This window comes from Cytobacillus mangrovibacter, assembly GCF_042865275.1.
Taxonomy (GTDB): domain Bacteria; phylum Bacillota; class Bacilli; order Bacillales; family Cytobacillaceae; genus Cytobacillus; species Cytobacillus mangrovibacter.
The window spans coordinates 115,344-173,014 of sequence record NZ_JBIACJ010000008.1 but is presented as its reverse complement, the minus strand read 5'-3'; the positions used below and the strand labels follow the sequence as shown (position 1 = coordinate 173,014).

Here is a 57,671-nt window from a genome sequence, read left to right as displayed (position 1 = left end):
TCCTATGACCTGTCTGATGCTGGTAAAAAGATGTCTGCTGATTGGGCAGTTATGACCACTTATAACACAGAAGAAGCTACAACAAATCTAGAAATCAATGCATCACAAGCAGACCGTGACTATATTGTTCTATTCAACTGGAAAGAGCTTGAGCAAAAGATTCAAGATGGAGAATACGATGAAGTAACTGGACAAAAAATGATCTTCCCTGAAAAACATAAAGGCGGGATCTATCTTGTACCTGTAGCAAAATCTCCACACGGAGTTGATGTAACACCAGACGGCGAGCACTTTATCGCATCTGGAAAGCTAGCTCCTGCAATGACCGTTTTCTCATTCCAAAAAGCATTTGATGCAATCGAAAATCAAGACTTTGCTGGTGAACGTAATGGGATTCCAATTTTAAATTATGACTCTGTTATGGAAAGAGAAGTTGATCCTGAAAATGCACTTGGACCACTTCACACGCAATTCGATGATAAAGGCATGGCTTACACAACGATGTTCATCTCTTCTGAAATCGTGAAATGGGATCCAAAAACTGGCGAAACACTAGATCGTGTTCCAGTTCAATACTCTCCTGGACATTCTGTTGCTGCTGAAGGGGATACTGTAGCACCAGACGGAAAATATATTATTGCACTGAATAAAATTGCCAAGGATTCTTATTTATCCGTTGGACCTTCCCATCCAGAATCTATGCAATTAATTGATCTATCAGGGAAAAAGATGGAAGTCATCCAATCGGCTCCAGTTAACCCTGAGCCACATTATGCACAAATGATTAAAGCTGACAAAATTAAAACAATATCTGTTTATGATAAAGACGAAAGCAATCCTTATGCTGTCTACAACCAGGAAGATACTAGGATTGAACGTAAAGGCAATGAAGTTCATGTATACGGGATTGCGATGCGTTCAAAATTCATTTTTGATGCGAAGGCAAAACGTCCTGATGCACTTGAGGTAAATGAAGGCGATAAAGTATTCATTCACTTAACAAATATTGACTTTGACCAAGATATTACCCATGGTTTTGCGATTAATAGCTATGACTTAAACATGGAAGTACAGCCAGGTCAAACAAATACAATCGAATTTACTGCTAATAAAGCAGGAACGTACCCAATGTACTGTACTAACTTCTGTTCAGCATTACACCAAGAAATGACTGGATATTTATTAGTAAAACCAAAATAAGTAAAAAGGGACTAGGGTATCAATCATGATTGATGCCCTCCCTCCTTTTCTAATAGAAAGGCGTGTTTACATTGAATGGAAAGCGACTTTCCGCTGTTTCATCTTTTCTTTTAGTGGCTGCTGCATTATTAATTGTTGCATCTCTTTTCTTCCCATGGTGGAAGATGGAGTTCTTCGCTCCACAATATCCTGAGGGTTTAAATATTATTGTGTACCCGGATAAGCTTGAAGGGGAAATTGATATTGTCAACGGATTAAATCATTACATCGGAATGGCTAACTTTAGTGAAGAAAACTTTCCAGAGTTGAAATATCTCTCCTATTTAATTGGTGGTCTAGCACTCCTTGTTTTAGTTGCCGCAGTCATTAGGAAAAAGTCCTTCCTATACTTTGTTATTGGTTTATTTGCTGTTGGAGGCTTACTCGGTGTGTGGGACTTAAACCGATGGCTCAAAAACTTTGGTACAGAATTAGATCCGATGGCCCCTATTAAAGTAGATCCATTCGTACCTCCAATTATAGGGGAAAATACACTCGCAAACTTTATTACTTATAGCAAGCTAGGATTAGGAACTTACCTAGTCATTGCTGCATTTATCTTCATTCTAATTCCTTTATGGAAGGATCGGAAAAGATGAGGAAAACCATACGCTTACTCTTCCTGTTGTCGTTAATCGTTATCGCCATGCCAAGCAAAGGTCTTGCATCAGAGAATCTACAAGCCATTATAGATTCTGCTGGTGACGGGGCGGTTATCCACCTTGAAAATAAGACGTATGAAGGCAATATTGTGATTGATAAACCGATTGAAATAATTGGAGATAAGAAAACCATGATCAAAGGGGACGGTACAGGCAATGTCATCTCCATCCGTTCCCCTCATGTAAAATTAAGAAACCTTATCGTAACAAACAGTAGTTTAGATCGTAATAGTTCGGAAGAATACGCAGCCATTAAGGTATACACAGACCATAACTTAATTGACAGTATAACTATTAAACACTTTTTTCACGGTATATACCTTAGCCAAGCCCATCATAATACCGTTCAAAATACTGAGATTACTGGACTAGGCAAAGGACAGATTGCTAATCAAGGCAACGGCCTGCATGTTTACTATTCCAATGATAATACGTTAAAGAATAATGTGATTGAGGGAACAAGAGACGGAATGTTCTTTGACTATGCGAATCGCAATCAAATAAGCAATAATCGCATTAGCGAAACTCGGTATGGATTACATTATATGTATTCAGATCATAACGCTTTTGAGGGGAATACATTTACCTTTAATACTGGCGGAGCAGCGATTATGCATTCCAGAGGGATTACGCTTGAAAACAATCAATTTATTTTCAACTATGGCCATAAATCATTCGGATTACTGCTTCTTTCAGCCATTGATACAGTTATTGAGGATAATACGTTTTTTCTTAACCAACGTGGATTATATATTGACCAATCGACGAACAGTCTAATAAAGAATAATCAAATTGTTAAAAATCAAATTGGTATAGAACTTTGGGCCAGTTCCAATGAGCAGAGCTTTACTTTAAATAAGATCGAAGAAAACACCCTTCCTGCAGTTACACTTGGCGGTAAAGGAAGAAATGAGTGGACGGTAGATAAAAAAGGAAACGACTGGGGGAAATCCTTCCCTGTACTGGATCTCAATCAAGATGGAATTGGTGACCAGCCTATTTCCTATCAATCTTCACTATATGAACTTATTGAAGATCAGGAATTAACTTACCTATTTTTGAAAAGTCCGGCAGTAGCCATTTATGAAAAAATGAATCAATTTTTTCATAAAGAGGAAACCATGTTTGAAGATCCATTTCCATTGGTAAAGAGCGATCACCCCTCGATTCATTGGATCTGGTATGTACTCGCAAGTCTTATGGTATTAACCGTAATTATATTAAAAGGGAGACATCAGCTATGCATTATATTTGGAAAGAATGGAAGGAAAACATAAAAGGAAAGGGATTATGGTTATCCTTTGGGATCATCGTTCTTGTTTCAGTCGGTTTATTGTTTAAATCTTTCGCTCTTTCCTTTGACCAAGGCTTCTATGTTCTCTTAATAAATCTATTTGATGCTTTCGTTTATTTCCTCCCTTTATTATGTTTATTCTTGGGGGCCTTTAGTATCTTTCAAGAAAAAGAGCAAAAAACGCTTATTATGCTTTTAACAAGACGTGACTCTTTTACTAGCTTTCTTTTTAAAAAGAGTCTTGCGGTTCAATCCGTACTTCTTGTGCCAATAATCATATGGTTCTTTGTCTATTTCGTACCTGTAAAGTTCTTCTTTCAAACAGACTTAAAGAGCTATTTTGCCTTTCTCGTTTCTCTCATCTGTTTATTATTAATCTATACACAGCTTGGTATATTTATCGGCAGTATCAGCCGTTCGAGAATGCAGATCGTCGGTTTTTCAATTGCCATTTGGTTTTACTTTTTCTTTATACATGATTTTATTCTGATGTCTTTCCTTTCAGATATCACCTATGAAAATGTAAAATTATTCTCAGCTGTCTATTTTTTAAATCCCATACAGGCCGCTCGGATGTTTCTAGAATCTTCATTAGGCGTATATTCATTTGATCATATGTCCAGGCTTCTAAAATCATTCATGTGGTTGAAACCAGGATTATTTCTTCTAGCCAATGTAAGTATTCTACTCGTTGTATCCTTTATCATTGCGGCAATCTTTCATCGTAAGGAGGGGTCAGAATGATTGAAATTCAAAATCTCCATCAATCTTATGGAAAAAAGACCGTTCTGAACGATGTGAATCTAATAATAGAAAAAGATGAAGTTTGTGCATTAGTGGGAAGAAATGGTGCAGGGAAGTCAACATTAATTAACAGCTTACTAGGCATTCTTCCTGTGAAAAAAGGAACGATATCAATTAATGGAGTGGCAATTTCTAAAAAAAGTCGACCTCAAAATGAAATTGGTTACTTACCTGAAAAGTTTATGCTCTATCCTTTATTATCAGGGTTGGATAACATGATATTCTTTGCCAAGGCCGTTTCTAGTCAGGTTGATGAAAAGCGTATCGAAAGTGTTCTTCAATCAGTTAACCTATGGGATGATCGGAATACAGTCATCAACGGGTACTCTAAAGGAATGCTCCAAAGATTAGGTCTTGCTGTTACTTTATATCAAGATTCAAATATTCTTGTACTTGATGAGCCGACAAGCGGCCTTGATCCAATCGGGCGTAAAGAAATTCTTGAAGCATTAAAGGCTTTGAAAAATAAAACGATCCTGCTTTCCTCCCATCATATGGATGAAATTAAACAGCTCTGCACTCATGTTGCTTTTTTAGATGAGCAGAAAATGACCAAATATACGGTTGAGGAGTTCCTTCAAACTCAAAAATTAGGAGAGAATGACAAATGAAAAAAGGACTATACAGTATTAGCTTTGTTCTTCTGTTTATGCTAGCCGCCTGCAGTTCAGGCAGCAGCTTAGAAATTACGGTTGAAAAGGAGCTTTACTTTCAAAAGGAGAAAACCTCTGAATTTGCTATTAAGGTAACCGACCAGGATGAACCTGTTGAGGACCTAGAAATCACTGCTGAATTTGCTATGGTTGATATGGATCATGGCAAATACGAGGTCAATTTCACTGAAGAAGAAAAAGGGATTTATTCCAGTGAAGTTGAACTGCCAATGGCTGGAGAATGGGAAATTGTTTTCACAATCTCTGAGGATGGAAAAGAAGTTGAAAAGGTTATAGAGTATGATGTGAAAGAGCCCGAGGGAGTGGCGACAATCAATGGGGATTGGGTCACAACTGAAGATATCGAATTTTACCGATTTATTAATGAGCTTCACATTGCCATTAATCGGGAGCAAGCAGAAGAAAAGTATGAAGGAAAAGAATTAGAAGGGGCTTTAGCTAATTTGGATGATCAGGAACAAGCTGTTCAAGATCAAAACACATTGTTAACACAGATTATCCGCCTTCGCTCTGTGGCATTACTTGGTTTAGAAAAAGGCCATGAGGCTTCTAGAGAAGAAGTTAAGAAAGCAATCGAGAGCGTCCGGGAGCAATATGGGCAGTCCCAAGCTGCTCAAAATCTAATTAAGGAATTTGGTGAAGATAAATTCTGGGATAAACAAGAAAAACAGTACGAATTGATCGTCCTCTCCCAGAAGGTCCAAACTGATCTCATTAATAAAGTAAAAGAAGCAAACCCTGATGTCAATGAACAAGAGATCCTCTATCAAACCCAAAAACAATACGAAGAACTTCTTGTATCACAAGTCAATTCCTTAAATATCGTTATCCTATAACCACGTCAGGCACCTTCAATGGACAAATAGGGATATATATATAGAGGCCTGAGAAATCAGGCCCTTTTTCTATAACTCTGATAAAGGAATTTGGTAAAGTTTATCATCCTTCTCAAGTGGATTGCCGCGGCCATCCGTATTATTGCTGACAAAATAAAGGAACCCATCCTCAATATACACATCTCGAATCCGGCCAATACCAGTCAATACTTCTTTCATCTTCTTCAATTTTACATCAAACTCTAATACGGCATTGCCTCTTAGAGCAGCAACGTACAGCTTCCCATTATTAAAGGCCATACCAGAGGGTGCCCAAGTAGTGTTATCCCCTGAAGTAAACAAAGGAGTTTCCATTCCTTCTCTCTGCTCTTTTCCCTTGATAAGCGGCCAACCATAATTATGGCCGGGTTGTATCAGATTGATTTCATCATTTGCTGACGGACCATGTTCACTTTCATATAGTGTCCCATCTGGTGCCCATGCAAGGCCTTGCGGATTTCGATGGCCATAGCTATATACATAGGAATCTTCCATAGGATTATCCACTGGAATGGATCCATCAAGGTTCATTCTCAATATCTTCCCACCTAGTGAATGAATATCCTGTGCAATCTTTGGCTCTTCAGATGCATCACCTGTTGTAGCATAAAGCTTTCCATCCGGTCCTATCTCAAGTCTCCCCCCATGATGGAACTGGCCACTTGGTATTCGGTCCAAAAGAAGCCTTTTTTCCTTCCAAATGTCATCTTCCAGCTTCAACACAACGATTCGGTTAAACTGACCTGATTCATCTGTATACGTATAATAAGCAAATGCTTCATTTGTTTTTGAAAAATCAGGTGACAATACAAAGCCTAACAGCCCAGCTTCTGCGGCAGTTGCCAGTGGCTTTTCAAGAACAACCTGCTGACGCTCTGTACTGCCATCAGCTATTTTTACAATATGGCCCGGTCTTTCAGACAGATAAAAGATGCCCTCACTTTGATCAATCGACCAAGGGATTTGCAGTTCATCAGCAATTACTTGGGTTTCCTTATAAGGAAGGCTGGCTGTTTGCCCCTCTTCTTGCTCGCTCTCCTCTGAATGGGAACAACCTGCACCAACTAAAGCAAAGAAAAGGATCAGCACTGATAGTACATGCTTCATTTCATTCCTCCTGCCAGTACATCCTCTATTGCCTTAGCGACTCCGCTTTCCTCATTGGTAAGTGTCACTTTGTCACACTGTGCTTTAATGGTTTCATCTGCATTGCCCATTGCAACCGATAAGCCTGCCCGTTTGAACATGGAAAGATCATTATAATTGTCTCCAATCGCCATTGTGTCCTTTAATTCCATTCCATTTGCCTGGACAAACTTTTCTAGTGCTATTCCTTTTTGGGCATTGACGCTAGTTATCTCTAAATTTTCCTCTCCAGATGAAGAAATTGCCAAACCCTCTAGCTTGACTAGCCCCTTCTTTGCTTCAGTTAAAATACCGTGTTCAAAGGAGAATGCTAGTAATTTATAAATTTGATGTTCATCATCATGAAAAAGCAGATCATAGCTCTCCACTTTATGTACAAGTCCTTCTGTTACTCTCTTCTCTGCTGCTTTCACTACTTTATTCACATCTGCTTCAGGGTTTGCACTCAAGAAAATATCAACCATAATAGAAACAGCCTTATCCTCATCCAATGTATATGTTCCTTTATTTGTGTAGACTTCAAAATAAAGGCTTTGCTTTTCGAAAATGAACGCAACTTGTTTTGCTATTGGTTTTTCCAATGAATGGGCTGCAACAATTTCTTTACTGATCGATCGTATTTCTGCTCCATTTGCACAAATCATAGGGCAGGTTAAGCCTGCTGCATCTAAGACAAAGCTCGCCTCTGTATATGATCTTCCGGTCGCAATGATCACCTCTATTCCTTGGGATTGTGCCCTTCGAATCGCTGCTCTATTTTCAGCTGTAATCTGCTGAGTAGCAGTTAAAAGTGTTCCGTCCATGTCAATCGCTATGCATTTAATCATTTTTTCACCTTTTTCCTTTTTAATATAGATACTTACTTCCTTCCCTGACACTTAAGTTTGGTAAGGTTGTTGATTCTATGAAGGTTTTTACTGATGCGGGATTTGTTTTTGAGTATTCTCGTAATGCCCAGCCAATGGCTTTTTGGATAAAGAACTCCTTACTCTCTCTGTTTTGCACGATATAGCGGTATAGAAGCTTTTCATTTGTATGAGCTTTATATTTAAGCTGAAAGAGGATGGCTGAGCGACGCAGCCATAAGTGATCACCGTAGGCCCAGTTCTCTATCCATTCTGTAATCACCTCTGGAAATTCGGCGGCAATTGATCCAACTGGTTTGGGTGCGAGCATATCCACCGTATCCCACCATGATTTAGAGGTAATCAGCTGCTCTAGAAAAGGGAGGTGCTGTTTATCCAGCCTTTTCATTGATTTCTCAATGTAATCAAGGGCAGCATACTGGTATTCCCTTTCGGCCTTCCCCCATAAAGCCATGACAAAGTCTGCCTGAAAGTCCTCCTTTAAGATTCCACTCTCTTCGAAAAATTGTTTGACTAATTTCCTTCTATCTGGTGATTTTATACCGAGAAATGGGAAATGATTCTTCATGTAATTCTGCATGGGAATCGCTTTTTCTTCATCTCTGTTTTGTTCAAATAAGTCAACTAATATGTGCAGCATTGCTACATACCCCTTTTTTCATCATATAAATTCATTGTAACTATAAATTATATCAATCATTCAATTTAATAAGAAAAAGCATCACCGCCTTTATGCAGTCATGCCCTATAAATTAAAACTGGTCATTATTAAGGTCATCTTTTATATTATCCATATGGGATTCAATATAGGCCCTCTCAGATGCTGAAACATGCTTCGCATTTTCTTCAGGATCAACATTTTTAATTCCGTGCTTTTTATACCACCAGTCAACCACAAACCCGAAAGCAAGCATGGAAACACAAAGAATGATTAGAAACCACATCATAACTATCACTCCCTTCTTCATAATTATAACACTTTTCTGGAAATAATAATGAAGAATTGTAAATTTATTCTTGTTTATCTACACTTTTAACGGTTGATATCCCTCTTGATAGATACGGCTAATGATTGACTCGATGGCTGGTTCCTCCACAGTTAAATCTTTAATACTGTGGGTCTTTGTAATCTGGGCAATTAGATCGGATGCAGATGCTTCATCCCGATTAAATTTAATCCAATAGCGATTCCCTTCTTCTTTACATATATCTCCACCTGATAGCTGTAAACTACTTGGTGACTCCTCTAAATCAACAATTAGTGTACGGGTTTTCCCGAATCTCTCCTTAATCATTGCTATTTCCCCATCATACACCTTTATCCCATGGTCAATCAGGATCATCCGCTCACAAAGCTTTTCAATATCCTCCATATCATGTGTCGTCAGGATGACTGTAATATTTCGCTCTTGATTAATTTCCTTAATAAAGGTCCTCATTCTTTCCTTCGCGACGACATCGAGACCGATTGTCGGTTCATCTAGAAATAGAATAGGTGGGTCATGCAGTAATGAGGCCGCTATATCAGCCCGCATTCTTTGTCCAAGTGATAATTGCCGTACAGGCGTGTTCAAAAACTCATCCAAACCAAGTATTTCTGTAAATATGTCCATATTCTTCTTATAGCGCTGATCAGATACTTGATAAATTGCTTTTAAGAGATCAAAGGATTCAATCGTCGGCAAATCCCACCATAGCTGGGACCGCTGCCCGAACACTACCCCAATGCTTTTCGCATTCTCCTGCCTATTTTCATATGGCACGAGCCCGTTAACTAGAACCTCCCCAGAACTTGGGACAAGAATTCCCGTGAGCATTTTAATGGTCGTTGATTTTCCTGCCCCATTTGGACCGATATATCCGACAATTTCCCCCTCATTAATTGAAAAGCTAATATCCTTAACAGCCTCTTTCCTCATATATTCCCGCTTAACTAAGCTTTTTAAAGCCCCCATCATTCCTGTTTCCCTTTTCGCAATCATGAAATCCTTTCTTACATTCTCTACCTCTATAATTGGCATCTTACTTCCTCCTTATCTACGAGCCTGTACTCTTATACCGACTTAATCCGAGCATCCAAATACAATAGGCAATAATAAAGAATACAAGACCTACCAGTGGTGAAAAATAGCCGATACTTACAGGAAAAAATGGCGTTTCCTTTTCTAAAATAACTGCTGCAGGAAAATAGTTTACAAAGCCAAATGGGACGACAAACGCTGCAATCCATTGAACAATTTTCGGGTAAATGACTAGTGGATAGTTTGTTAAATTTCTTGCTGGATACATTACGACCCAGTAGAACTGCTGGGATTTTGTTGTCCAGAAGGCAATGGCTGCAATCATTACTAGCATCCCGCCTTGGATGAGGATGCCCCCAACAATGGAAGCGATTAAAAACAGCACCTTCCCACTGGACCACTCAATATGTAGTTCAAAGCTCACCCAAATAAAAATAATTAAACTAAAAATAAACTGCCCGAATGAGGCAATATCAAATTTCATCGACATGAAATGAAAGAAAGGATTAATTGGCCGAACTAAAAAACGGTCGAACGTTCCATTCAGAATATAGGTATCCATACTGCGAAAATGCAAAAATAAGACGACACAAAACCCCCAAGAAAGGATGGCAATGGCAAAGAGGAATAGCATTTCATAAAAGTTCCATGAACCAAGTACCTGAAACTGATAAAGCATTACCCACATTGTGACCGCCGTACCTGTATAAGCTGTAATCAAACCAATAATCCTCATAATAAACGCAAATCGATACTGCATCTGTGCCCGAATTCCTGCTGAAACTAACTTAAAGTAGAGATTCACATATTTAACTACAGCCATTCATTATCCTCCTTGTACAACGACTTTATGTGAGGCTTTATTCCAAACAAGTCTTAATAGCAAATAGCATATGAAAACCCAGAAAATTTGCAAGCCAATAGAAAGCAAGATTTCCCATCCAGCAATTTCTCCGATAAAAATGGCATTCGGTATGTAATAGATTCCTTGGAAAGGCAAATAGACAGCCACTTTTGCCAGCCAATCAGGGAAAAACCAAAGCGGAATCACAGAGCCTGAGAGCAGAGACATCGCAAAGTAAAAGATATCTTCGATCCCGCCTGTTTCTACTAAAAAGAAAGTGAGTAGACCGAAAGCCATTTCGATGCAATACCGAATTAAAAAACCGATAAATGCTGCAACAATAAAACTTACCCAAGTGAATATATTTTCAGGCAGTGTAAAATCCATAAAAATAAATAAAATCGCATATATAGGCAATAGGGCCGTAATTATGTAAAAAGTGACACTTCCGAAATCAGCAAATAAATATCGTAATGGAATATTGAATGGCCTCATTAACTCAAGAGCAATATCTCCCGTTCTAACCTTCTCTTGAATTTCCCATAATGGTGTTCCTGCTCCATTCACCCCAGTCAAAAATTGACTAACAACAATATAAGTCAACATTGCTTGAAAGCTTATGCCTCCTGCTTCTTCCCTTCCTGCATATAAAGCGGTCCAAATCGAACCCCACATGAGGAGGAAAATGAGATTAGACCCTAACCTAGACCAAACATCGAACCTATAAACAGCTGAACGAAGAAAAGCCTTTTTCGTAAAGATCCAATAAACATGTAATCTAGGCACACTTCAACCTCCCTTTATCTGACTTTTAGATATTTTAGCATAATTCAGTCTAATTAGACATGAATGGCATTTCCAATAAACAAAAGAATATGAATAATGAAATCTGCTTAAATTAGGTTGGCATTTCTACTTATATGCATTAAAATGTATTTTGTCTTATAAATATAACTAGCAAAGGTGATCGCTTTGATTAACACAACTAGAAAGAAAGTCGCTCCAGTAGATGTATTAAAATTTCTTATACCTTCCCTTATCGGGATTAGCCTATTTATCGTTCCGTTAAAATATGATGGTGAGATGACCATTCCTATTGCAATTCTTTCAGGGTGGATTCAAGATCTACTCGCTGCTTATCTGCCAGCAATTATGACTGTCATCATTATTTTGACGCTGTTAGGTACAGTTATAGCAAAACTATTCAAACCGGCATTTATTGTTAATCGTCCTTTTTTCAATAGTTTATTCAATGTGCCAACTGTCTGGTTTGGAGCAAGAATATTTGGGACACTATTTGTAATTGCCGCATTTTATAAAATCGGCCCTGAGTTTATTTGGTCCGACAATACAGGCGGCTTGCTGCTGAATGATTTGCTTCCTGTCCTTTTCTCTGTATTTTTATTTGCTGGCTTGTTTCTTCCTTTATTGTTAGACTTTGGCCTGTTAGAATTTTTCGGTTCCATGCTAACAAAGGTGATGCGGCCAATTTTTAAGCTTCCAGGGAGATCCTCTGTTGATTGCATTGCTTCATGGCTTGGAGATGGAACAATTGGGGTCTTGCTCACAAGCAAGCAGTACGAAGAAGGTTATTATACGAAGAAAGAGGCGGCGATTATTGGGACAACGTTCTCCGTTGTTTCTATTACCTTTAGCCTTGTTGTCCTTTCTCAGGTTGGCTTAGAACGATTATTTGGACCCTTTTATTTGACTGTTACGTTAGCAGGGTTAGTGGCGGCGATTATTTGTCCTCGAATTCCACCACTTTCAAGAAAACCTAATACGTACATCAACGGCAAAAAAACGGAATTGGATGAATCCGTTCCAAAGGGATATACATCTTTTAGCTGGGGTATAGTTCAAGCAGTCGATAAAGCAAAAGAGAATCAGAGCATTAAAAAATTCTTCGAGCAAGGATGTAAAAATATTCTTGATATGTGGATGGGTGTTGCCCCTATTGTTATGGCACTCGGTACAATTGCTCTTGTTCTTGCAGAGTACACGCCGATATTTAAATTTCTTGGGATCCCCTTTATTCCGCTTCTTGAAATTATGCAGATTCCAGAGGCAAAGGCTGCATCTGAGACATTAATTGTCGGGTTTGCCGATATGTTTCTTCCATCAGTCATTGGTTCCTCCATTGAGAGTGAAATGACCCGTTTTATTGTTGCTGCTACATCTGTCACTCAGTTGATTTATATGTCAGAGGTTGGCGGGCTTTTGCTAGGTTCCAAGATTCCCGTATCATTGAAGGATTTGTTTATTATCTTTTTGGAAAGAACAATTATTACATTGCCCGTCATTGTAGTAGCTGCCCATATTATCTTTTAATATGGCTGTTTTCACAAATAGTGTCTCTAATGAAAAAGTAGTTGGTAGAGGTTGATTTCCGCTCCAGGCATTCGCTTTCCGCGGGGTGGGCGCTGAGCCTCCTCGGCGCTAAAGCGCCTGTGGGGTCTCAGCTGTCCCACTACTCCCGCAGGAGTCTCATGCCTTCCGCTCCAATCAACTAACCTTTTTATCAGTAGAGAACTTATTCAAAGCAACAACCTTTAAAAACAGTCTAATAATAACAAAAAGACGGACTTGTTGAAGTCCGTCTTTTTGTTTAGAAGCATTGGAAGGAGCGAATTCTGTTAAGGTCTGTTCCGTAGTATACCCAGCGAAATCCTCTCCAGCGCCAGCCGGCTACAGAGGTTCTTCCTACGAATGTTGGATAGAACCAGAAGCTGCGCCCATTTTCAAGCCAGATAAAAGTAAAACGTCGTAAACAGCCTCTTATTGATCCTGGATCTACCGCAAATGTAGAGAAGGAAGATTGCTGCTGCATCTGAGGTGTGAAGGTTGGCGGTGGTGATGATGGCGGACCATCTTGCTGGCCTCCACCTTGATGGCTGCCTCCTCCTCCTGATTGTTGTCCCTGCCCAGGCGGAAATACTGGTGGGAACCCTGGAGGAAATCCAGGCATTCCCCCACCTCCACCACCAGGGAAAATTCTTTCATCCATTATTGGACCTACATTATAAGGAAATGAATACGGATAGTTTCTATAATCCATTGATTTTAATTCTCCTCTCATCATGCATTCCATTTAATGTATGCCGGTTGCCTATTTTTGTGTTTGGCTGCTTCTATATTAATTTCTAGTTTTTTAGCCTAATCCACCTACAGGACCGGACGCCCGTGTAATGATCTCTGTTCGAATTTCATCTTTTAATCGATCAACAATTTTAAAGTCCATTGCCTGTATATAAATTGCTTCTAATTCATCACGCTGTGCTTTTGCCTGCGCAAGATAAGAGATAGCTTCTTTCATTTTTGCCTTATACTGCTTGCTGATTTCACTTATTTGCTCGGCGAAAATTTCATCCGTCCCCGGGATAACCATGTACTCATAGGTATCGATAATTTCATCTCCTGCCCGGCTTGGAAAATATTCATGTGGACTCGTGCTATCAAAGATAGCTAAGCCTAGCTCGCGGACAATGATCATATCTAGGCTATGAGGATCAAAGCCACAATGATATATTTCAATATCAAATCCCCTTTTCTCTGCCTCAGCAGCCAACTTTTTTAAGAGGGTTGACTTACCGGTGCCTGCTCGCCCTTTAACAAAATATCTCTTAGAAAGGCCTTCAGTTAAATTCGGTACGAAATCTACGGCCCCCTTTGGTGTTGCTGCTCCCAGGAATCGATGTCTTACATCTGACTTCTTATTTAAATGTATCTCTCCATAAAATTGCTGAAGCAGCTTGTTTTTTAGCTGATCTGCTTTGCCAAAGTCCATATTTTCTATATAAATCTTTTCCCATTCATCATGTATTTTTAACGCTTCCGCAAATTTGCAGTATGCTGTTTCAAATAACTGACTAACCCTTTGATTTATTTGAAGGATCTTCTCCTTTTGTAAAGCAAGCGCATTTGAATCCCATGCCTCTCCGAGATTAACATACTCCTCAATCGCACCTGGTGCCTTTGGTTCAATGACATGAGGAGCTGTTCCATCAACAATTCCCACTTTCAGTGCAGGAATAATCACCCCATCAATTGAATCATTATCAGATGAACAATGGAGATACTCGATGTCATATCCTTTTTCTGCCCATTCTGTGCCAATGGCTTTCATTAGTGAGGATTTTCCCGTTCCAGGTCCGCCTTTTAATATAAATAATCGATCCAGCCCTTGAAGATTGGATTCATATAAGCTGTAAAAGCCACGGGCTGTATTTCCGCCTGCAAAGTAATTCAGTATCTTTCCAGCCACTTTTACACGTCCTTTCCCGTTCATTACCTAATTTGTTTTCATCTTTACCATATGCAAATAGGCATTCATGGGTGAATGCCTACTTACCTTCTTTATTAGTGAATTTAAGTGGTTTATTTATTAGCTATGTTGCGTTAACCTTTAACTACATCAACCAGCTTGGCCTGGATTACTTCCTTTAGATCAGCAACTTTTAATTCAATCTGTATACCAATTTTCCCGCCGCTGACAACAATCTTTTCTAATGCTGACGCATCTGACGCGATATACGAAGGATAATGCTTTTTCATCCCGATTGGTGAACAGCCGCCTCGAATATAGCCTGTAAGCTGCTGAATATCCTTAACGGCAATCATTTCAATCTTCTTTTCATTAGCAGCCTTTGCTGCCTTCTTTAAATCAAGCTCACTCCCTACTGGAATAATAAATACATAGGATTGTTTGCTATTGCCCTTCGCAACAAGTGTTTTATAAACCATATTTTGATCTCTGTTGATTTTTTGCGCAACCGAAATTCCATCAATTTTCCCATCAAGATTATCGTAGGTTATTAATTCATAATTGACCTTTTTTGAATCAAGAATCCGCATTGCATTTGTTTTTCCTTGAGCCATAGTTTTACTCCTTATGAAAATATTTCCCTTATTTTAACACTTTTATTTTAGTTAGCAAAAGCATGAAAGCAAGTATCTTTGATTGTATTTTCTGGACCCTAAGAAGACATTGATATTGACATTAAATATTTTTATAGAATAATAATACTGACACAATTTTTTCATAAAGTTGAAATATAATTTGAATATTATGACATTATTAACTGGAAAGTGTTATCATAGAAAGTGGTGTTCATTCACTTTTGGTAATATATAGCTTACTCTTACCACCAAATTTGTTAAATAATTGACTTATAAACTTTGATTGCTATAAAACAACACATGAGGGGTATATATGTATGTTGGAAAAGATAACTTTTGATCATCCACAATTATTTATCCAAGCCTTTGAGAACTCCGCCATTGGTATGGCATTAATCGCAGTAAACAGCGGGAAGTTTATAAAGGTAAATCCAGCACTTTGCAACATCCTTGGGTATGAAGAGCATGAACTGTTAGATTTATTGATTACCGATATTACTCACCCCGACGAAAATGAACAAGATTTACAAATTGTTCATTTACTATTAGAAGGGATAGAGCATTCCTGCCATTCAGAACGACGTTACATACATAAAGATACACATGAAATCTGGGGTTTGATGAGTGTCTCCTTAGTAAGAGATAAAGATGGAAATCCACTATATTATATCAGTCAAATCCAGGATATTACAAAGAGGAAATTGACTGAAGAAAGATTTCGAGAAGGGGAGGACAGATATCACCGAATTGTTGAGGAATCCCCTGATGGAGTCATCATTTTAAAAGATGAACGCTGCCTTTTTATTAATCAAACAGGCGTTGAAATGCTCGGCTTAAAGAAAAAACGCGAGATTGTTGGCAGACCCATCTACGATTTTATCCATCCAGGTGATCATAACCGATTTAAGCAGCGCGAGATGAATAAGGAATCCGTTGGGCCGATTGAAAAAAGATTTATTCGTATGGACGGAGAAGTTATTGATGTAGAGCTGAAAACAATCCCTACTATTTATCAGGATCGTCCCGCCATTCATATGATTATCAGAGATATAAGCGAACAAAAGCAGACAAAAAACCTCATTATTAATTCGGAAAAGCTGACAATTGCTGGGCAATTGGCTGCAGGCATTGCACATGAAGTAAGAAACCCGCTTACTGCAATCAAGGGGTTCTTTCAGATGATGGAGAATGATTTAAAAGAGAATAAGATGTATTTTGATGTTATCTCTTCAGAAATCAATCGGATTGAAACCATTCTGAATGAATTATTGGTGCTCGCTAGACCTCAAGAAGTTAAATTTGAGAAAAAGAATATTGAGGTAATTATCAATCATGTGATCACTCTACTCAAAACACAGTCTAATTTAAATAGCATCGAAATAATAATGAGCATTGAACCTAATTTACCGCTTATCAATTGTAATGAAAACCAATTAAAACAAGTGTTTATCAACTTCTTGAAAAATGCAATTGAAGCGATGACTCAAGGCGGCAGCATTATGATTGACATTCGCAAACAATATGCAGATAGACTTGTTATTCGAATCATCGATCAAGGTTCAGGCATTCCCATACATTTATTAAACAAAATTGGTGAACCCTTTTTCACAACCAAAGAGCAAGGGACAGGCTTGGGCATCATGATTTGCAAAAATATTATTGATGAGCATCAGGGGGAAATTAATATTGACAGCTCATCGAACGGAACAAAGGTAGAGATCTGCTTACCTTTTTCTTGAGTACCTTTTCCTAGTTGAAATAAATCCCCATTTATATAGAAAAAGCACAGCATGGTTGCTGCGCTTTTTTTTGCATATTTTATAATTATTAATCCTTTTTTGCAAATGTACTTGGCATCACAACAGCAACAACTTCTCCACGGGCACAAACGGCATCCTCAGCAAATACTTCCACATCTATTTTCCACTTCTTCGGATGAATTTCTGTGATTGCTCCAACCGCTTTTAATGCTACACCTTCTGGAGTTGGTTTGACAAAGTCTACCTTTAACGATGCTGTTACAAATCGAGGTGGCTCTGCACCATCCCCTACTTCATGGCCATTTTTGCGATGAAGTGCTAATGCCGCTGACCCAGTTCCGTGGCAATCGATTAACGACGCAATCAGTCCGCCATAGACGAAGCCTGGAATTGCTTTATGCTCCTCATTTGGTGTATAAATGGTCAATGTTTGTTCCCCGTGCCAGCCTGTCCGAAAATGATGACCCTCTTCATTCAGACGTCCACACCCATAGCACCAGGCAAAGTCATCTGGGTAAATATCCTGAACTGCATGTACTACTTTTTCCTCCATTATACTACCCCCTTTTTTGAATAGTATAACATATCAAACTCATTTTACTTTTTTAAATTTTGGATAACCTATTAGAATAGCAATCACTCCACAAATCCCAATTAAGAAAGGATAATAGGAAAATGGAAGAATACTCATAGGAGAAATACTAGCAACCCCTGCAGCTACTAATATTTGCGCTCCATAAGGAATCAGCCCTTGCACACAACAGGAAAAGATATCTAATAAACTAGCTGATTTACGAGGGTCAATCCCATATTGATCAGCAATATTTTTCGCTAATGGCCCCGCAATCAAAATCGAAATCGTGTTATTAGCCGTTGATAAATCAGTTAATCCAACAAGCCCGGCAATGCCAAACTCTGCGCCTTTTTTCGACTTAATGTTTCTCGTAACAATGTGGAGCAAGAAATCAATTCCGCCATTATGTCTAATAAGTTCTACCATGCCTGCAATCAGAATAGCTAAGAATGAAATTTCATACATACCTGCCATTCCCTCTCCTATCGTTTGAACCAAAGTCATGAATTGGTAGCTTCCATCCATTAAGCCTACGATCCCAGCCAGTCCAATCCCTAAAGCAAGAACAAGAAAGACATTGATGCCAATTAACGCAAAGATGATCACTAAAACATATGGAAGAATCTTCACCCATTGATAGGATTGCTGCATCACTTCAGCATTCTCTCCCATTGTTATTGCCCCTAGAATTACACATGTCACAATAGCAGCAGGCAAAACAATCCAGAAATTCACTTTGAATTTGTCCCTCATTTGCGTATTCTGTGAACGAACGGCAGTAATGGTCGTATCTGATATAAAGGAAAGATTATCACCAAACATTGACCCGCCAATTACAACTGCCATTGCAAGTGCCATTGAAATATCCGTTTGCTCACTAATCCCGACTCCAATCGGGGCTAGTGCAACAATGGTCCCCACTGATGTCCCCATCGATAAAGAAATAAAGCAGCCAATAATAAACAATCCGACCATGAGGAAATTCTGAGGGATAATGGACATGGCGAAATTCACTGTAGAATCAACAGCCCCCATCCCTTTTGCCACCTCTGAAAACGCACCAGCCAAAAGGAAAATCAAAACCATTAACATGACATTCGAGTTTCCAGCACCCTTACAAAAAAGATCTACTTTAGAGTTAAGCGTTTCCTTACGATTCATCGCTAAAGCAACCACACATGAAATGGTAATCGCAACAATGACTGGAAACTTATAAAAGTCACCTGTTACAACACCTGTACCGATAAATAGAATTAAAAATACAACGAATGGCAGCAATGCCATTGGATTCCCTTTTTTACCTACTTCCATAAAATACACCCCCGAAAAATAATCGATCAAAGAGGCCATTTAGCCTTGTTCTGAACACAACAAAAAGACCCCTTCTTATAAAAACAAGAAGAGGCCTTATAAACGAATCTATAAAACACTCTTCTTATCTTTCAAGCATCTTATGCTTGCTGGATTTGGCACAGCAACTCATTCCTCCTGAGTTCCGCTGCCGAGATATCATTGGGCCAGTCCCTCCATCTCTCTTGATAAGAAGATATTCAATTACTAGCATTTGAATAAATAACAGATTATAGATTACAGTAAATCTCCTGTTCATGCAATAGTAATTTTTGGGCGAGGAAGTAGATGAACTAGGGCTTCCACTTATTTCATAAACCACACAATTTGTATGAAATGAATTATAATAGAAGAATAGATTGACCTTATGACAGGAGGATTCATAATGGCCAAGAATAAAAACCAAATCAATAAAGCCAAAGAAGAGATTCTTGCTGGAAGTAGAGAATCAGCAGCAGCAATAGCTATGGAAACTAGGAGAAGACCACAAATCTCACTCCCCTTTTTAGGGAAGTTCTTTACATTGAAAGTTTTGTTCATTGTAATGATCATATTTTTAATAGGGAGTTTGGGTGCCTTTACTTATATAAAACTATTTACTGGAAGCACATACAAAAGTGAAACAGTGAATATTGTTGAAGGGGTTCAAGAATTAGCCACATTAGCTACCGCTCAAGCAGTTGTTACGACAATTATAAAAGAAGAAGATAATAAGCTCTTTAATAAAGAAATTAGTGTTAATTTACCTGGTACGAAAAGAACAGTATTATTAATTGTCCCAGCAACCGTACTAGCTGGGGTTGATCTACAATCTATTACAAATGAAAGTATCATCGTTGATGAGGAAAACAAGGAAATTTCCTTAACCATTCCTCATGCAACATTCATCCAAGATCCTGCTATTCAAATGGATAAAGTGCAAACATACTCAGAGGGCGGCCTATTTAGAGGTGAAGTAAAATGGGACGAGGGTTTTGATCTTGCTGCTAAAGCACAAAATGGAATTATGGAGGAAGCTGCTGATTTAGACCTATTAACTAAAGCTGAAGATCATGCCGTCAATGTCTTAAATAATTTCTTTAGCCAGCTTGGCTATCAAGCTCATATCGACTTTAAATAAAGCATCGAGTATTTCATGCGATAATTGACTTTTCATCCAAAAAGCAACGAATCTATTTCTCTAGTGATTCGTTGCTTTTTCCTTTGCTTCCTATTATTCCTCAGCTAGAGCACGGCCTACTGCTCGGCCAGAGAAAAGACAACCGCCAAGAAAGGTCCCTTCTAATGCCCGATAGCCATGTAGTCCACCGCCTCCAAAGCCAGAAACCTCGCCAGCTGCATAGAGCCCTTGGATCACCTTGCTAGAAGAATCTAATACCCGTCCCGATAAATCCGTTTGTAATCCACCCAAGGTTTTGCGGCTGACAATATTCAATCGAACTGCAATAAGAGGGCCATTTTTCTTATCAAGAATTTTATGCGGGGCAGCTACTCGAATGAGTTTATCGCCTATATATTGACGTGCACCGCGAAGGGCTGTTATTTGTAGATCCTTCGTAAATTTATTATCCATTTCACGATCCCGTGCTTGTATTTGCCGTTCAATATTCTCAAGATCCAACAGCCTTTCTTCCGTTAAATCATTCATCCCTTTAACAAGATCCGCTATGTTATCAGCAATAACAAAATCCTCTCCTTTGTCCATAAATGCTTGGACAGGGGCCGGTGCCCCAGGCAAAACGCGGGACAAGACTTTCTTAATACTTTTCCCTGTTAGATCAGGGTTTTGCTCTGAACCAGAAAGAGCAAATTCACGTTCAATCATTTTCTGCGTCAAAATGAACCATGAATAGCTATAGCCTGTCCTTTGTATCGCCTCTAGTGTTCCTAATGTATCAAATCCAGGGAAATTAGGAGCAGGAAAACGTCTCCCTTCCGCATCAAGCCAAATCGACGACGGACCAGGGAGAATTCGAATTCCATGCTTATTCCAAATGGGATCCCAGTTCTTTATTCCTTCGGTGTAATGCCACATGCGGTCACGGTTTACGATCCGCCCACCCGCTTCCTCAGTGATTGCCAACATTCGCCCATCTACATGTGCAGGTACACCAGAAAGCATATGTTTAGGCGGCTTACCGAGGCGGCTTGGCCAATTTTTGCGGATAAGGTCATGATTCCCTCCAATTCCGCCACTAGTTACAACTACTGCCTTTGCATGATATTCAAAATCCCCGATTACCTCTCTAGAACTTGCTTCTCCCCGCGCTGCTGTGCTCGGAACAAGTATAGACCCTTTTACACCAATAATTGCATCTCCGCTCTCAATAAGTTGATCTACCTGGTGCCGAGGAAGATATGTAACCAATCCGTTTTTCAGATGCTCCCGTACACGGCGTTCGAATGGTTCGACAAGTCCAGGGCCAGTCCCCCATACAATATGGAATCGAGGGACTGAGTTTCCATGCCCCTCAGCCAAGTAGCCACCCCTCTCCGCCCATCCGACAACTGGGAAAAAGCGTACCCCCATTTCATGAAGCCAAGCACGCTTCTCCCCTGCTGCAAATGAAACATAAGCTTCCGCCCACCTTCTCCCCCAATAATCCTCATCATCTTCTCTATCAAAACCGGCTGAACCCATCCAGTCTTGCCATGCTAATTCCTTTGAATCCTTAATGCCTAAACGCCGCTGCTCTGGTGAATCAACTAAAAATAGTCCACCAAAGGACCACCAAGCCTGTCCACCAAGTGACGCTTCTGGTTCCTGGTCTAAAAGCAGAACCCGTTTTCCTGCATTTGCAACCTCGACCGTTGCTACCAGCCCAGCAAGGCCTGCCCCTACCACGATTACATCAAATTCCATTAATGATCGCACCCCTTGTCTCTTTTAATCGTATATTTATCCAGTATCCGTTTCATCTATCATTTTTTTCATTTCTTTCTTCTTGATCTCCCTTTCTATTATATTAACTGATTTTTCATAAAATTCATAAACGTAAATTCTAACCATTCAATGCTACTAGATTTTTATTTCACTTATCTCTAATGGTATAATTTTCATGATTAGAATAGATAAAAAAGCCTTTTAATTGGAGTGACTAACAGTTGGAAACAAAGAAAGCATTACCCATACTTTTTGCTATTATGTTCCTTGTCATGGTGGGTTTTGGAATCATCATTCCTGTCATGCCTTTTTATGCGCAAGAAATCGGTGCTTCCCCCACACAATTAGGTCTATTAATGGCTGTTTATTCTTTAATGCAGCTTCTCTTCGCTCCCATGTGGGGACGTATTTCTGATCGAATTGGACGGAAGCCTGTTATCATGATCGGGATCTTAGGACTTGCTCTCTCTTTCTTTCTTATGGCCATCTCTACACAGCTTTGGATGTTATTTGCTGCAAGAATAATTGGTGGGGTATTGTCTTCTGCGAATATGCCGACTGTTATGGCATATGTAGCAGATATTACATCAGAGGAAGACCGCTCTAAGGGAATGGGAGTTATTGGAGCAGCTACTGGTCTTGGATTTATTTTTGGACCAGCAATTGGCGGTGTATTCTCCCAAACAAATTTAAACATTCCTTTTTATGTTGCAGGTATTTCATCTCTATTTACATTCACGCTAGTGATGTTCGTTCTGAAAGAATCATTAACCATTGAAAATAGAAACAGTCAGTTAAAGAAGAAAGCCTCTCTACTAGCAGCATTCAATGGGCCTGTTTCTATTTTGTTTATTTTACAGTTATTTGTTTCTTTATCCTTGTCTGGCCTTGAAGCAACCTTTGCTTACTTTGCCTCTGAAAAAGCAGATTTAGGTGCTGCTAAGCTCGGCTATATTTTTATGATTATGGGATTCGCTTCAGCCATTGTACAAGGCGGATTGGTTGGAAGATTGACCAAAAGGCTTGGTGAGGGATTTGTCATTCAACTAGGAATTATTATTTCGGCAATCGGCTTCGTACTGATTCTATTTATTAATAGCTTTACGACCGCAGCCTTATTTTTAACGATATTCGGCATTGGCAATGGATTCATTCGGCCAAGTGTTTCCTCCCTGTTAACAAAACAATCAGCAGCCGGACATGGAAGCACCACTGGACTTTTGTCTTCTTTCGATTCACTTGGCAGAATCGTTGGGCCGCCATTAGGCGGGTGGCTCTTTACGATTGCAATCGGGGGACCTTATTATTTTGGAATCGTATTGTCTATTGTTGCATTGCTTTTATTCCAGGTATATAAAGTGAAGGGTAAGGTGGCTGTAGCAAACTAGTACTGTCTAGTGGCTCCTTTTGCTATTTACTCTGATTTTAGTCGTCATGAATGTCTCATGACGACCAATTTTGGTTCACTTTTTCTTTTTGGGCTTTATAAAAGAACACTCCTGCAAATTTATATTGACCTGCGATTAGTTTCCGTTATAATAAAAGTGAGTAATCACTCATTTTGATGTTTGAGGAGGTTTACAGATGGGTTCAACAATCGTCATTAAAGATGTAAGCAAAAGCTTTGGCAAAAAAGAGGTTTTAAACAACATTAATTTAACTATGGAGCCTGGACAAATTTATGGTCTAATTGGACCTTCTGGTTCAGGGAAAACAACATTGGTAAAAATCATTGTAGGGATGGATCGCCCTTCACAAGGTCATGTACAAGTATTAGACACACCTGTACCCAACTTGAAATTACTGCAAAATATTGGTTATATGGCTCAGGCAGATGCACTATATCCTGATTTAACAGGAGAAGAAAACCTTGCCTTTTTTGCTTCCCTATTTGAGTTAAAAAAGGATGTCAAAAAAAAGCGAATTGCTTACGCATCAGAATTAGTAAATCTCACAACCCATTTGAAGAAAAAAGTTCAAGACTATTCAGGTGGAATGAAACGGCGTCTCTCCCTTGCAGTCGCCTTAATTCAAGATCCACAAGTTCTCATATTAGATGAACCGACTGTTGGAATTGATCCTGCATTAAGACAATCCATTTGGGCTGAGATACAGCGTTTGAAAACGACAGGGAAAACAATTGTAGTGACTACCCATGTAATGGATGAAGCAGAAAGATGTGACCGTCTTGCTATGGTAAGGGACGGAGAAATCATCACTAGTGGCTCTCCTGCTGAGCTGAAGAAGCAATTTGCGATTACAAGTTTAGAGGAAGTCTTTTTGAAAGCTGGGGGAAATAAGCAATGAAAATACTAGCATTAGTCAAACGGATCTGTCACCAAATGCTGCGTGATAAACGAACACTTGCTTTGATGATGGTAGCTCCATTAATTATTCTAACCCTCCTCCATTATTTGCTGTCTAGTGAGACGGTTCCCCAGAGGATCGGCGTCAATAATATTGATGAGACACTTATAGAGCAATTAACAGACAAGGATATAATCGTCATTCCATATGAACAACAGCTAAACCCTAAGAAACGAATGATCGACGATAAACTAGATGCCTTTCTTCAATTGAAAGATGACGACATGTATTTAACGCTTACAAATGCACAGCCTTCTGTAACAAAAGCCTTACAAATGAAAGTCCAGCAATCCCTTGCAGCAGTCAATGCAAAGAAACAGGCAAATACAATGGCTCTATTTATACAAACCATTCAAAGCAAGCTTCCAGGGGATTCAATAAAAATAGAAACCATTAAAGCTCCTGAAGTAGATACTTCTTATATTTATGGCAGTAAAGATACGGATTTCTTTGATCAGTTAAGCCCTATATTAGTTGGTTTCTTTGTTTTCTTCTTTGTCTTTCTCATTTCTGGTATTGCTTTATTGCGTGAACGGACAACTGGTACACTTGATCGCTTAATGGCAACACCAATCCAAAGGAGAGATATTGTCTTTGGATATGTGCTTGGATATGGCTTATTTGCCATCATTCAAACGCTTGTTGTTGTTTTTTATTCGACAAAAGTATTAGACATTATGCTTGTTGGCTCTTTGTGGAATGTTATTTTAATTAATTTAATCCTAGCACTTGTTGCCTTGTCATTAGGAATACTATTATCTGCTTTTGCCAATTCGGAATTCCAAATGATGCAGTTCATACCTATTGCCATTATTCCACAAATCTTTTTTGCAGGGATTCTTCCTGTTGATGGAATGGCCAACTGGCTGCAGATTGTTGCCAAATGTATGCCCATGTATTATGGAGGGAATGCATTAGTCGATGTTATGTATAAAGGATTAGGACTAAGTGATATTCAAAATGATTTGTTTGTCCTACTAGGATTTGTTCTTGTCTTCATTGTTTTAAATATAGTTGCCCTAAAGAAATATCGAAAAATCTAACCAGTCTATTCCTTTTTCCCTTTCTCTAAAAAATGATTTAAAATAAAAGCATGAAGAATGGTGATAAAGGAGTTAATCATGTCTGAAGAAGAAGTGCTGATCCATCAACTATTTGATGAAGAAAAATTAACCGACAAGCAAAAGAAAATCATTGTTGCCGCCATTGAATCCTTTTCTGAAAAAGGCTATGCTGCTACATCGACTAATGAGATCGCCAAAAAGGCAGGGGTAGCTGAAGGAACCATATTCCGGCACTACAAAACAAAAAAAGAGTTATTAATGTCTATTGTTGCCCCACTCATGGCAAAGATGATTGGTCCGTTTGTTGTAAATGATTTTAATAAGGTTCTGGATCGCGAATATGATCGGGTCGAGGATTTTCTAAGAGCTACTATTGAAAACCGAAGAGCTGTATTGATCAAACTTCTTCCAGTTGTTAAAATTATGCTTCAAGAAATCCCCTTCCAACCGGAATTACGCGAACAATTTCTTGAACAAATTGCGAAGAAAATATTTGACCGTGTATCAGGAATCATCGAGAGCTACCAAGAAAAAGGGCAATTGATCGAAATGCCGCCCGAAAGTTTGGCAAGGTTGGCCATCACTAATATACTCGGCTATTTATTTACCCGCTATGTTCTCTTCCCTGATAGCCATTGGGATGATGAACTCGAAACAGAGCGTACCGTTCAATTTATTATGCATGGATTAGCAAGAAAAGAGAGTAACTAAAAACAGCAAAAGGTCCCATTCATTCTTGAATTGGACCTTTTGCTGTTATCCTACATATCTGATGGTTTAACCTGATTTGGCAGCCACTCTCGTGCAAAGTCAATAATCGGTCTCTGCTTCATTAGCTTACATGTTGCTGATCCAATTGCTGTACATTTAACAGTGTAGACCTTTTCAAATTCCTTTCCTAATTCTTCAAAGGAATCAGAATCATACACAATTTCCTCATATGTTTTCCAAACACGCTTATCGTTTTCCATTATTGCTGTGCCCTTCTTTACTTTCTCCCTATTTGGAATAGCATGCTCTGCAAAATGCAATGAAGTATTGCTGTCATGCCCTGCACCTAATAATAAGATATGTCCATCTAATTCGTAAATTTTGGCTAACGGGGACTTTGAACCAAACCCTTCTTCTAATGGCTGCTCAGATAAGATATAATCAGCCTCTTTCCCCCATGCCGCAAAGGAATACATCGGGTGTGAACTCCTTTTTACCCCCGGAAAGGTTCTAAAGACCTCAACAATTTTCCCCATTCCCCTAGTAGGAGTTATTTGCGGATCGTAGGCTGGCATATGATCACGGATGATTGGCCACCAATCTTTTGGTACAGGAGGCATTTGCCATTCAGATGGATCAGATATATCTGCTGTCTGTGTTGGCATCACAATAGTTCCTTCAGAACCAACTGTATCCATTAGTGCTTGAACAACAGCAATTGCTCCTCCACAAACCCAGCCAAAAGCACTTAATGAGGAATGAATAATAACAACCATCCCTTTTTCTACCCCAAGATTTTTGAAATCTTTGTATAGACTCAATCTTGTATGTGGTGACTTCAGTTGTTTAATTACATCCTCTTCTCTCATTCCCATCCCCCTTAGCATCTCGTTTAGAAAAATTCGTTTCATGATTCTTCTCCCTTTAGATCACTTGCAATATATGTCTAATTGTATCATCCTCACCAATATATTTGCCGTTCCTTGGCCTTTATTGGACAAAAAAATGATATATTCGCCGTCCGCCTCGATATATTGGACAAAAACAAATTATATTCGCCAAACCCAACAAAAAAAATCTGACACTAGTGGAGTGTCAGATTTTTTAAGTGGCAATTGTCTTAAATAGGTTTATTCGGCTGGTAGGTTGGCTGTTGATTTTTCGCTTGGTTCTGAATACTTTTAGCTGCCGCGGCTTGCACATCTTCATCTAAAGAAAACTCGGTATCTGTTTTATTAAATTGTCCTGCTTGGTTTTGAGCTGCAATCACCTTTTCATGTTCCTGCTGTTCATTTTGTCGTTTATTCATCTTGAATCTCTCCTTTTAGTCAAAGTACATAAGTAGATTTCCCTAATGCAGATACTTTATTCGAGGAGGAAAAACTTCTGAAAGCACAAAAAAACCGAGTACACGTTTACTCGGTTGATTCGCAGCATACACCCTATTACTTAACTAACTGCTTCACTAATTCTCGATTCCGCTTTTTAAAGACTTCATTATGTGAAGAAACCATTCCGAAATTATTTGCATCGGGCTGGATATATTGTTTCGCTTTGTTTACGGCATTTACTGCATCCTGGAATGCACCCGCAATTAAATTTACTTTCCCATCGAACGTTAGAATATCGCCTGCTGCATAGAGTCCTGGAACGGAGGATTCGCTTGTAGCATTTCCAGAAATATAATACTCATCCTTTAAATCAATATTTAATTCACTATTCTGAAGCAGCGCTGAATCTCGCTCAAAGCCATGATTAATGATGACATCATCAATTGGCAAATACAAAACCTCGCCTGTTTCAGCATTTGTTAGCTCAACACGTTCAATGACTTCATGATTTGAATCAGCAATTAGTTTTGTAATTTCTGTATGGAAAAAACAATCAACCGAACTAGTCATAAGCTGCGATACCTGTGCTTCATGACCGTTTAAAGCATCTTTTCGATAAGTTAAGTAGACCTTTTTTGCAATCGGCTCTAACTCATTTGCCCAATCAATAGCCGAGTTTCCTCCGCCTGAAATGATTACCGTTCTATCTTTAAAGCGCTTTAGAGACTTCACAGTGTAATTTAAATTTGAGACTTCAAATCGTTCTGCACCTTCAATTTTCAATTTTTGTGGTTTTAATATTCCACTGCCGACCGCAACGATAACAGTTTTAGAAAAATGCTGTTTTCCGGAGGAACCATTTAAGACAAAAATACCTTCATCATTTCGTGTAATGGATTCAATCTTTTCACTTAATTCAACCGTTGGGCTAAACGTTAACCCCTGTTCTACAAGCTGGTCAATCAGCTTTGCTCCTGGCGTCGGTGTTATTCCCCCTACATCCCAAATCATTTTCTCCGGATATACATGAATCTTTCCGCCTAATTGCGGCTGAAACTCGATAAGCTTTGTTTTCATTTCCCTAAGTCCGCTGTAGAAAGCAGAATAAAGACCTGCTGGACCCCCGCCAATTATCGTCACATCAAATAACTCCTGCTGTCCCATTTCATTCACTCCTACCATCTATTGTAACTGATTATCATTATCATTGTGATTATGATTCAACTATATCTCCTTTTTGTTATTTTCGCAATACTATTGACAAAGGTTCTCAATAGATTTATAGTTTTTTTGTAAACGATATTGAAAATCATTATCAATATACTATCTTATAGGTAGTGTTAATGCTAATTGTTGATTTTGGCACCCCGTTGATTAGAGTGGAAATCAACACACCCTTTTAACAGAGCTATCTAAAAAAACATTTATTAAGAGGAGAAGAGCAACTATGAAAAAGTTATTCATGCCATTCGTGCTATTACTTGTACTTATTATCAGTGCTTGCAGCAACGAACCAACTGTTAAAGAAGAAGAGAAAGAGGTCCCATCAGATCAAGGCAAATCAGATACCATTACTTATCAATCAGAAAATGGGCCAATCGAAGTTCCTGCCGATCCACAACGGGTCATCTTGCTTTCTGGTTATACAGGAAACGTAATTGATTTAGGCGCAAATATTGTTGGGGTAGATGTTTGGTCCAAGAATAACCCAACATTTGCAGATGAATTAAAAGATGTTGAGGAAGTATCAGATGAAAGCTTAGAAAAAATCATTGAATTAGAGCCCGATTTAATTATTGCTGGTTCTACTAGCAAAAACATCGATAAGCTAAGCGAAATTGCTCCTACTGTAACCTATACATGGGGAAAAGTAGATTATCTAACACAGCATTTAGAAATCGGCAAGCTTTTGAACAAAGAGAAAGAAGCTCAAGCATGGATCGATGACTTCAAAGTCCGTGCAGAAGCAGCTGGAGAAGAGATTCGCGCAAAAATTGGTGAAGACGCAACAGTAACTGTTATCGAAGGCTATGATAAGCAGCTTTACGTATTTGGTGATAATTGGGCACGTGGCACAGAAATATTATACCAATCAATGAAGCTAAAAATGCCTGAAAAGGTAAAGGAAATGGCTTTGAAAGAAGGGTACTACACATTATCAGCAGAAGTACTGCCAGAATATGCAGGGGACTACATTGTCTTTAGTAAATATGCAGATGCTGATAGCTCATTCCAGGGAACCGAAACATACAAAAATATTCCTGCTGTTAAAAACAATCATGTATTTGAAATGGAAGGAAATGGAGCATCCTTTACTGACCCAGTTACACTTGAAAAGCAGCTTACTTTCTTTAAGGAATCATTTTTAGGTAACTAAATCTTTATGGGGAATTCTTTTTCTAAAGAATTCCTTTTCCCGTATTCTACGAAATGAAAAGATGAGGACTCTATAATGAAAGAAACACAACCTTCGATCCCATTTATATTTAAGATTTCTGCTGGAATCCTTGTATTTATCGGAATGTTTGTTATCGCCTGTGTTTTTGGGGCAGCAGATATTGCTGTGAAAGATGTATGGTTAGCGCTAACCTCCAATGCGACAGGTGAAAAAATTTCCATTATTCGTGAAATCCGGTTGCCTCGTGAAATTGCAGCCGTATTTGTCGGGGCTGCACTAGCGGTTTCTGGGGCAATTATGCAAGGGATTACAAGAAATCCGCTTGCTGATCCTGGATTGCTGGGATTAACTGCTGGGGCAAATGCGGCACTAGCCATTTCGATTGCCTTCATCCCTGCAACCAATTACTTTGGCATCATGATTGCCTGTTTTATTGGAGCCGCGGTTGGGGCTGTTATGGTTTTTGGAATTGGTGCAATGAAAAAAGGGGGCTTCTCTCCTCTTCGCATTGTGTTAGCAGGCGCAGCTGTATCTGCCTTTCTTTATGCAATTGCGGAAGGCATCGGGATCTACTTTAAAGTATCAAAGAATGTATCGATGTGGACTGCCGGCGGTTTAATTGGAACCTCATGGGGACAGCTCCAGATTATTGTTCCATTTATTTTGGTAGGAATTATTGTTTCGCTCTTCTTCTCAAGACAGCTGACTATTCTTAGTCTAAATGAAGAAGTTGCAGTTGGTCTTGGCCAAAAGACAGCACAAGTAAAGATTGTTCTATTTATTGTTATTATTCTACTTGCCGGTGCTGCTGTTGCACTTGTCGGGAATATGGTCTTCATTGGTTTAATGGTTCCTCATATTGTTCGTGCAATGGTTGGATCGGATTACCGGCTTATTATACCTATGTCAGCGCTTATAGGGGCGACATTTATGCTGTTAGCCGATACACTTGGCCGTACCATTAATTCACCTTATGAAACACCAATTATTGCTATTATTGCTATAATTGGTTTACCTTTCTTCCTGTTCATCATACGGAAAGGAGGAAAAGCATTCTCATGATACAGCCAGGATTACTTAAAAAACAACGAATTCTATTAGTTGTATTACTTGCACTTATTTTACTTACGATATTTGTTGGCATGGGGCTTGGCTACTCATCCATTTCCTATAACCGCTTAATGCCAATTTTATTTGGTCAGGGTACATTTAAAGAGGAGTTTATCTTATTCTCTATTCGATTGCCTCGAATAATCATTACCTTGTTAGCTGGAATGGCACTTGCTTTATCAGGAGCCATTTTGCAAGGGATTACACGGAATGACTTAGCTGATCCAGGAATCATTGGAATTAATTCAGGGGCAGGGGTAGCAATTGCTATTTTCTTCTTATTCCTACCGATTGAAGCCGGTTCCTTTGTTTATCTGCTTCCTGTTGTTGCATTTATTGGCGCTTTAATTACTGCATGCTTAATATATGCCTTTTCGTATAACAGAAAAGTCGGTCTCCAGCCTGTCCAATTAGTTTTAATTGGGGTTGGATTTTCAATGGCACTTGCCGGAGCGATGATTGTCCTTATTTCTTCCGCCGAACGGGAAAAAGTGGATTTCATTGCGAAATGGTTAGCGGGGAATATTTGGGGAACTGACTGGCCTTTTATTCTAGCCCTTCTTCCATGGTTAGTGATACTCATTCCCTTTACCTTATATAAGGCAAACCGTTTAAATCTCCTTAGTCTAAATGAGCCTGTAGCCATTGGTGTCGGTGTGTCCATTGAGAAGGAGCGCATTGTTTTGCTTCTAACAGCTGTTGCTTTAGCAGCCTCAGCCGTTTCTGTTACAGGCGGTATTACATTTATTGGCCTGATGGCTCCACATATAGCCAAAGCATTAGTTGGGCCAAGAAATCAATTGTTTATCCCTATTGCCGTTCTGATCGGCGGATGGCTGCTGTTATTTGCCGATACGGTTGGACGTAATATAGTTGAGCCAGACGGGATTTCAGCAGGGATCATGGTTGCATTAATCGGTGCTCCCTATTTTATGTATTTATTGTTGAAAAAATAAGAAAAGCGCAAGCGCCTTGATCATCGCCGTACAAACTGGAAGGGCTCTTCCTTTCGATAAAGGAAACACGGTTTGCGGTAGCGAACCGATGTTGACGCAATCGTTGCGGAGGAGACCTGAAGTTTGATAGGCGATAGGCGCTGGAGCTAGACAATTCTCTAACTCAAAAGTTAAACTCTCTTATCTTATAAGAAAAGGCTAGGATCCATTGTCGTCTTCCAATGGGTCCTAGCCTTTTCTTTCTAATTAACTTGTTTCAACGTACGTTTCAGAAATTCCTTTGTGCGCTCCCCAGTTGGATGATTGAATATCTGCTCCGGGCTTCCTTCTTCTGCAATAACACCTTTATCCATAAATACGACTCGATCAGATACTTCCTTGGCAAACTCCATTTCATGAGTAACGATTAGCATGGTAAGACCTGAGTCAGCAAGCTCCTTCATGACTTTAAGAACCTCTCCTACCATCTCTGGGTCGAGGGCTGACGTTGGTTCATCAAATAACATCACATCTGGTTCCATAGAAAGGGCTCTTGCAATAGCAACACGCTGCTTTTGACCACCTGATAGTTGTCTTGGCTTTGCATTGACGTACCTGTCCATTCCAACTACTTTCAAGTATTTCATTGCTACCTTTTCTGCTTCTTGCTTGGAACGCTTTAAAATCTTTACTTGTCCAACTACACAATTACCTAGCACATTATGGTTATTGAATAAGTTAAATTGCTGGAATACCATTCCGAGTTTTCTCCGATAGGCATGAATATCATGCTTGTCATCAAGAATATTTTCGCCATTGAAAATAATATTGCCGCCGCTCGGTTTTTCTAATAGATTCACACAGCGAAGAAGAGTAGATTTCCCTGATCCTGAGGAACCGATGATACAGACCACCTCTCCTTTGTTGACTGAGAAATGAATGTCTTTTAACACTTCATGACTTCCAAAGGATTTGCTTAAACGTTGAATATCAATAACAGTTTCCATATGATTCTCCTCCTTCGCTTTTACTTATCTGCACTATACGTACGATCCTCTACCGCTTCTGCCTGCATTGGATTGCCAACAACTGTATAGCTATCTGGCCCATCCAGCTTTCTTTCAAATGCACGAAGGATGAGAGTGACCGTGTAGGTCAATACAAAATAAATAATACTTACAATAAAGAATGCTTCAAAATATCTAAAGTTGTTCCCTGCAACTGTTTTGGTTTGGAAGAATAACTCCGCAATTGAAATAACACTTAATACAGCTGTATCTTTTATATTAATAATAAAATGATTGCCTGTTGCTGGTAAGATATTTCGAATAACTTGCGGCAATACAACATGATTCATTGTTTGAATATGATTCATCCCAATCGCCTGAGCTGCTTCATATTGTCCTTGATCAACAGAAATAATGCCTCCTCGCACAATCTCTGCCATATATGCTCCTGTATTAATCGATACAATCACAATTCCCGCTATGATCGGGTTCATTTGCCACCCAAATGCTGCTGCCGAACCATAATAAATAACCATCGCTTGCACAATCATTGGTGTACCACGGAAAAACTCTATATATATTGAAAGAATAATATTAATGATTTTCAGGAAGCTTTTCTTTGCACCGCGTTCAGGCATTGGAATCGTACGGATAACGCCGGCTAATAAACCAATGATGGCTCCTATAATTGTCCCGGTTAAAGCGATCAAGAGGGTTACACCAGCTCCTCGCAAAAACATCGGCCAATTGGTTTCAACTATTTTCATAATCCATTCTAAGCTCATTGTTCTCCTCCTTAGAAACTAAAGCCGACTACAAGTATGCAGCCGGCTTCACCAGATTATTATTCTGCTGCTGGTTGATTTTTAATTGCAGCATCCATAATGCTGATGCGTTCTTCCTCAGAAATACCTGCCAATATTTCATTCATTTTTGCTGTTAATTCGCTATCCTTTGCAATCCCCACAGCGATTGCCGTATCATCCTCAGATGTCTCGAATCCTTCTGTAAACTCAACCATAGCAAAGTTTTCATTTGCAGCAGATGCACTGACACCTTCTGGACGTTCTGAAACGTACCCATCAATCACACCTGATTCAAGCGCTACCCTCATTGCTGGGAAGTTGTCCATCGCTGTTTGCTTTTTAACACCGTTAATCTGGTCAATCACTGAATAATGGAATGTATTTAGCTGAGCCGTTATTTTCGCGTCGCTGAAATCTTGGATAGAAGTTGCTCCTTCGTATTTCCCGCCTTTTTTAACAACCATGACTAAATCGGATTTATAGTAGTTATCTGTGAAATCAATTGTCTCTTTACGTTCAGCTGTTGGCGACATCCCTGCGATGATTGCATCAATTTTGCCTGATAATAAGGCAGGTACAAGTCCATCCCATTCGGTTTTCACAATCACTAATTCTTTTCCAAGGCCTTCTGCAAGCTTTTTAGCTATTTCAACATCATATCCGCCTGCATATTCTGCATTACCTTCCATTTTCACTCCACCGTTGGAATCATCCATTTGGGTCCAGTTAAATGGGGCATACCCTGCTTCAAGTCCTACCTTAAAGGTATCCTTTTTCGGTGATGCTGATCCTCCTGTTCCTTCTGACTCATCGCTTGTTCCACATCCTGCTAACATAATAATTGCTGAGATAGCTAGGACTAAAAATAATGATAATTTTTTTCTCATGCTACTTTTCTCCTCCTATTTTCTTAGTTTAATAGTTTTAGTATATGCTTGACTTCTAGCTTTTAGGCTTTTTACTAAAAACAAAAAAGCGACCTGAGATGAACTCAAGTCGCTATACGTATAGTATGCCCCTAGAATCCTCTTCTTTCCCTAAATGAGATAGCACAACTCAATAAACCAGGTAAGTTTATCAAGACAGTCCTGCAGTTCTTAACTGCAGACCCAGCAAGTAATACTGAGAATATTACAAACTTCGGCGACATTTCCTTCTCCTTAGCATCCTAGCTTCTCATGCTCCACTAAAGACTAATAAATATCGCGCCTCTACCTCACCAGTTAAAGTGAGGTCTTATTAAATTATATTAACAAGGTTACAGTAGAAAGCCTATTCTGTCAACTTGATAAAATCGGTAGTCTTTTCCAATAGGTTAGATATGTTATATCACCTGCACTCCTTATAGTATTTAGCGCTCTCCATCCCTTGTCACTATGTTTACTATCTTTCTAATACTTAATAGATTAGGGTCATTTCTTTTTTATAAACTGAATACTATCCAAATATTGGTGCAAATTAAATATATTCTCGATTTATCGGAGTGATCAGTGTGCATAATTCATATTGGTTTCTAGCACTTATTATTTCAAGCATTATCATATTTATTTTTATTCTTTTTAAAAGAAGAAATACAGAAACCCTATTTCTTTTATTAGCAATGATTGGTCTCGGCTTTATAATTGAAACGGTTATCTTTACATTTTTAGGAAGCTATGAATATTATCCGAATTTCATCAAAGATCATCCCTATTACGACAACAACTTAGGCGCATTTACTTCAAATGCCTTTGCTTTACCTGTAATCGCAACTCTAATAAGCACTTTTAGTTTAAATTGGATCTGGATGATTGTATTTGCAGGAGTTTTTGTCAGTATTGAATGGTTATTTCTAAAACTTCAAATTTATTCGCATAATTGGTGGAAGTTAGGATATACAGGTTTTGGTCTGCCAATCTACTTTGCAACTGCAAAGGTTTTCTATCAATGGATTTTGAATCTTTCCAAAGGATTTAAGCAGAACTTGATTCTCTATTTAATTATTGGTGCCATTTCTTGCAGTACCCATCTGCTGCCAATTATTTTTTTCTCGAATCGAATATACAGTCCAGGATGGTTTGCAAATCTGGAGCACGATACTACTGCGTTTTCAGTTATTTTCTATTTATGTGATTCTCTTTATTACTGTTTAATAATAAATATTAACTGGAAAAAGAAGTGGGTAAAATATGCTTTAACCGGTTTACTTATGTATGCAGTCAATCAGCTCTTAGTGTCTTTTGGTATCCTTCAAAGTCTTGTTTGGTGGGATCCATTCTACTATATTGGTTTGCCATTATTACTTATTTTTCTAACAGGCATCATTGATAAAAGACTATCCATGACACTCTCATGAATAAAATGTAAATAATTGTAATACATTATGATGGAATATATATAACTAGTGTAAAGCAACTTCCATAAGAGGTGCTCCGATAATGATGAATCAACACAATCCTTCACTTGCAAGAATGAGTGTATTTGGAATCACATATCTTCAAAAGCAAAGCCCGCTTATGATTGCCTGGTGGTCTGCTGTTTTTCCTGGCTTTGGGCATTTCTTTCTTAACCACTATTTAAGAGCAACTTTTTTAACACTATCTGAGGTTTTTATTAATACCTTTGCACACATTAATGATGCAATGATTTATTCCTTTTGCGGGAAATTTGAACTTGCACAATCGGTTGTTCAACCTAAATGGGCCTTCGGGTATCTCATTATTTATCTGATTTCCATATGGGATAGTTACCGTTTAGCTACCTACCAAAATAAAATATATGATCTAACCTACCTTAAAAATATTCAGATCCCAAATGTCGGAATTTTCCCTTCTGAAGTTCAATTCTTAGATAGGAAAAAACCAAGCGTTGGTGCTATTTACTCTTTCCTTTTTCCGGGATTAGGGCAGCTATATGCTCACAGGTTTGGATTATCCTTTTATACGATGATTTGGTGGTGGATTTATCTATTCCTTTCAAGGCTTCATGAGTCTCTTTTACAATTAGTCCTTGGAAATCTTCATGCATCAAGCTTGATTCTTCAGCCACATTGGTTATTATTTATGCCTTCTGTTATGGGAGGAGCCATCTATCATGCTTATACTACAGTGATTGAACACAATAAGCTTTATCGTATCTCGCAACGTCAGTATCTTACAAATCGTTACAGGAATGATGATTTATTTATCTTCCATAAGCAGGTGTAATTCATATGATCATTATTGGAACCTTTAAACAATCAATTGAATTAGAGCAAGCATTAACTGTATTGGAGAATAGCTCTATTTCAAGGGATCAGATCCTTGTCGTTTTTATGGATGATAAGCCTGCACCTAGTCAGATTCCTGGAAGAACACGAAATATCCACTCAAATGCTTTTGAAATTGGCATGGCAAGTTCTACAGGATGTGCAGTTATTGGTGCCAGTGTTGGATTTACACTGTACTTAGGACCAATTATTTGCGGTCTCCTTGGTGCAGTTATTGGATTTGCCATTGGATATGCCCTGTATTATTTTCCAAATAAAAACAAGCTCCACTTAACAAAAATGAAAGGACAACCTGAGGTTGCTGTCATTATTCAATGCACAAAAAATCAACTATTGTTCATAGAAGATATCATGTGGGAAAACCAAGCTATTACAGTCGGGAAAACGCATCTGAACTCAATTAAAAGCTAGTGGGAATGAATAATTCCAAACTTTGAACAAAACATTGCTTTTAGCTAGAAGCCTTTTCATATATTGACCCTAGTACTATTATCGGAACAGTGGGCCAGTCCCCCTGTCCCTAAAGTATATTATTCACAACTATCTGAACAATTAAGGCGATGGTGACTATTCGCAAAATGGGTTTTACATACTTCGGCTTTAGCCTTTTAGCTATACGTACGCCAATTTGAGCACCTGCTACAGAGCCAAAGAGAAGCGCTAGTGTTAATGGCCAAATGATTTTACCTGTTGCAATATAAGTAATCGCCGCGCCAAAGCAGCTTGAAAAGGTAGCAAGACGGACAAAACCAACCGCTCGAATATAGGAAATATTTAAATACCCAAATAAATAAAGCATCAATGTCCCTTGGCCAGGGCCAAAAAGGCCATCGTAAATCCCAATCCCATAAAGACCTGGAATGCTTATTTTATTCATTTTCAAATGGGCATCTCCAGTGAAATCCTTTTTTCCAATAAATGAAGTAATAAAAGCAAATACAAGTAAAATGATTGCCACGATATACATATTTCCTTCTGATATTCTTGATGCAATAAAGCCGCCGCTTATTCCACCACCAACACTTACTGGAATTATCCATAGCGACTCTTTAAGTGAAATATCACCCTTCTTATATAGATGGAAAAAACTCGAAAAGGAACTAACTGTATTCGACACTTTATTGGCACCGATTGCGGAGTGGACAGGTATTCCCATAAGCAGCATGGCTGGCAGACTGATTAGACCCCCACCACCTGCAAGTGTGCCAATGGTTGTTGCACATATACCAATAAAGAAAATAAGCACATACTCCATACTTACACCCCCTTACTCAAAGTATATATCCATAGGGTGTATAAATAAATTTGATAGTTATTATAAAAATGGATAAGTAAAACTTATTGAATAGAAATAGGCAAAACAATTTGTTTTGCCTATTTCTGTATTCTCAGATCATCTTCATTTATCAAGTAACTACGGAACACTTTTAAAGGTTCTTTGACTCAGCTGATTCAATTGAGACAAGGGGCCTGCCCTGCTTATGGTCTTCCGCCTTTTCCAGGGAGTTCTACACCAAGTTCAGCTAATTTTTTCTGAGCCTCTTCCCGGGTGATTGTGCCCTCTCTTTCTTGTTCCATAATGCCTTGAACCTTTTCTCTTGTTTCTTCATCTAAATCTCCAAACATATCTCCAGGGCCTCCGCCCATTTCAGGTTGAGGTTGACCTTGGCCGCTCTCACCAGGACCACCTTGACCTCCTGGCCCGCCCTGGCCTCCTGGACCGGTGCTTCTACTTGTTGTGATACCAGATTCATTTATCCATGTGACAGATTCAGATATCGTAAACTCTACCACTTTTGTTCCTCCTTGATAGTCTCCAGTTTTATAAAGACCATCTGAATCACTCTCTGATGATGAACCGCCAGAGTATAAAATATAAGATGTATCCTTTGTTAATTCAGGGGAACCGATAAAGACAGATTGATAGTCTTTTTTCGGTGAAAAAGTTGTTATTGTATTTCCCTCATTGTCCTCAAGATGAACGATCGTACCAGCTTTCTGTGTTTCAGGATAAGTCATCAATAAAGAATTCTGTGTGGATTGTTCTGATGCAGCTTGTGCCATCCCAGAACTTCCCGCAGCAATTAGAAAACCCCCACTCATGTCAAAGCTTCCATCATAATCTAGTGGGCCGTTGCCATTGGATGTTGGCCCATTTACAATGACTGTCCCATCTGTCATTGCAATCGACCCATTGGCGTCCAATCCGTCTCCTTCTGCATCGACTGTAATATAACCGCCATTGATAATTAGCATATTTTCTTCTGAATCTGATTGGGTACTATTTTCCTCAGCATCCATTTGGTTTTCAGGATTTGCGGCTTCAGAACTTGCTTGTCCATCATTCACAGGACTAAATGGCGTACGGAATCCAGAGCCATCATTTCCTCCGCCAACGTTGATGCCATCATCACTGGCAACTACATGAATTTCACCGTCTGAAACAGTTATTTTTTCACTCTCTATCCCTTCATAGCTTTTGGTCACATTGATTTTTCCACCTTTAATTTGGAGAGAGGTATCTGCGTGAACTCCGTCATCTCCCGAGGCAATTGTTAGCTCACCACCTGCAATCGTTACATTGCTGTTACTGTGGACGGCATCATCAGATGAATCGATGGTAAACGTTCCTCCACCTATAGCTAATTCTGCAGTAGCCTTCAGCCCTTTTGCACTCTGTGATTCTGTTTCTGTTTCTTCAGTAGTTGCCTGATTCGTCTTTACATTCGAATTTTGATTTGGATTTTCATTCGGGCGTGTATTCGGGTCTGCCCCTGGATTTGCATTATCCCCCCATGGTTCGGGAGAACTTCCGCGATTACTTATCGTTTCTGGACTCCCACCTCCAGAGACAATTTTGAAGGAACCATCAGCAATCCATAAAGATGCTTCAGCCTGTATTCCGTCACTACCTGCTACAATGTCATAAGTACCTCCCTCTAGGGCGATGTTTCCTTTTGACGTATCTTTGTCATTCGTTGACTTAATCCCATCACCACCGGCTTCAATCGCGATCTCTCCAGCTTTAATGGCCACTAAATCCCTGCCCATTATTCCATCATCCACTGAATGGATTTGAATGGTTCCGCCTGTTATTTTTAAATCATCCTTACTGGCAATGCCGTTATTGTAATTAGCATGAACGACTAACTTACCAGAACCATTTATTGTTAGGTCATCCTTGCTAAAAATAGCTGCATTTGGTTCATCTGAGAATGAATCTTCAAAACGATATTCTTTTCCATCCGAAATATTATTTACTGTATCTTCTTGAAGAGAAATAATCGTTTTTTCGGCATTAATGATATTAATTGCTGCATTTTCTGTATTATTTATTTCCACTCCATTCAATACAAGCCGAACTGTATTTTTATCTTCGGAATCAACCGCAATTTGGCCATCATCCCACTTTCCGCTTATTACATAGACACCACCTGTTTTTATCGTAAGCGTTCTATCCTTTAAGAGGACGGCAGCAGATTGATCAAACTCAGCCTCAGATCCATTTAATTCGATGTAAGTGGGATTTTCATTTTTCCAATCCATGTAATCATCGTCTTTGTTATAAGTCACTGCCTTAGTAATCGTGTCAGTAATCTCTTTATTGCTGCCATTTTCTGTTGCAGTATCACTATCATTACTGCACCCAGATAATAAGCTTGCAGATAAAAGCGTTGCCGCTGCTATTAAATATCTCTTTTTCATAGTCGTCTCCTATTCCATATCAAAATTCATTCTTCTTGAACACATTATTACGGACAAACCTTAATCCAACCTTAAAACACAATTTTAGGCTGCGATTTTTCAACTTGTTGATTGGAACGGAAATTAACAGCTAGTTTAATAGAGCCTTTTTAATAAAAATTAAAAAACATTTTGCATTCAATCTAATTCGTCCTATAATCTAAGCAATAATAGAAAGAGAAAAGGGGAACATCATGAAGTTATTAATTATTGAAGATGATCAATACCTTTCAGAAACAATACGAGAAACAATCGGTGATATATATGAAACAGAGCAGGCCTTTGACGGAGAAGAGGGTCTATTCCTTGCTGAACAAAATATTTTTGACTGTATCATTCTGGATATTATGTTACCAAACATAAATGGGTATGAGGTTTTAAAACAGCTAAGGAAAAAAAATATTTCAACCCCTGTTATTATGCTGACAGCCAAAGATGGGATTGATGATAAAATTCAAGGATTTAAAGTAGGAGCGGACGACTATATCGTAAAGCCCTTCCATCGCGAAGAGCTCATGCTGCGTTTAGAGGCAATCATTAGAAGAGCAGGAGGGAATTTTGAAGAAAATGCGATTTCCTTTAAAGAGTTAAAATTAAACTTAAAAAATAAAACGGCCTCGATTGGAGAGGAACTGGTGAATCTTAATGGAAAACAATTCGACTTGCTGGAGTACTTGATCAACAATAAAAATTCGATCGTAACGAAAGAACAAATCTTTGATCGAATTTGGGGATTCGAATCAGATACCTCTACAACCGTTGTAGAAGTATACGCAAGTAAATTAAGAAAAAACTTAAAAAAGTTCGGCTATGATCAATATATTAAAACCTTCCGGGGTCTTGGCTATATGCTATCTGAAAATGGTGAAGGAAATGTTTAAAAAAACAATTTTTCGTAAGCAGCAATTGAAATTTATGGCTTTTAACCTCATTGCTTTTACGGTTATCTTTGCCATTTTTGGCGTCATTATAATTGGTCAGGTGCAGAGAACACTGTATTCGAAATCAGATGAGGAGCTAAAGTCATTTAAAGAAATGATGATTGAACATCCTTCAAGAGGATTCGAATCTCCACTTCCAGATGAAAAAATGGATCGTCTTCCTCCCTATGAGGAACGACAAAGAGACCGTCCGAACCCTCGTATCATTGTACTTAAATGGAATAAAGAGGGGGAAATTATCAATCAAAATGAGATTGGCACTTCTTTTTACGAAAGTTTTATACAGGATTATCCATTTGATAAAACAAATATTGATACGATTACAAATACTACCATTCATAACCAATACCATTTTAGGTACCTTCTATTTGAAACGACCGATACAAAAGGTGAAATAACTTATACACAGCTACTGATTAATACGGAGGCAGAACAAACAATTATAGATAACTTTGAACGGCTTATTATCATTTGTTCGATTATCTTCGTCATCCTTTCTATCTCGGCAAGCTATATTTTATCTAGAAAAATGATGATGCCTATCATTCATTCGTGGAATAAGCAGGCTGAGTTCGTTGAAAATGCCTCGCATGAGCTCAGAACGCCATTAACAATTATTCAAAATAAATTAGAGCTGCTGCTAACCGAGCCGCAAGAAAAAATTATCAATAAATTTGAGAATATTGCACTCAGCCTATCAGAAACAAGGCGATTATCGAAGCTCACCTCTGATTTACTAACCTTAGCACGCGCTGACTCAGCTGAAACACAGCTAACGAAACAGACAATAGATATTGATCAATTTATTCAAGGAGTTTGCGCTCCTTATATGGAAATAGCGGAGTCACAAGATAAGCATTTTTGGCTCAATTTAAACTGTAAAGTAAGTATGGAAGCTGATGAAGTACGCCTCCACCAGCTTCTCGTCATTCTCCTTGATAATGCTTTAAAATACACGAGTGATGATGATAGCATTGGAGTAAAAACGTATGTAGAGGATCATAAAGTAGTTTTCGAGGTTAGCGATACTGGGATTGGAATTAAGGAAGAAAACATGAAATATATCTTTGATCGCTTTTACAGAGAGGATAAGGCACGATCAAGAGAAACGGGTGGAATGGGACTAGGACTCTCCATTGCGCAGTGGATTGTAACCAAACATAATGGAACAATTGCTGTATTTCAAAATAAACACCAAGGAACAACCTTTAAAGTAAAGCTGCCAAAGTAGGAGATCACATGTGATCTTCTTTTTTATTTTCTCTAAAGGTCTTTAAGGTTTATTTAAGGTTTGTCCCTAATAATGTGAATCACAGCGCTAATCGTATAGAAGGGGAATGAGAAATATGAAGGCGATGACCTTAAATGGTGTGCAGGGCCGGACCGAATTAAAGCATGAAATAACGAAAATGGACTGCTACCTTCTTAGAAATAGGCTAAAGCATTACATGGAAGTCGATCCACACGCAAATAACGATGGGAAATATGTCATTCGAAGTGTTTACTTTGATAATTTCGACAATAAAGTGCTTACTCAGAAGAAGGAAGGGCATTATGAGCGTGATAAATTTCGGGTGAGGCTCTATGACTACAATACGGATTATCTTACACTCGAAAAAAAGAGCAAGCGTAATAATCTGACATACAAACAAAAGTGCCGAATCAGTATGGAGGAATACGAATGCATCAGACATAGGGACATCCTTTGGATGGAAAATGATTCGAGAGCTCTCATACAAGAGTTATTCATACAAATGAACCTGCTCCAATTAAAACCGGTGACAGTTGTAGATTACGAAAGGGAAGTGTTTATTTATCGTCACGGAAATGTACGGGTAACCTTTGATAGTTCCATCAAAACTAGCTTTCGCAATAATGATGTCCTGAATCCCGATATTGCCATGATTGAAACAAATCCGAATATCGTCATTCTCGAAGTGAAATTTGATGAATATCTTCCCGACGTCATCAAAAAGTTACTCCAACTAGGAGACAGAAGAAAAGGAACCTATTCAAAATACCAAATTAGCCGGATGTACGGCTAATGGGGGACATGGGGGCAGGTACACGGTCCCACATATAAAAAACAGAAAAATTTGGAGGAATAAGTAATGGAAAATGTAAACTTCAGTGATATTTTCAAATCGAGTTTTTTAGAAAAGACAAACAGCTTCTCAATTATTGATTCACTTATTGGCTTATTAGTAGCATTCGCAGTAGGATTATTCATTTATTGGGTTTATAAAAAAACCTTCTCAGGCGTTATTTATTCACACACCTTTAATATCTCATTAATTGTCATGTCAATGGCCACTACATTAATCATTATGGGGATCTCATCCAATATCTTGTTATCGCTCGGAATGGTCGGTGCTTTATCCATTGTCCGTTTTAGAACACCTATTAAAGATCCAATGGACATTGTTTATATTTTTTGGGCAATTGTGTCAGGTATTTTATGCGGTGCAGGTTTTATCCCTCTTGTCATTCTTGGTTCAATTCTAATTGGAGCTGTATTAATTTTCTTTATTAATCGGATTAAAGTTGAAAATCCATACTTATTAATCGTTAGGTATAGTGATCGTACGATTGAAAATCCAATAGAACATGTGATAGCTGAGCATTCATTGAAGCATTCGATTAAATCAAAGTCTGTCATGCCTGGGGATGATCATGAAGTCACTTATGAAATTCGGATAAAGGAAAATAACATGAGCTTTATCAATAATATTTCAGATATGAAAGGTGTTAAATCAGCCATTATGTTAAGCTATGATGGCAATTTCACAGCTTAAAGGGACAGATTCACTGTCCCTTCTTTTTTTGTTCCAGGGACCTGCCCCTGTTAGATTTTCATCACTCCGCCTGTACTGGCTGATGTGACTAGTTTAGAATATCGCGCTAGATAGCCTTTTTTAATTTTGGGTGCTGGTTGGTGCCAGTTGGCTTTCCTTTCATTTAATTCTTCTTCAGCTAGCAGAACTGAAATGGTCCGATTAGTTAAGTCAATTGAAATGGTATCGCCATTTTGAACTAGTGCAATCGGTCCTCCCTCTGCGGCTTCAGGAGAAATATGTCCAATTGAAATTCCACGGGATGCACCAGAGAACCTTCCATCTGTAATGAGTGCAACTTCCTTTTCAAGACCCCTTCCTGCAATGGCTGCGGTTGGTGCCAGCATCTCAGGCATACCAGGTCCTCCCTTTGGTCCTTCATAACGGATGACAACTACATGGCCGGGCTTCACTTCACCACTTTCGATGCCTGCCAATACTTCATCTTGGGATTCATAGACAATGGCTTCTCCCTTAAACGTCTTAATTGAAGGATCAACTGCCCCCACCTTAATAACACAGCCATCTGGTGCAATATTTCCAAATAATATCGATAATCCGCCCACAGGACTATAGGCCGTTTCCTTCCGACGGATCACGTCGTCATTTAGAATTTCTGCACCCTTGACATTTTCATACAGGGATTTACCTGTAACTGTCATTCGATCCCCATGAATAGCGCCTTCCATTTCACAGAGTTCCTTAATAATGGCACTTACCCCACCCGCATAATGAACATCTTGCATCGAATAGTCTGATGCAGGGCTGATTTTAGACAAATATGGAATTCTCTCAGCAACTTCGTTAATTCGATTTAAGTCATATTCGATTTCTGCCTCATGAGCAATCGCTAATGTATGAAGGACGGTATTGGTCGATCCCCCCATCGCCATATCCAGTGCAAAGGCATCATCAATAGTATCTTTTGTAATAATATCCCGTGGCTTAATATCCTTTTTGATCATTTCCACTAAATGTCGTGCTGCATCATAGATTAACTGATGCCGCACCTTTGATGTGGCAACAATCGTTCCATTACCTGGTAGAGCCACACCTAGCATTTCCATCAGTGAGTTCATCGAGTTGGCAGTAAACATCCCCGAACAAGAGCCGCATGTAGGGCAGGCATTGCTTTCAATATCAAGTAATTCCTCCTCTGACATTCGGCCTGATTGATAAGCACCGACCCCTTCAAAAACAGAAACTAAAGACAGAGGCTGTCCGCTGCTTGAAACTCCTGCTTCCATTGGACCGCCTGATACAAATATAGAAGGGACATTTGTTCTTACCGCAGCCATAAGCATTCCCGGTGTAATTTTGTCGCAGTTAGGAATGTAAAATACGCCATCAAACCAATGCGCATTGATGACTGTTTCTGCTGAATCAGCAATGAGCTCCCGGCTCGGCAAAGAATACCTCATTCCAATATGCCCCATAGCAATTCCATCATCCACTCCAATCGTGTTGAACTCGAATGGAATCCCGCCTGCCTCTCTAATTGCATCCTTAACCACATCAGCAAACTGTCTAAGATGAACATGCCCAGGGATAATATCAATATAGGAGTTACAAACACCGATAAATGGCTTTTCCAGATCCTTTAATTTCACTCCAGTTGCATAAAGCAAGCTCCGATGTGGGGCACGATCGACCCCTTTCTTAATCATGTCACTGCGCATACGAATCTCCCCATTCCTTGGATTTCTTAAATACTCCCAATCTTCAAGCCTACTTTCCTGAAAATACAAAAAACCCATCCCCAAATATAGGGACGAGTTGACTCGCGATACCACCCTAGTTCCGTGTAAAAACAACCTGCATACGGCTCTCGATTAACGTACATACATACGTATTCCTTCATAACGGAGGGCTAGCCGGCAATTCTTACTAAACAGTTCAGAAATGCATTTCAGAGATGATTTTCGGATAAGTCCCGAACATCGGCTCTCACCATTTGCCGATTCTCTATGGAACAGGTTCCTATCTTACTCTTCTCGTCAACAATTTTAATTATTCAAAATATATTAACTATTAATTTAACCACTTATCTGGTATTTGTCAATATTTTTATGATAAATACAGAAAACACTAATGTTGTTTGATCCTCTTCTCATTACTCAACAATTACTGTATTTTGAATCCAGCATATTTCCTTAAAAACCCTTAAGGTTTATTTAAGGTTCATCCTTAATAATGATAGAGGGACAGATTCATTGTCTCTTCCAATATAAATGAGGACGAGGGTCCTGCCCCTCTATCCTGCCAAGGAGAAGAAATATGAAAAAAATAGCGACTAAAATAATTTTTTTATCTTTGATTAATTCGATTATTGTGGCTGCCATCAATGTTGGTGGTGCACTATTTATGAATGGAGACCGCGAAAATGCACCTGCTGCAGCAAGTGGTGGTGCTACTGCCATGCAAGAGGGAGGACACTTTTTAATTCCCACTCCCATTTTAATAGGACTAGCCATATCTCTCATCATCGGAATCATTCTATCTTATTTTTTAGGGAAAACTATTTCAAAGCCCATTCTCCAAATGACTGAAATCGCGGAGAGAACAGCTAGGTTTGATTTAAGCGAGGACGATCTATTTTACGAAAGTATACATAAGCAAAAGGATGAAACAGGGCAGATGGCTGAAGCACTATGGCAGACAAGGAAGGCTTTAAGAGATTTAGCCATTCGATTACAAGGTTTCTCATCAACAATTGCCTCACATTCTACTCATCTCACACAGAATACAGAAGAAAATGTACACGCTATTACTCAAGTTGTAGCCACCATTGATGGCATAGCAGTTGGAAATAAAAATCAAGCCCAAACGATTAAAGATATTAACATTACATTGATAGATGTTGTCAATCTAATAGATAATATGACTCGTGAAGCTTCAAATGGTGCAGAATATACAGTAGCTTCTCTTCATGCAGTTATAGAGGGGCAAAAGACTGTGGATTTGCAAACAGCAAAGATGGATCAAAACATTGCCGTATCATCAGAGGCAAACCAATCAATTAATGAACTTAGCTATATGATTGATCAGGTAAAGGGAATTGTTCATGTAATCACTTCTATCGCAGAACAAACCAATCTTCTAGCTTTAAATGCATCGATAGAAGCAAGCAGAGCTGGTGAAGCAGGCAAAAGCTTTGCCGTGGTGGCCGGTCAAATTAGAAATTTAGCTGAAGAGTCCTCAAAGGCAGCAAAAGAAATATCAAATTTAATCACAAAGACAACAGAAAAATCCAATATGGCAGTTACTAAAATTAGTAGAGCCAATTCACTTATATACGAACAAAAAGATGCTTTGAAAATAACCGAATCTGCATTCGAAAAAATTAAAGTCACATATGATAGCATCGTTGATAGCTTTAAACATACGGCAACAGCAATTGAAACCATCAATCAAAAGTCCAAGCGAATTTCTAGCCAGCTTCAAGAAATGACCCGAACCGCTGAAGACTTTGCTGCAAGCACAGAGGAGATATCAGCCTCAGGGCAGGAGCAGCTTGCATCAACTGAAATCATTTCACAATCCTCAAAAGACTTAAGCATAGTAGCTGACAAATTGAATATAGAAATTAATAGATTTAAAGTTTCCTAGTGGGACAGGTTCCCTGTCTCAGCAGATTCATATAGAAAAAAAGAGAAGCCCCGGCGGCTTCTCTTCTTAATGCTTATGCTAGTTCTTCAGTGGATGAGAAGTATTCTTGTTTTTTCTGAGAGTCGAATCGACCTTCCCATTTAGACATAACGACTGTTGCTAATGCATTGCCTATAACGTTTACGACGGTACGTGCCATATCAAGGAGTCTGTCGATTCCTGCGATAAATGCAAGTCCTTCCAATGGAATACCTACTGTTCCTAAAGTGGCTAGTAAGACAACAAAGGAAACACCTGGTACACCAGCAATCCCTTTTGATGTAACCATTAAAACAAGAACTAATGTAACTTGCTGTGTAATACTTAAATCAATATTGTACATTTGTGCGATAAAAATAGCTGCAAGTGCTTGATATAGTGTCGAACCATCCAAGTTAAAGGAATAACCTGTTGGCACAACAAAGGAAACAATATCTTTTGGACATCCAAACTTCTCCATTTTTTGTATTACCTTTGGCAATACGGTTTCAGAACTAGAGGTTGAATAGGCCAAAAGAAGCTCGTCTTTCAATACTTTAATTAAGTGGAAAATATTCACTCCAACTAGCTTTGCAATTCCGCCTAGTACAACGATAATAAAGAAGGCCATCGTTGCATAAACAAGGATCATTAGTTTACCTAGTGGCAGTAATGATTCTAGTCCAAATTTTGATACCGTTACACCAATTAAAGCAAATACACCGAACGGGGCAAACTTCATAATAAGGTTTGTCACCCAGAACATTGCCTCGGCCATACCCTCGAAGAAGGAAAGCACAGGTTTTCCCTTTTCACCAATAGCCGCAATTCCTAAACCGAATAACACGGAAAAGAAGATAATAGCTAGCATATCCCCTTCTGCCATTGATTTGACCACATTACTCGGAACTATATCTACAATAATATCCAATATCCCATGGCTTTCACTTTGTACTTTCTCAGTTGTTTGAACATATTGATCAATATTCCCTTTGGACAGAGACGACATATCCACGCCTTCACCCGGTTGGAAAATATTCGCGGCTAGTAAGCCGACAATAATCGCAATGGTTGTAACAACTTCAAAATAAATAAGAGTTTTTCCGCCAAGCTTACCTAATTGCTTTATATCTCCAGTACCAGCAACACCTATAATTAAAGTAGAAATAATAATCGGTACAACGATCATTTTAATCATATTAAGGAAAATCGTTCCGATAGGCTGTAAGTATGTTTCTACCGCAGGATTTCCAAAGAAAATCGCTCCAACAACAATCCCCAAGATCAAGCCGGTAAGAATTTGATAGGCTAAAGAAAATTTAAACTTTTTCTTCATCAAGAAGTCACCCCTTTATTATAATGAAAACGCTTTCTATCCCCTAGTTAGCTTATAGAATGATTTTATGGGAGACCTATCAAATTCTACAAAATCCGACATTTTTAAAATTTGTTTATTTAAAAATAATCCATTATTCACTTAATGAGTGTATTTTTCCATCGTTTCAAGGTATAACACCTGAAGGAACTTTTTGATATTAATTTTCACCTTTACTAATTCACTTCTGCCTTCTTGGATAGAAATCATTTGATTTCTAATTTCTTGGAAGTCAAAGTAACGGGGGGCATAATATTCAAACTCATGATTCGTATAATCAATGGCTCCCAGCGAAGCTAGATTATTGACTGCTGTTAGAATCGTTCTACGAATTCGCTGTTCCATTGCTTTACTTTCCCTTTTTAAATCGGATTCACTGGATTCTCCCTTCATGGTCACCGCTTCATATAACTCCTTTAAAGACGGCAATTGAGCAACCCTTTTATCTTGATTCATCAGAAACTCAATAATGGTAACGATATCATCACTTCCAACTTCACCGATGATTCCCATATCATTTAATATCGCCAAAACAATTTCTTTTACACTTGACTGTCTTCGTATTGTTTTCGTTAATCCGATATTGGCTAAAGATTCCTGAATGGCTAGCAGTGAGCCCTTGAGTCTGAATTGCTCTGTTGTTTTCTTTAAAATACTTAACACTTCAACTCGATTGATTGGTTTATGTATAAAGAACTCTACCCCTTTTTCGTAAGCCTCTCCAACCATCTCTTTGTTAACAATTTGGGAAATCATAATGAATTGACCTTTAAATCCTTCCATTTTCAAGCGTTCAATCGTCTCAATCCCATCTAACTCAGGCATTAATAAATCAATTAATACAACATCAGGGTGCATAGTAAGAATGGACGAAACACCGTTTATACCACTTTCCGCCTCACCTACTACAACACCAAGATCCCCCTCCATTATGATATTTTTCAGCATTGTTCTACTAGCGGGATCATCATCTACAATAAAATAACGCAGGATTACTCAACTCTCTTTCGTATATTTTCCGTTGGGATTAGGATTCGGAACGTGGCGCCCTCTTCTTTTGTTTCAATTTGAATTTGCCCTTCTAGCTTCTCAACAATTTCTCGTACGTGAGATAGTCCAATCCCAGTTGCAGCAACACCTTGATCATTAAATTTAGTTGTATAGCCCGGTTCAAAAATGATCGAGACATCCTCTATTGGAATCCCCTTGCCTGAATCCTTTATGACAATACAAATATGTGATGACTTCTCCACTACATCTAAGTGGATGTCTCCTTGATTTGTAATGGATTCGACAGCATTGGCTGTAAGATTATTTAAAAGGGCAAGCAGCGGGATTTGCTGATCCGTTTCGAAATCAATGGATATACTTAAATGAAAGATAATATTCTTCTTTAATAGTTCACTATATTTCTCATTTGCCATAACAACAAGATTAAATACATCTGTAAGAAAGAGCGTATCATCGCTTTTTCTTACAGATAGTTTCGTCAGCCCAGCTAAAATTCGCTGTGAATCTTTTTTTACTTCATGAATCTCTTGAGCAATCAGCAGTGCTTGAACACTTAATGAATGCAACTCTTCCTTTTTTAACTTTCGATATAAATCATAGCTCTCAGCTGTTATTTGTTCAATATGATTCATTGATTTTTGCAGGTAAAGGGCTTCTCCATACAGTTCAGAGCCGACACCAAGCATTTCCTGCATCCGTTTCTTTTGTTCCGAAACTGTGATGGAACTATATATTCCTACGACAAAGCAGCTGCGAAATAAAGCTACCCCACTTAATAAAGCCAACTCTCGAAGGTCTAAAGCTGTTTGGTGCAACAGCCCATTTCGCATAAGGTGTTCAGCCACATTTCCAATCCATTCAAAAAGGGAAGCCCAAGCGCCCAAAATGAGTGGGGCTGTCTTATACTTTTCAATTTTGATTATATGTAAGCCTAGCGCATAGATAAAATAAAATAAAAAGGCGGGCAAATGCCTCATGAAGCTTATTGTAATGAGCATTTCACTGAAAAGGATATCCTCAAATACGCGGAAACAAACAACTGTTATCCCCGTAATAATACCCGTTCGAATAAGGGATGGCGGGGACCAAATAAGAACAAGCAAAAAAAAGGTAATACTCCCCAACCCAAAGCGAAATGCCTCTCCATCGAAGGGGACTACTTTCACTTCACTCGCAATTGCCGTTAATAGAGCCGTAAGAATGACTATAAATCCATTGGTTCTGTTAAAACTTTTATTAAAATTTATTTTTGCAGAAATCATTCGTATCACCTAATTACACTTATTTTAAAATAGCCAATGTTAAATAATATTGTTTGTGCACAAAATCGCCATTGGTGTACCCGCTCATTAAGTTATTCATTCGAATAAAACACATTCGCGTCTACACCAATGGCTCCTTATCAACATCATAGATTAACAAAGCCTTAAAATAATATAGCATTTCTTTAAAGATAGTTTCTCTAAAAAATTTATTATTAACAACTCTTGACACTGACCTTAGGGAATACTTCATAGTGGGATTTGAAAGGAGGATCTTATGAAATTGACCGTCAAAGATTTGGCGAATATTGCTGGTGTTTCCATTAAAACTCTTCATCACTATCATAAAATAGAATTGCTTATTCCTAGTGAAATAGGTGAATCAGGTTACCGGTATTATGGTTTGGAGGAACTAAAAAGGTTACAAGAAATTCTCTTTTACAAGGAGCTGGATTTCCCATTGGCCGAAATTAAACAGCTGCTTGAAGAGGAAACCAATAGAATGATTACTTTAGAAAAGCAAAAAATACTATTCGAAAGGAAAATTGAGCGCTCCCATCAATTAATTCAAACGATAAAAAGGTCTCTAGAATATACAAGGAAAGGTGAAAGCATGGATAATAAGTTAATGTTTAAAGGATTTGAAACAGAGGAAGAGTGGCAACATGCCCTAGAGGATCAAAGTAATTATTTAAAAGAGGAATATCAATTTGACCTAAAGACAACTAACATCCCTATAGAAGAAATGAATATGATGGCAATCGAAGCAAAGAATTTCTTAGACAGCATGGCTGAATCTTTAAGAAACGGAGTAAAGTATAATGATTCAGCTGTTCAAAAAATAGTTACTGCACATCTAAACTTCTTAAATAAAAATGGGCATTCCTTCAGCAAAGAGGATTACGTAGATCAAACAAAGTTTTTCTTAGAAGATGACTTTCATAGAGACATGCTAGAACAACAGCAGACTGGGCTGGCATATTATTTACTAGTTGTTGCAGAGAATCTATAAATTACATCTGGAGTCAGTCATCTCATCTGGCTCCAGATGTATTCAATTGACTATCAACCTATAGCAGAGCTACTAGACTGTTACACATTAGACACTTCCGCCAAATTATTAAGCGGCTTTTTCGATTCTCTGTACTGACTCCTGTTTCCTAACAAAATGAACCAATAGATAAACAAGAGGCGTAACCAAAATAGAAGCAAAGAACTTAAAGATGTATTGAGTGATAATTAAGCCTCCTAGTACGGCAATAGGCATTGTCCCATAGAAAGCAATTGTAATAAAAATGGTTGTATCAATTAATTGACTAAGCATGGTGGATGCATTATTACGCAACCAAAGCTTTTTCTCTCCATGCTTGCTTTTTAGGCGATTAAATACATAAACATCTAGATTTTGACTGATCGCATAGGAGATTAAACTAGCAAGAATGACCCGAAAGCTTCCGCTTAAAATTGTTTCAAATGATTCCTGATTGCCGAAGACCGGCGCAGCTGGTAATTGGATAGCAATCGTAATAAATACAATAGCAAGAATTTGCATTATCAATCCAGCTTTAACTGTCTGTTGTCCCTCTTTCTTCCCATAAACCTCAACGATTACATCAATGATTGGGTACGTGAATACATAAATAATGACAGCAGCTGGCAATATCGCAAAATCACCCACACTAAAAAGCTTTACCGCTACGATATTCGCTAAAATTAATAAGCCTACATATATCCCATTTAAATATAAAATCATGTTATTATACCGTCCTTAACGATTATCTACTTTTTCTGGATAAAGATCATGGTTCATCAATCGATGATTGGCCATCTCTTCATATTTAGTACCTGGTTTGCCATAGTTGCACCATGGATCAATTGAAATTCCTCCACGTGGTGTGAATTTCCCCCAAACCTCAATATATCGAGGATCAAGTAATTGAATTAAATCATTCATAATGATATTGACACAGTCCTCATGGAAATCGCCATGATTTCTAAAACTGAATAAATATAGCTTGAGTGATTTACTCTCCACAATTTTCTTATCCGGAATATACGAGATGTACATTGTTGCAAAGTCAGGCTGACTTGTAATTGGGCACAAGCTAGTAAACTCCGGACAGTTAAATTTCACGAAGTAATCCCGATTGGAATGAAGACTATCGACTGCCTCCAGTACCTCAGGTGCATAATCAGAACGATATTGTGTATGCTGATTTCCTAATAGTGTTAAATCCTTTAAACCTTCCTCAACCTTACGGCCAGACATAAAAAAACCTCCATGTAAAAAATGTTTCCCAACACTTTTCAAAAGAGGAACTTCTAACCATTCTATTACAAACATATAGGATCAAACATAAAAAAGCCACGTCCAGTATGGACATGGCGTATTGTCATGTATCCATAGTTTTTTATAGAGGGTATCAGCTATGAACCTCTCCCGATCAAGTTCGGGTATTCTCTCCAATATAATATAGAATACTAAGGAAAACGTCAATTCGTAATTTTTGTTAAATGGCTATTTTCGCAAACATTGTACTTTTTAGCATAAGTTAGTAAAGGTTGATTTCCGCTCCAGGAGCTCCAATCGACCAACCATATTTGCAGTCGGCTTTTTCCAATTAACTTATTGAAAATACAACAATAAAATTACCAAAATATGCATAATTGCAGAATAAATAAAAGCGCTTGCACAATTAGAATTCTCAGTTATAATACTTGTATACAAGTATACTTCATTAGTTAGAGAAGGTGAATTTATGACTGAATCCAAAGAATTACTGTATCCGGCCAAATGGCTTTCTAAAGCTTCTGCAGGTGATCGAGTAGCATGTGAGCTTAGAATGCAAATTATTTTCGGCTTGATTGAAAGCGGTACCATTCTATCTGAAAACAAATTAGCTGCCGATTTTTCTGTAAGCCGCTCACCTATTCGTGAAGCATTAAAAATACTTGCTTCGGAAAATATGATTCGATTAGAAAGAATGGGTGCCGTTGTTATTGGCTTAACCGAAAAAGAAATTGAAGAAATTTACGATGTTCGTTTACTTATAGAAACGTTTGTATTTGAACGGCTAGTCAAAATGGATATTCATGAATTAGTAAAGGAGCTTAGCAAAATCCTTGAAATGATGAAGGTGGCTATCAAATTTCAAGATGCTGATGAGTTTTCCTATCAAGATGTTTTATTCCATGAAACGATTATCCGTGCGAGTAATCATTCATATATCCTCATGATCTGGAATAATTTAAAACCCGTTATGGAAGCGTTTATCCTTTTATCCATGCGCCTGCGCTTTAAGGAAAAGGTCGAGGACTTCACACGAATTGTGGAAAATCATGAGCTTTACATCGAAGCGATCAAAACGAAAGATCGAACGCTCATGATTAAATCCTTACACCAAAACTTTGATGATGTTCAAGGGAAAGTAGAAGATCTTTGGATGTCACAACAAATGCTATCTAAAGGAGTCGAGCAAGAAAATGACTAGCTATATGTTAGGTATAGACATCGGGACAACAAGTACGAAAGCCGTCTTGTTTACGGAAAAGGGCGAAGTCATCCAACAAGAGAATATTGGTTATCCTCTTTACACACCAGATATCTCAACAGCTGAACAAAACCCGGAAGAAATTTTTCAAGCGGTATTACAAGCCATTTCAAAGATAATGAAACATCATTCGGAAAAAAGGCTTTCATTTATTTCATTTAGCAGTGCCATGCATAGTGTTATTGCCATGGACGAGAATGACCAGCCGCTGACGCCATGTATTACGTGGGCTGATAACCGCAGTGAAACATGGGCGCATAAAATAAAAGCTGAGTTACACGGGCATGAAATTTACAAACGTACGGGAACACCCATTCATCCGATGTCACCATTAACGAAAATGGCTTGGATTGTGAATGAACGTCCTGAAATCGCTGTCAAAGCGATGAAATACATTGGAATTAAAGAATATACTTTCAAGAAATTTTTTGACCAATATGTTGTCGACTATTCTCTTGCTTCAGCAATGGGGATGATGAATCTCCAAACACTGGACTGGGATGAGGAAGCATTAACTGTTGCTGGTGTCACTCGAGAGCAATTATCTGAGCTTGTGCCAACAACTAAGATATTTAGCAACTGTGATCTCAATTTAGCTAAACAAATGGGAATCGATCCACAAACACCATTTATTATTGGTGCAAGTGATGGTGTGCTTTCGAATCTAGGTGTAAACGCGATAGGAAAAGGGGAAATCGCGGTCACAATTGGGACGAGCGGTGCCATTCGAACGATCATTGACAAGCCGCAAACAGACGAAAAGGGCAGAATATTCTGCTACTGCCTCACTGAAGACCATTGGGTCATTGGGGGGCCAGTAAATAATGGCGGAATGGTCCTTCGCTGGATTCGAGATGAGCTTGCCTCATCAGAAGTGGAAACAGCAAAAAGATTAGGAATTGATCCGTACGATGTATTAACAAAGATTGCCGAACGTGTGCGACCAGGTGCCGATGGCTTACTATTCCATCCATATCTTGCAGGTGAACGTGCTCCATTATGGAATCCAGACGTGCGTGGCTCTTTCTTCGGTCTGACAATATCACATAGGAAAGAACATATGATTCGAGCAGCACTAGAAGGCGTTATTTACAATTTATACACAGTGTTCTTAGCATTATCTGAATGCATGGACTACCCAGTTACCCGAATCCAGGCAACTGGCGGCTTCGCAAGATCCGATATTTGGCGACAAATGATGTCCGATATATTCGAATCTGAAGTTGTCGTTCCAGAAAGCTACGAAAGTTCATGCCTAGGTGCCTGTATTTTAGGACTATATGCGACAGGGAAAATTGACTCTTTCGAGGTAGCTTCTGACATGATTGGCAGCACCTACAAACACACGCCAAATGAAGAGGCTGTTCAAGAGTATCAGCAATTATTGCCGATTTTTATTAACCTGTCCCGAATATTGGAAGAAGATTATTCACGGATTGCCACTTATCAGCGGAGTTTAATAAATAGATAAATACTAGGAGGAGGGGTAACGATGCCATTAATCATCGTAGCAGTTGGTATTTTAGCATTATTGCTATTAATCATGGGGTTAAAATTAAACACCTTTATTTCATTAATTATCGTATCTTTTGGTGTTGCTTTAGCTCTTGGGATGCCACTAGAGGAAATTGTTAAAACGATTGAAGCAGGATTAGGTGGAACACTTGGTCATTTAGCGTTAATCTTTGGACTTGGAGCGATGTTAGGGAAATTGATCGCTGATTCTGGCGGAGCTCAACGAATTGCGATGACCCTTGTCAACAAATTCGGTGAAAAAAATATTCAGTGGGCTGTTGTAGCTGCCTCATTTATTATTGGCGTTGCACTGTTTTTCGAAGTTGGATTGGTTTTATTAATTCCTATCGTTTTTGCAATTTCAAAAGAATTAAAGGTATCGATTCTGTATCTTGGTATCCCGATGACTGCCGCATTATCTGTAACCCACGGTTTCTTGCCGCCACATCCGGGGCCAACCGTTATTGCTGGTGAATATGGTGCAAACATTGGGGAAGTGTTACTTTATGGTTTCATCGTTGCCCTTCCAACAGTCATTATAGCTGGACCTATTTTTACGAAAATTGCTAAAAGACTTGTACCTGAATCATTTACTAAAACAGGTAATATCGTTTCATTAGGCGAGCAAAAAACGTTCAAGTTAGAGGATACTCCTGGATTTGGGATTAGTGTCTTTACTGCTATCCTTCCTGTTATCCTTATGTCAATTGCTACCATTATTACACTTCTTCAAAAAACATTAGGTTTTGAAGATAATAGTTTTCTAGCTGCTATCCGATTTATTGGTGATGCTGGCACTGCCATGTTGATATCCTTATTAGTTGCTGTTTATACAATGGGACTGGCAAGAAAAATCCCAATAAAAACCGTTATGGAATCTTGTACAACAGCCATTACACATATCGGAATGATGCTCTTGATTATCGGGGGCGGAGGAGCCTTC

55 protein-coding genes, 3 riboswitches and 1 other annotated feature (2 of these 59 cut by a window edge) are annotated in these 57,671 nt (G+C 38.7%); of the genes, 28 read left to right on the top strand and 27 right to left on the bottom strand.

The features are described from left to right. The 6 genes from nosZ to ACFYKT_RS15710 form a co-directional block, all read left to right on the top strand. Nucleotides 1–1,200: the 3' portion of a Sec-dependent nitrous-oxide reductase gene (gene nosZ, locus ACFYKT_RS15735; protein ID WP_389221540.1), read on the top strand. It extends 672 nt beyond the left edge of the window; 1,200 of the gene's 1,872 nt are visible here — the last part of the coding sequence; the start codon falls outside the window, past its left edge; it ends in the stop codon at nucleotides 1,198–1,200. A 71-nt stretch (nucleotides 1,201–1,271) separates the two neighbouring features. Next, entirely contained in the window at nucleotides 1,272–1,838 is a 567-nt protein-coding gene (locus tag ACFYKT_RS15730; RefSeq protein WP_389221538.1) for a hypothetical protein, read from the top strand. Continuing rightward, a complete protein-coding gene (gene nosD, locus ACFYKT_RS15725; protein ID WP_389221536.1) occupies nucleotides 1,835–3,178 on the top strand; it encodes a nitrous oxide reductase family maturation protein NosD in 1,344 nt (447 codons plus the stop codon). The genes ACFYKT_RS15730 and nosD overlap by 4 nt, the downstream gene beginning before the upstream one ends. Continuing rightward, nucleotides 3,142–3,939, top strand: coding sequence for an ABC transporter permease (locus ACFYKT_RS15720; RefSeq protein ID WP_389221534.1), 798 nt, complete (start codon nucleotides 3,142–3,144; stop codon nucleotides 3,937–3,939). Before nosD ends, ACFYKT_RS15720 begins: the two co-directional genes overlap by 37 nt. Then, nucleotides 3,936–4,610, top strand: a complete 675-nt coding sequence (locus ACFYKT_RS15715; RefSeq protein WP_389221532.1) for an ABC transporter ATP-binding protein — start codon at nucleotides 3,936–3,938, stop codon at nucleotides 4,608–4,610. The genes ACFYKT_RS15720 and ACFYKT_RS15715 overlap by 4 nt, the downstream gene beginning before the upstream one ends. Continuing rightward, a complete protein-coding gene (locus ACFYKT_RS15710) occupies nucleotides 4,607–5,509 on the top strand; it encodes a FixH family protein (protein WP_389221530.1) in 903 nt (300 codons plus the stop codon). Before ACFYKT_RS15715 ends, ACFYKT_RS15710 begins: the two co-directional genes overlap by 4 nt. Before the next feature lie 69 nt (nucleotides 5,510–5,578). Here ACFYKT_RS15710 and ACFYKT_RS15705 read toward each other — a convergent pair whose 3' ends face one another. The 7 genes from ACFYKT_RS15705 to ACFYKT_RS15675 form a co-directional block, all read right to left on the bottom strand. Further along, complete coding sequence (locus ACFYKT_RS15705) at nucleotides 5,579–6,655, bottom strand: PQQ-dependent sugar dehydrogenase (RefSeq protein WP_389221528.1); 1,077 nt, start codon at nucleotides 6,653–6,655, stop codon at nucleotides 5,579–5,581. Beyond that, nucleotides 6,652–7,521 carry a Cof-type HAD-IIB family hydrolase gene (locus ACFYKT_RS15700; RefSeq protein WP_389221526.1) on the bottom strand — a complete coding sequence of 290 codons (870 nt, stop codon included), beginning with the start codon at nucleotides 7,519–7,521 and terminating at the stop codon, nucleotides 6,652–6,654. Before ACFYKT_RS15700 ends, ACFYKT_RS15705 begins: the two co-directional genes overlap by 4 nt. 19 nt (nucleotides 7,522–7,540) lie before the next feature. Next, nucleotides 7,541–8,200, bottom strand: a complete 660-nt coding sequence (locus ACFYKT_RS15695) for a DNA alkylation repair protein (protein WP_389221524.1) — start codon at nucleotides 8,198–8,200, stop codon at nucleotides 7,541–7,543. 112 nt (nucleotides 8,201–8,312) lie between these two features. After that, complete coding sequence (locus ACFYKT_RS15690; protein ID WP_389221522.1) at nucleotides 8,313–8,507, bottom strand: hypothetical protein; 195 nt, start codon at nucleotides 8,505–8,507, stop codon at nucleotides 8,313–8,315. A gap of 78 nt (nucleotides 8,508–8,585) precedes the next feature. Continuing rightward, nucleotides 8,586–9,581 (bottom strand): ABC transporter ATP-binding protein, encoded by a 996-nt coding sequence (locus ACFYKT_RS15685; protein WP_389221520.1) that lies wholly within the window; start codon nucleotides 9,579–9,581, stop codon nucleotides 8,586–8,588. 16 nt (nucleotides 9,582–9,597) lie between these two features. Next, on the bottom strand, nucleotides 9,598–10,404 hold the full coding sequence (locus tag ACFYKT_RS15680; protein WP_389221518.1) for an ABC transporter permease: 807 nt from the start codon (nucleotides 10,402–10,404) through the stop codon (nucleotides 9,598–9,600). Nucleotides 10,405–10,407: 3 nt separating this feature from the next. Then, complete coding sequence (locus ACFYKT_RS15675) at nucleotides 10,408–11,211, bottom strand: ABC transporter permease (protein ID WP_389221516.1); 804 nt, start codon at nucleotides 11,209–11,211, stop codon at nucleotides 10,408–10,410. A gap of 189 nt (nucleotides 11,212–11,400) precedes the next feature. On the opposite strand from ACFYKT_RS15675, the gene ACFYKT_RS15670 reads away from it, so the two are divergent. Next, nucleotides 11,401–12,756, top strand: coding sequence for a YjiH family protein (locus ACFYKT_RS15670; protein WP_389221653.1), 1,356 nt, complete (start codon nucleotides 11,401–11,403; stop codon nucleotides 12,754–12,756). 277 nt (nucleotides 12,757–13,033) lie between these two features. Here ACFYKT_RS15670 and ACFYKT_RS15665 read toward each other — a convergent pair whose 3' ends face one another. From ACFYKT_RS15665 to ybaK, 3 genes are all read right to left on the bottom strand, one after another. Continuing rightward, on the bottom strand, nucleotides 13,034–13,483 hold the full coding sequence (locus ACFYKT_RS15665) for a hypothetical protein (RefSeq protein ID WP_389221514.1): 450 nt from the start codon (nucleotides 13,481–13,483) through the stop codon (nucleotides 13,034–13,036). A gap of 93 nt (nucleotides 13,484–13,576) precedes the next feature. After that, on the bottom strand, nucleotides 13,577–14,689 hold the full coding sequence (locus ACFYKT_RS15660; RefSeq protein WP_389221512.1) for a PRK06851 family protein: 1,113 nt from the start codon (nucleotides 14,687–14,689) through the stop codon (nucleotides 13,577–13,579). Nucleotides 14,690–14,823: 134 nt separating this feature from the next. Beyond that, complete coding sequence (gene ybaK / locus ACFYKT_RS15655; protein WP_389221510.1) at nucleotides 14,824–15,303, bottom strand: Cys-tRNA(Pro) deacylase; 480 nt, start codon at nucleotides 15,301–15,303, stop codon at nucleotides 14,824–14,826. A gap of 338 nt (nucleotides 15,304–15,641) precedes the next feature. On the opposite strand from ybaK, the gene ACFYKT_RS15650 reads away from it, so the two are divergent. Beyond that, a complete protein-coding gene (locus tag ACFYKT_RS15650; protein WP_389221508.1) occupies nucleotides 15,642–17,063 on the top strand; it encodes a PAS domain S-box protein in 1,422 nt (473 codons plus the stop codon). An 88-nt stretch (nucleotides 17,064–17,151) separates the two neighbouring features. Here ACFYKT_RS15650 and ACFYKT_RS15645 read toward each other — a convergent pair whose 3' ends face one another. Beyond that, nucleotides 17,152–17,637: a PaaI family thioesterase gene (locus ACFYKT_RS15645; RefSeq protein ID WP_389221506.1), complete on the bottom strand. Its 486-nt coding sequence runs from the start codon at nucleotides 17,635–17,637 to the stop codon at nucleotides 17,152–17,154. A gap of 39 nt (nucleotides 17,638–17,676) precedes the next feature. Beyond that, nucleotides 17,677–18,969, bottom strand: coding sequence for a Na+/H+ antiporter NhaC family protein (locus ACFYKT_RS15640; RefSeq protein ID WP_389221504.1), 1,293 nt, complete (start codon nucleotides 18,967–18,969; stop codon nucleotides 17,677–17,679). 121 nt (nucleotides 18,970–19,090) lie between these two features. Beyond that, a riboswitch (SAM riboswitch) is annotated at nucleotides 19,091–19,203 on the bottom strand. A gap of 190 nt (nucleotides 19,204–19,393) precedes the next feature. On the opposite strand from ACFYKT_RS15640, the gene ACFYKT_RS15635 reads away from it, so the two are divergent. Further along, nucleotides 19,394–20,128, top strand: a complete 735-nt coding sequence (locus ACFYKT_RS15635) for a DUF4230 domain-containing protein (protein WP_389221502.1) — start codon at nucleotides 19,394–19,396, stop codon at nucleotides 20,126–20,128. A gap of 93 nt (nucleotides 20,129–20,221) precedes the next feature. On the opposite strand, the gene ACFYKT_RS15630 is transcribed toward ACFYKT_RS15635, so the two are convergent. After that, nucleotides 20,222–21,871 (bottom strand): FAD-binding dehydrogenase, encoded by a 1,650-nt coding sequence (locus tag ACFYKT_RS15630; protein ID WP_389221500.1) that lies wholly within the window; start codon nucleotides 21,869–21,871, stop codon nucleotides 20,222–20,224. 242 nt (nucleotides 21,872–22,113) lie between these two features. Between ACFYKT_RS15630 and ACFYKT_RS15625 the strand changes: the two genes are divergently transcribed. The 4 genes from ACFYKT_RS15625 (at nucleotide 22,114) to ACFYKT_RS15610 (ending at nucleotide 26,034) form a co-directional block, all read left to right on the top strand. Next, nucleotides 22,114–23,280, top strand: coding sequence for an MFS transporter (locus tag ACFYKT_RS15625; protein ID WP_389221498.1), 1,167 nt, complete (start codon nucleotides 22,114–22,116; stop codon nucleotides 23,278–23,280). A 196-nt stretch (nucleotides 23,281–23,476) separates the two neighbouring features. Beyond that, on the top strand, nucleotides 23,477–24,199 hold the full coding sequence (locus ACFYKT_RS15620) for an ABC transporter ATP-binding protein (RefSeq protein ID WP_389221496.1): 723 nt from the start codon (nucleotides 23,477–23,479) through the stop codon (nucleotides 24,197–24,199). Next, nucleotides 24,196–25,302: an ABC transporter permease gene (locus tag ACFYKT_RS15615; protein WP_389221494.1), complete on the top strand. Its 1,107-nt coding sequence runs from the start codon at nucleotides 24,196–24,198 to the stop codon at nucleotides 25,300–25,302. Before ACFYKT_RS15620 ends, ACFYKT_RS15615 begins: the two co-directional genes overlap by 4 nt. Nucleotides 25,303–25,380: 78 nt before the next feature. Then, nucleotides 25,381–26,034 carry a TetR/AcrR family transcriptional regulator gene (locus ACFYKT_RS15610; RefSeq protein ID WP_389221492.1) on the top strand — a complete coding sequence of 218 codons (654 nt, stop codon included), beginning with the start codon at nucleotides 25,381–25,383 and terminating at the stop codon, nucleotides 26,032–26,034. Nucleotides 26,035–26,084: 50 nt separating this feature from the next. Here the strand turns inward: ACFYKT_RS15610 and ACFYKT_RS15605 are convergent, their stop codons facing one another. From ACFYKT_RS15605 to ACFYKT_RS15595, 3 genes are all read right to left on the bottom strand, one after another. Further along, nucleotides 26,085–26,903 carry an aminoglycoside N(3)-acetyltransferase gene (locus tag ACFYKT_RS15605; protein WP_389221651.1) on the bottom strand — a complete coding sequence of 273 codons (819 nt, stop codon included), beginning with the start codon at nucleotides 26,901–26,903 and terminating at the stop codon, nucleotides 26,085–26,087. Between the two features lie 251 nt (nucleotides 26,904–27,154). Beyond that, nucleotides 27,155–27,343, bottom strand: coding sequence for a hypothetical protein (locus ACFYKT_RS15600; RefSeq protein ID WP_389221490.1), 189 nt, complete (start codon nucleotides 27,341–27,343; stop codon nucleotides 27,155–27,157). A 136-nt stretch (nucleotides 27,344–27,479) separates the two neighbouring features. Continuing rightward, nucleotides 27,480–28,529: an NAD(P)/FAD-dependent oxidoreductase gene (locus tag ACFYKT_RS15595; protein ID WP_389221488.1), complete on the bottom strand. Its 1,050-nt coding sequence runs from the start codon at nucleotides 28,527–28,529 to the stop codon at nucleotides 27,480–27,482. A 283-nt stretch (nucleotides 28,530–28,812) separates the two neighbouring features. Here ACFYKT_RS15595 and ACFYKT_RS15590 point away from each other — a divergent pair, with 283 nt between their 5' ends. The 3 genes from ACFYKT_RS15590 (at nucleotide 28,813) to ACFYKT_RS15580 (ending at nucleotide 31,829) form a co-directional block, all read left to right on the top strand. Beyond that, complete coding sequence (locus ACFYKT_RS15590; protein WP_389221486.1) at nucleotides 28,813–29,742, top strand: iron-hydroxamate ABC transporter substrate-binding protein; 930 nt, start codon at nucleotides 28,813–28,815, stop codon at nucleotides 29,740–29,742. Between the two features lie 75 nt (nucleotides 29,743–29,817). Next, nucleotides 29,818–30,825: a FecCD family ABC transporter permease gene (locus ACFYKT_RS15585; protein ID WP_389221484.1), complete on the top strand. Its 1,008-nt coding sequence runs from the start codon at nucleotides 29,818–29,820 to the stop codon at nucleotides 30,823–30,825. Then, a complete protein-coding gene (locus tag ACFYKT_RS15580; RefSeq protein ID WP_389221482.1) occupies nucleotides 30,822–31,829 on the top strand; it encodes a FecCD family ABC transporter permease in 1,008 nt (335 codons plus the stop codon). The genes ACFYKT_RS15585 and ACFYKT_RS15580 overlap by 4 nt, the downstream gene beginning before the upstream one ends. Before the next feature lie 242 nt (nucleotides 31,830–32,071). On the opposite strand, the gene ACFYKT_RS15575 is transcribed toward ACFYKT_RS15580, so the two are convergent. Genes ACFYKT_RS15575 through ACFYKT_RS15565 form a run of 3 tightly spaced genes read right to left on the bottom strand, consistent with a single transcriptional unit; the run spans nucleotide 32,072 to nucleotide 34,508 of the window. Beyond that, nucleotides 32,072–32,815, bottom strand: coding sequence for an amino acid ABC transporter ATP-binding protein (locus ACFYKT_RS15575; protein ID WP_389221480.1), 744 nt, complete (start codon nucleotides 32,813–32,815; stop codon nucleotides 32,072–32,074). Between the two features lie 20 nt (nucleotides 32,816–32,835). Beyond that, nucleotides 32,836–33,600: an amino acid ABC transporter permease gene (locus ACFYKT_RS15570; RefSeq protein ID WP_389221478.1), complete on the bottom strand. Its 765-nt coding sequence runs from the start codon at nucleotides 33,598–33,600 to the stop codon at nucleotides 32,836–32,838. A gap of 59 nt (nucleotides 33,601–33,659) precedes the next feature. Next, a complete protein-coding gene (locus ACFYKT_RS15565) occupies nucleotides 33,660–34,508 on the bottom strand; it encodes a transporter substrate-binding domain-containing protein (RefSeq protein ID WP_389221476.1) in 849 nt (282 codons plus the stop codon). 152 nt (nucleotides 34,509–34,660) lie between these two features. After that, nucleotides 34,661–34,843: riboswitch (Lysine riboswitch) on the bottom strand. 270 nt (nucleotides 34,844–35,113) lie between these two features. Between ACFYKT_RS15565 and ACFYKT_RS15560 the strand changes: the two genes are divergently transcribed. The 3 genes from ACFYKT_RS15560 (at nucleotide 35,114) to ACFYKT_RS15550 (ending at nucleotide 37,279) form a co-directional block, all read left to right on the top strand. Continuing rightward, the gene (locus ACFYKT_RS15560) at nucleotides 35,114–35,956 is read left to right on the top strand and encodes a hypothetical protein (protein ID WP_389221474.1); all 843 of its coding nucleotides are present in this window, start codon (nucleotides 35,114–35,116) and stop codon (nucleotides 35,954–35,956) included. Between the two features lie 82 nt (nucleotides 35,957–36,038). After that, a complete protein-coding gene (locus ACFYKT_RS15555; RefSeq protein ID WP_389221472.1) occupies nucleotides 36,039–36,806 on the top strand; it encodes a hypothetical protein in 768 nt (255 codons plus the stop codon). Nucleotides 36,807–36,811: 5 nt separating this feature from the next. Next, nucleotides 36,812–37,279 carry a hypothetical protein gene (locus tag ACFYKT_RS15550; RefSeq protein WP_389221470.1) on the top strand — a complete coding sequence of 156 codons (468 nt, stop codon included), beginning with the start codon at nucleotides 36,812–36,814 and terminating at the stop codon, nucleotides 37,277–37,279. A 109-nt stretch (nucleotides 37,280–37,388) separates the two neighbouring features. Here ACFYKT_RS15550 and ACFYKT_RS15545 read toward each other — a convergent pair whose 3' ends face one another. Beyond that, on the bottom strand, nucleotides 37,389–38,123 hold the full coding sequence (locus tag ACFYKT_RS15545) for a sulfite exporter TauE/SafE family protein (RefSeq protein WP_389221468.1): 735 nt from the start codon (nucleotides 38,121–38,123) through the stop codon (nucleotides 37,389–37,391). Nucleotides 38,124–38,347: 224 nt separating this feature from the next. Then, nucleotides 38,348–40,573 carry a carbohydrate-binding domain-containing protein gene (locus ACFYKT_RS15540; protein WP_389221466.1) on the bottom strand — a complete coding sequence of 742 codons (2,226 nt, stop codon included), beginning with the start codon at nucleotides 40,571–40,573 and terminating at the stop codon, nucleotides 38,348–38,350. A gap of 233 nt (nucleotides 40,574–40,806) precedes the next feature. Here ACFYKT_RS15540 and ACFYKT_RS15535 point away from each other — a divergent pair, with 233 nt between their 5' ends. The 4 genes from ACFYKT_RS15535 to ACFYKT_RS15520 all read left to right on the top strand — a co-directional run bounded on the left by ACFYKT_RS15535 (nucleotide 40,807) and on the right by ACFYKT_RS15520 (nucleotide 44,348). Then, nucleotides 40,807–41,493 (top strand): response regulator transcription factor, encoded by a 687-nt coding sequence (locus tag ACFYKT_RS15535; RefSeq protein ID WP_389221464.1) that lies wholly within the window; start codon nucleotides 40,807–40,809, stop codon nucleotides 41,491–41,493. Next, complete coding sequence (locus tag ACFYKT_RS15530) at nucleotides 41,486–42,784, top strand: sensor histidine kinase (protein WP_389221462.1); 1,299 nt, start codon at nucleotides 41,486–41,488, stop codon at nucleotides 42,782–42,784. The genes ACFYKT_RS15535 and ACFYKT_RS15530 overlap by 8 nt, the downstream gene beginning before the upstream one ends. 115 nt (nucleotides 42,785–42,899) lie before the next feature. Further along, complete coding sequence (locus tag ACFYKT_RS15525) at nucleotides 42,900–43,598, top strand: polyphosphate polymerase domain-containing protein (RefSeq protein WP_389221460.1); 699 nt, start codon at nucleotides 42,900–42,902, stop codon at nucleotides 43,596–43,598. A 66-nt stretch (nucleotides 43,599–43,664) separates the two neighbouring features. Further along, complete coding sequence (locus ACFYKT_RS15520; RefSeq protein ID WP_389221458.1) at nucleotides 43,665–44,348, top strand: DUF4956 domain-containing protein; 684 nt, start codon at nucleotides 43,665–43,667, stop codon at nucleotides 44,346–44,348. 50 nt (nucleotides 44,349–44,398) lie between these two features. On the opposite strand, the gene ilvD is transcribed toward ACFYKT_RS15520, so the two are convergent. Further along, nucleotides 44,399–46,066: a dihydroxy-acid dehydratase gene (gene ilvD, locus ACFYKT_RS15515; protein WP_389221649.1), complete on the bottom strand. Its 1,668-nt coding sequence runs from the start codon at nucleotides 46,064–46,066 to the stop codon at nucleotides 44,399–44,401. A gap of 85 nt (nucleotides 46,067–46,151) precedes the next feature. Beyond that, nucleotides 46,152–46,397: a binding site (T-box leader), on the bottom strand. A gap of 267 nt (nucleotides 46,398–46,664) precedes the next feature. Here ilvD and ACFYKT_RS15510 point away from each other — a divergent pair. Next, nucleotides 46,665–47,996, top strand: coding sequence for a methyl-accepting chemotaxis protein (locus ACFYKT_RS15510; RefSeq protein WP_389221456.1), 1,332 nt, complete (start codon nucleotides 46,665–46,667; stop codon nucleotides 47,994–47,996). A gap of 73 nt (nucleotides 47,997–48,069) precedes the next feature. Here ACFYKT_RS15510 and ACFYKT_RS15505 read toward each other — a convergent pair whose 3' ends face one another. The 3 genes from ACFYKT_RS15505 to ACFYKT_RS15495 form a co-directional block, all read right to left on the bottom strand. Then, nucleotides 48,070–49,350 carry a cation:dicarboxylate symporter family transporter gene (locus ACFYKT_RS15505; RefSeq protein WP_389221454.1) on the bottom strand — a complete coding sequence of 427 codons (1,281 nt, stop codon included), beginning with the start codon at nucleotides 49,348–49,350 and terminating at the stop codon, nucleotides 48,070–48,072. A gap of 141 nt (nucleotides 49,351–49,491) precedes the next feature. Further along, nucleotides 49,492–50,379 carry a response regulator gene (locus ACFYKT_RS15500; protein WP_389221647.1) on the bottom strand — a complete coding sequence of 296 codons (888 nt, stop codon included), beginning with the start codon at nucleotides 50,377–50,379 and terminating at the stop codon, nucleotides 49,492–49,494. A gap of 2 nt (nucleotides 50,380–50,381) precedes the next feature. Further along, on the bottom strand, nucleotides 50,382–51,662 hold the full coding sequence (locus tag ACFYKT_RS15495) for an ATP-binding protein (protein ID WP_389221452.1): 1,281 nt from the start codon (nucleotides 51,660–51,662) through the stop codon (nucleotides 50,382–50,384). A 277-nt stretch (nucleotides 51,663–51,939) separates the two neighbouring features. Between ACFYKT_RS15495 and ACFYKT_RS15490 the strand changes: the two genes are divergently transcribed. Continuing rightward, the gene (locus tag ACFYKT_RS15490; RefSeq protein ID WP_389221450.1) at nucleotides 51,940–52,674 is read left to right on the top strand and encodes a MerR family transcriptional regulator; all 735 of its coding nucleotides are present in this window, start codon (nucleotides 51,940–51,942) and stop codon (nucleotides 52,672–52,674) included. A 108-nt stretch (nucleotides 52,675–52,782) separates the two neighbouring features. On the opposite strand, the gene ACFYKT_RS15485 is transcribed toward ACFYKT_RS15490, so the two are convergent. Both ACFYKT_RS15485 and queF read right to left on the bottom strand, forming a co-directional pair. Beyond that, complete coding sequence (locus ACFYKT_RS15485) at nucleotides 52,783–53,415, bottom strand: queuosine precursor transporter (protein WP_389221448.1); 633 nt, start codon at nucleotides 53,413–53,415, stop codon at nucleotides 52,783–52,785. Between the two features lie 15 nt (nucleotides 53,416–53,430). Further along, entirely contained in the window at nucleotides 53,431–53,931 is a 501-nt protein-coding gene (gene queF, locus ACFYKT_RS15480) for a preQ(1) synthase (RefSeq protein ID WP_389221446.1), read from the bottom strand. Nucleotides 53,932–54,059: 128 nt separating this feature from the next. After that, nucleotides 54,060–54,106: riboswitch (PreQ1 riboswitch) on the bottom strand. Nucleotides 54,107–54,421: 315 nt separating this feature from the next. Here queF and ACFYKT_RS15475 point away from each other — a divergent pair. The 3 genes in view from ACFYKT_RS15475 to ACFYKT_RS15465 are tightly spaced (at most 21 nt apart) and all read left to right on the top strand, a layout consistent with a single transcriptional unit that may run on beyond the window. Continuing rightward, nucleotides 54,422–55,153 carry a GntR family transcriptional regulator gene (locus ACFYKT_RS15475; RefSeq protein ID WP_389221444.1) on the top strand — a complete coding sequence of 244 codons (732 nt, stop codon included), beginning with the start codon at nucleotides 54,422–54,424 and terminating at the stop codon, nucleotides 55,151–55,153. Continuing rightward, the gene (gene gntK, locus ACFYKT_RS15470) at nucleotides 55,146–56,684 is read left to right on the top strand and encodes a gluconokinase (protein WP_389221442.1); all 1,539 of its coding nucleotides are present in this window, start codon (nucleotides 55,146–55,148) and stop codon (nucleotides 56,682–56,684) included. Before ACFYKT_RS15475 ends, gntK begins: the two co-directional genes overlap by 8 nt. Before the next feature lie 21 nt (nucleotides 56,685–56,705). After that, nucleotides 56,706–57,671, top strand: partial view of a GntP family permease gene (locus ACFYKT_RS15465; RefSeq protein ID WP_389221440.1) — the 5' portion only. It continues 381 nt past the right edge of the window; only the first 966 of its 1,347 coding nucleotides appear in the window; it begins with the start codon at nucleotides 56,706–56,708; its stop codon lies off the right edge, out of view.

What these genes read in the sequence shown, in the direction of transcription:
- ACFYKT_RS15620 (WP_389221496.1), top strand. Translation starts at nt 23,477, where the DNA reads ATGGGTTCAACAATCGTCATTAAAGATGTAAGCAAAAGCTTTGGCAAA.
- ACFYKT_RS15700 (WP_389221526.1), bottom strand. Translation starts at nt 7,521, where the DNA reads ATGATTAAATGCATAGCGATTGACATGGACGGAACACTTTTAACTGCT.
- ACFYKT_RS15540 (WP_389221466.1), bottom strand. Translation starts at nt 40,573, where the DNA reads ATGAAAAAGAGATATTTAATAGCAGCGGCAACGCTTTTATCTGCAAGC.
- ACFYKT_RS15490 (WP_389221450.1), top strand. Translation starts at nt 51,940, where the DNA reads ATGAAATTGACCGTCAAAGATTTGGCGAATATTGCTGGTGTTTCCATT.
- ACFYKT_RS15720 (WP_389221534.1), top strand. Translation starts at nt 3,142, where the DNA reads ATGCATTATATTTGGAAAGAATGGAAGGAAAACATAAAAGGAAAGGGA.
- nosD (WP_389221536.1), top strand. Translation starts at nt 1,835, where the DNA reads ATGAGGAAAACCATACGCTTACTCTTCCTGTTGTCGTTAATCGTTATC.
- ACFYKT_RS15640 (WP_389221504.1), bottom strand. Translation starts at nt 18,969, where the DNA reads ATGGAAGTAGGTAAAAAAGGGAATCCAATGGCATTGCTGCCATTCGTT.
- ACFYKT_RS15650 (WP_389221508.1), top strand. Translation starts at nt 15,642, where the DNA reads ATGTTGGAAAAGATAACTTTTGATCATCCACAATTATTTATCCAAGCC.
- ACFYKT_RS15585 (WP_389221484.1), top strand. Translation starts at nt 29,818, where the DNA reads ATGAAAGAAACACAACCTTCGATCCCATTTATATTTAAGATTTCTGCT.
- ACFYKT_RS15485 (WP_389221448.1), bottom strand. Translation starts at nt 53,415, where the DNA reads ATGATTTTATATTTAAATGGGATATATGTAGGCTTATTAATTTTAGCG.
- ACFYKT_RS15535 (WP_389221464.1), top strand. Translation starts at nt 40,807, where the DNA reads ATGAAGTTATTAATTATTGAAGATGATCAATACCTTTCAGAAACAATA.
- ACFYKT_RS15600 (WP_389221490.1), bottom strand. Translation starts at nt 27,343, where the DNA reads ATGAATAAACGACAAAATGAACAGCAGGAACATGAAAAGGTGATTGCA.
- ACFYKT_RS15710 (WP_389221530.1), top strand. Translation starts at nt 4,607, where the DNA reads ATGAAAAAAGGACTATACAGTATTAGCTTTGTTCTTCTGTTTATGCTA.
- ACFYKT_RS15475 (WP_389221444.1), top strand. Translation starts at nt 54,422, where the DNA reads ATGACTGAATCCAAAGAATTACTGTATCCGGCCAAATGGCTTTCTAAA.
- ACFYKT_RS15550 (WP_389221470.1), top strand. Translation starts at nt 36,812, where the DNA reads ATGATCATTATTGGAACCTTTAAACAATCAATTGAATTAGAGCAAGCA.
- ACFYKT_RS15555 (WP_389221472.1), top strand. Translation starts at nt 36,039, where the DNA reads ATGATGAATCAACACAATCCTTCACTTGCAAGAATGAGTGTATTTGGA.
- ACFYKT_RS15565 (WP_389221476.1), bottom strand. Translation starts at nt 34,508, where the DNA reads ATGAGAAAAAAATTATCATTATTTTTAGTCCTAGCTATCTCAGCAATT.
- ACFYKT_RS15590 (WP_389221486.1), top strand. Translation starts at nt 28,813, where the DNA reads ATGAAAAAGTTATTCATGCCATTCGTGCTATTACTTGTACTTATTATC.
- ACFYKT_RS15685 (WP_389221520.1), bottom strand. Translation starts at nt 9,581, where the DNA reads ATGCCAATTATAGAGGTAGAGAATGTAAGAAAGGATTTCATGATTGCG.
- ACFYKT_RS15680 (WP_389221518.1), bottom strand. Translation starts at nt 10,404, where the DNA reads ATGGCTGTAGTTAAATATGTGAATCTCTACTTTAAGTTAGTTTCAGCA.
- ACFYKT_RS15605 (WP_389221651.1), bottom strand. Translation starts at nt 26,903, where the DNA reads ATGAGAGAAGAGGATGTAATTAAACAACTGAAGTCACCACATACAAGA.
- ybaK (WP_389221510.1), bottom strand. Translation starts at nt 15,303, where the DNA reads ATGGCTCAAGGAAAAACAAATGCAATGCGGATTCTTGATTCAAAAAAG.
- ACFYKT_RS15705 (WP_389221528.1), bottom strand. Translation starts at nt 6,655, where the DNA reads ATGAAGCATGTACTATCAGTGCTGATCCTTTTCTTTGCTTTAGTTGGT.
- ACFYKT_RS15525 (WP_389221460.1), top strand. Translation starts at nt 42,900, where the DNA reads ATGAAGGCGATGACCTTAAATGGTGTGCAGGGCCGGACCGAATTAAAG.
- ACFYKT_RS15575 (WP_389221480.1), bottom strand. Translation starts at nt 32,815, where the DNA reads ATGGAAACTGTTATTGATATTCAACGTTTAAGCAAATCCTTTGGAAGT.
- ACFYKT_RS15690 (WP_389221522.1), bottom strand. Translation starts at nt 8,507, where the DNA reads ATGATGTGGTTTCTAATCATTCTTTGTGTTTCCATGCTTGCTTTCGGG.
- ACFYKT_RS15645 (WP_389221506.1), bottom strand. Translation starts at nt 17,637, where the DNA reads ATGGAGGAAAAAGTAGTACATGCAGTTCAGGATATTTACCCAGATGAC.
- ACFYKT_RS15595 (WP_389221488.1), bottom strand. Translation starts at nt 28,529, where the DNA reads ATGGGACAGCAGGAGTTATTTGATGTGACGATAATTGGCGGGGGTCCA.
- ACFYKT_RS15530 (WP_389221462.1), top strand. Translation starts at nt 41,486, where the DNA reads ATGTTTAAAAAAACAATTTTTCGTAAGCAGCAATTGAAATTTATGGCT.
- ilvD (WP_389221649.1), bottom strand. Translation starts at nt 46,066, where the DNA reads ATGCGCAGTGACATGATTAAGAAAGGGGTCGATCGTGCCCCACATCGG.
- ACFYKT_RS15495 (WP_389221452.1), bottom strand. Translation starts at nt 51,662, where the DNA reads ATGATTTCTGCAAAAATAAATTTTAATAAAAGTTTTAACAGAACCAAT.
- ACFYKT_RS15665 (WP_389221514.1), bottom strand. Translation starts at nt 13,483, where the DNA reads ATGGATTATAGAAACTATCCGTATTCATTTCCTTATAATGTAGGTCCA.
- ACFYKT_RS15610 (WP_389221492.1), top strand. Translation starts at nt 25,381, where the DNA reads ATGTCTGAAGAAGAAGTGCTGATCCATCAACTATTTGATGAAGAAAAA.
- ACFYKT_RS15570 (WP_389221478.1), bottom strand. Translation starts at nt 33,600, where the DNA reads ATGAGCTTAGAATGGATTATGAAAATAGTTGAAACCAATTGGCCGATG.
- gntK (WP_389221442.1), top strand. Translation starts at nt 55,146, where the DNA reads ATGACTAGCTATATGTTAGGTATAGACATCGGGACAACAAGTACGAAA.
- ACFYKT_RS15545 (WP_389221468.1), bottom strand. Translation starts at nt 38,123, where the DNA reads ATGGAGTATGTGCTTATTTTCTTTATTGGTATATGTGCAACAACCATT.
- ACFYKT_RS15695 (WP_389221524.1), bottom strand. Translation starts at nt 8,200, where the DNA reads ATGCTGCACATATTAGTTGACTTATTTGAACAAAACAGAGATGAAGAA.
- ACFYKT_RS15520 (WP_389221458.1), top strand. Translation starts at nt 43,665, where the DNA reads ATGGAAAATGTAAACTTCAGTGATATTTTCAAATCGAGTTTTTTAGAA.
- ACFYKT_RS15635 (WP_389221502.1), top strand. Translation starts at nt 19,394, where the DNA reads ATGGCCAAGAATAAAAACCAAATCAATAAAGCCAAAGAAGAGATTCTT.
- ACFYKT_RS15580 (WP_389221482.1), top strand. Translation starts at nt 30,822, where the DNA reads ATGATACAGCCAGGATTACTTAAAAAACAACGAATTCTATTAGTTGTA.
- ACFYKT_RS15715 (WP_389221532.1), top strand. Translation starts at nt 3,936, where the DNA reads ATGATTGAAATTCAAAATCTCCATCAATCTTATGGAAAAAAGACCGTT.
- queF (WP_389221446.1), bottom strand. Translation starts at nt 53,931, where the DNA reads ATGTCTGGCCGTAAGGTTGAGGAAGGTTTAAAGGATTTAACACTATTA.
- ACFYKT_RS15510 (WP_389221456.1), top strand. Translation starts at nt 46,665, where the DNA reads ATGAAAAAAATAGCGACTAAAATAATTTTTTTATCTTTGATTAATTCG.
- ACFYKT_RS15505 (WP_389221454.1), bottom strand. Translation starts at nt 49,350, where the DNA reads ATGAAGAAAAAGTTTAAATTTTCTTTAGCCTATCAAATTCTTACCGGC.
- ACFYKT_RS15615 (WP_389221494.1), top strand. Translation starts at nt 24,196, where the DNA reads ATGAAAATACTAGCATTAGTCAAACGGATCTGTCACCAAATGCTGCGT.
- ACFYKT_RS15630 (WP_389221500.1), bottom strand. Translation starts at nt 21,871, where the DNA reads ATGGAATTTGATGTAATCGTGGTAGGGGCAGGCCTTGCTGGGCTGGTA.